The 57,671-nt window shown below is 47.5% G+C and carries 46 protein-coding genes and 5 pseudogenes (1 of these 51 running past the window's edge); 23 read left to right on the forward strand and 28 right to left on the reverse strand.

The genetic code is table 11. The features are described from left to right. Window positions 1–511 precede the first annotated feature (511 nt). Complete coding sequence (locus KV201_RS04760) at window positions 512–1,744, forward strand: serine hydrolase (protein WP_226058672.1); 1,233 nt, start codon at window positions 512–514, stop codon at window positions 1,742–1,744. A gap of 209 nt (window positions 1,745–1,953) precedes the next feature. Here the strand turns inward: KV201_RS04760 and KV201_RS04765 are convergent, their stop codons facing one another. The 8 genes from KV201_RS04765 to KV201_RS04800 all read right to left on the reverse strand — a co-directional run bounded on the left by KV201_RS04765 (window position 1,954) and on the right by KV201_RS04800 (window position 10,019). Beyond that, complete coding sequence (locus tag KV201_RS04765; RefSeq protein WP_226058673.1) at window positions 1,954–2,784, reverse strand: enhanced serine sensitivity protein SseB C-terminal domain-containing protein; 831 nt, start codon at window positions 2,782–2,784, stop codon at window positions 1,954–1,956. 217 nt (window positions 2,785–3,001) lie between these two features. After that, window positions 3,002–4,288: an acetyl-CoA hydrolase/transferase family protein gene (locus KV201_RS04770; protein ID WP_226058674.1), complete on the reverse strand. Its 1,287-nt coding sequence runs from the start codon at window positions 4,286–4,288 to the stop codon at window positions 3,002–3,004. Window positions 4,289–4,567: 279 nt separating this feature from the next. Next, entirely contained in the window at window positions 4,568–5,527 is a 960-nt protein-coding gene (gene lepB, locus KV201_RS04775; RefSeq protein WP_226058675.1) for a signal peptidase I, read from the reverse strand. Between the two features lie 121 nt (window positions 5,528–5,648). Beyond that, window positions 5,649–6,770 carry an ABC transporter permease gene (locus KV201_RS04780; RefSeq protein ID WP_006081051.1) on the reverse strand — a complete coding sequence of 374 codons (1,122 nt, stop codon included), beginning with the start codon at window positions 6,768–6,770 and terminating at the stop codon, window positions 5,649–5,651. After that, entirely contained in the window at window positions 6,760–7,716 is a 957-nt protein-coding gene (locus KV201_RS04785) for an ABC transporter ATP-binding protein (protein WP_012088758.1), read from the reverse strand. The genes KV201_RS04780 and KV201_RS04785 overlap by 11 nt, the downstream gene beginning before the upstream one ends. Next, window positions 7,713–8,849, reverse strand: a complete 1,137-nt coding sequence (locus KV201_RS04790) for an HlyD family secretion protein (RefSeq protein WP_226058676.1) — start codon at window positions 8,847–8,849, stop codon at window positions 7,713–7,715. Before KV201_RS04790 ends, KV201_RS04785 begins: the two co-directional genes overlap by 4 nt. Beyond that, window positions 8,846–9,547: a TetR/AcrR family transcriptional regulator gene (locus KV201_RS04795; RefSeq protein WP_226058677.1), complete on the reverse strand. Its 702-nt coding sequence runs from the start codon at window positions 9,545–9,547 to the stop codon at window positions 8,846–8,848. Before KV201_RS04795 ends, KV201_RS04790 begins: the two co-directional genes overlap by 4 nt. Window positions 9,548–9,671: 124 nt before the next feature. Further along, window positions 9,672–10,019: a hypothetical protein gene (locus KV201_RS04800; RefSeq protein WP_011846399.1), complete on the reverse strand. Its 348-nt coding sequence runs from the start codon at window positions 10,017–10,019 to the stop codon at window positions 9,672–9,674. Window positions 10,020–10,893: 874 nt separating this feature from the next. Here KV201_RS04800 and KV201_RS04805 point away from each other — a divergent pair. The 13 genes and pseudogenes from KV201_RS04805 (at window position 10,894) to KV201_RS04865 (ending at window position 26,117) form a co-directional block, all read left to right on the forward strand. Next, the gene (locus KV201_RS04805) at window positions 10,894–11,751 is read left to right on the forward strand and encodes a hypothetical protein (RefSeq protein ID WP_226058678.1); all 858 of its coding nucleotides are present in this window, start codon (window positions 10,894–10,896) and stop codon (window positions 11,749–11,751) included. 11 nt (window positions 11,752–11,762) lie between these two features. Next, a complete protein-coding gene (locus tag KV201_RS04810; protein ID WP_226058679.1) occupies window positions 11,763–13,091 on the forward strand; it encodes a DUF4785 domain-containing protein in 1,329 nt (442 codons plus the stop codon). Window positions 13,092–13,560: 469 nt separating this feature from the next. Further along, window positions 13,561–16,827, forward strand: coding sequence for a winged helix-turn-helix domain-containing protein (locus tag KV201_RS04815; protein ID WP_226058680.1), 3,267 nt, complete (start codon window positions 13,561–13,563; stop codon window positions 16,825–16,827). A 22-nt stretch (window positions 16,828–16,849) separates the two neighbouring features. Further along, window positions 16,850–17,224, forward strand: coding sequence for a DP-EP family protein (locus KV201_RS04820; RefSeq protein ID WP_063883207.1), 375 nt, complete (start codon window positions 16,850–16,852; stop codon window positions 17,222–17,224). A 227-nt stretch (window positions 17,225–17,451) separates the two neighbouring features. Then, window positions 17,452–17,553 (forward strand): annotated as a pseudogene (locus KV201_RS04825) (transposase); the annotation flags it as partial. A gap of 241 nt (window positions 17,554–17,794) precedes the next feature. Then, window positions 17,795–18,412 (forward strand): annotated as a pseudogene (locus KV201_RS04830) (transposase); the annotation flags it as partial. Window positions 18,413–18,625: 213 nt separating this feature from the next. Continuing rightward, window positions 18,626–18,973 (forward strand): annotated as a pseudogene (locus KV201_RS04835) (hypothetical protein); the annotation flags it as partial. 89 nt (window positions 18,974–19,062) lie between these two features. Next, window positions 19,063–20,100, forward strand: coding sequence for a transposase (locus KV201_RS04840; protein ID WP_226058681.1), 1,038 nt, complete (start codon window positions 19,063–19,065; stop codon window positions 20,098–20,100). Window positions 20,101–20,401: 301 nt separating this feature from the next. Beyond that, a complete protein-coding gene (locus KV201_RS04845) occupies window positions 20,402–21,430 on the forward strand; it encodes a diguanylate cyclase (protein ID WP_226058682.1) in 1,029 nt (342 codons plus the stop codon). A gap of 147 nt (window positions 21,431–21,577) precedes the next feature. Further along, window positions 21,578–24,172: an FAD-binding protein gene (locus KV201_RS04850; protein ID WP_226058683.1), complete on the forward strand. Its 2,595-nt coding sequence runs from the start codon at window positions 21,578–21,580 to the stop codon at window positions 24,170–24,172. Window positions 24,173–24,277: 105 nt separating this feature from the next. Next, a pseudogene (locus KV201_RS04855) lies at window positions 24,278–24,478 on the forward strand (EamA family transporter); the annotation flags it as partial. A 270-nt stretch (window positions 24,479–24,748) separates the two neighbouring features. Then, window positions 24,749–25,417 (forward strand): annotated as a pseudogene (locus KV201_RS04860) (DMT family transporter); the annotation flags it as partial. 175 nt (window positions 25,418–25,592) lie between these two features. Further along, entirely contained in the window at window positions 25,593–26,117 is a 525-nt protein-coding gene (locus tag KV201_RS04865; RefSeq protein WP_107946988.1) for a lipocalin family protein, read from the forward strand. Between the two features lie 129 nt (window positions 26,118–26,246). Here the strand turns inward: KV201_RS04865 and KV201_RS04870 are convergent, their stop codons facing one another. Then, window positions 26,247–27,839, reverse strand: a complete 1,593-nt coding sequence (locus tag KV201_RS04870) for an ABC-F family ATPase (protein ID WP_080514475.1) — start codon at window positions 27,837–27,839, stop codon at window positions 26,247–26,249. A gap of 367 nt (window positions 27,840–28,206) precedes the next feature. Next, window positions 28,207–30,441, reverse strand: a complete 2,235-nt coding sequence (locus KV201_RS04875; protein WP_226058686.1) for a heavy metal translocating P-type ATPase — start codon at window positions 30,439–30,441, stop codon at window positions 28,207–28,209. Window positions 30,442–30,590: 149 nt separating this feature from the next. Between KV201_RS04875 and KV201_RS04880 the strand changes: the two genes are divergently transcribed. Next, window positions 30,591–31,082, forward strand: coding sequence for a MerR family DNA-binding protein (locus KV201_RS04880; RefSeq protein WP_012088749.1), 492 nt, complete (start codon window positions 30,591–30,593; stop codon window positions 31,080–31,082). A gap of 14 nt (window positions 31,083–31,096) precedes the next feature. On the opposite strand, the gene KV201_RS04885 is transcribed toward KV201_RS04880, so the two are convergent. From KV201_RS04885 to KV201_RS04935, 11 genes are all read right to left on the reverse strand, one after another. Continuing rightward, the gene (locus KV201_RS04885; protein ID WP_226058687.1) at window positions 31,097–33,145 is read right to left on the reverse strand and encodes a S9 family peptidase; all 2,049 of its coding nucleotides are present in this window, start codon (window positions 33,143–33,145) and stop codon (window positions 31,097–31,099) included. A 63-nt stretch (window positions 33,146–33,208) separates the two neighbouring features. Beyond that, window positions 33,209–33,451 carry a hypothetical protein gene (locus KV201_RS04890; protein ID WP_226058688.1) on the reverse strand — a complete coding sequence of 81 codons (243 nt, stop codon included), beginning with the start codon at window positions 33,449–33,451 and terminating at the stop codon, window positions 33,209–33,211. Window positions 33,452–33,666: 215 nt separating this feature from the next. Then, a complete protein-coding gene (locus KV201_RS04895) occupies window positions 33,667–34,425 on the reverse strand; it encodes an SDR family oxidoreductase (RefSeq protein ID WP_226058689.1) in 759 nt (252 codons plus the stop codon). Between the two features lie 24 nt (window positions 34,426–34,449). Next, on the reverse strand, window positions 34,450–35,352 hold the full coding sequence (mmsB, locus tag KV201_RS04900; RefSeq protein ID WP_226058690.1) for a 3-hydroxyisobutyrate dehydrogenase: 903 nt from the start codon (window positions 35,350–35,352) through the stop codon (window positions 34,450–34,452). Window positions 35,353–35,526: 174 nt separating this feature from the next. Next, the gene (locus KV201_RS04905) at window positions 35,527–36,678 is read right to left on the reverse strand and encodes an enoyl-CoA hydratase/isomerase family protein (RefSeq protein WP_226058691.1); all 1,152 of its coding nucleotides are present in this window, start codon (window positions 36,676–36,678) and stop codon (window positions 35,527–35,529) included. Then, entirely contained in the window at window positions 36,678–37,451 is a 774-nt protein-coding gene (locus KV201_RS04910; protein ID WP_226058692.1) for an enoyl-CoA hydratase, read from the reverse strand. The genes KV201_RS04905 and KV201_RS04910 overlap by 1 nt, the downstream gene beginning before the upstream one ends. 59 nt (window positions 37,452–37,510) lie before the next feature. Next, window positions 37,511–38,668 (reverse strand): acyl-CoA dehydrogenase family protein, encoded by a 1,158-nt coding sequence (locus KV201_RS04915; RefSeq protein WP_006081028.1) that lies wholly within the window; start codon window positions 38,666–38,668, stop codon window positions 37,511–37,513. A gap of 100 nt (window positions 38,669–38,768) precedes the next feature. Further along, window positions 38,769–40,268, reverse strand: a complete 1,500-nt coding sequence (locus tag KV201_RS04920; RefSeq protein WP_012088747.1) for a CoA-acylating methylmalonate-semialdehyde dehydrogenase — start codon at window positions 40,266–40,268, stop codon at window positions 38,769–38,771. Between the two features lie 132 nt (window positions 40,269–40,400). Next, window positions 40,401–41,591 carry an acetyl-CoA C-acyltransferase gene (locus KV201_RS04925; RefSeq protein ID WP_226058693.1) on the reverse strand — a complete coding sequence of 397 codons (1,191 nt, stop codon included), beginning with the start codon at window positions 41,589–41,591 and terminating at the stop codon, window positions 40,401–40,403. A 290-nt stretch (window positions 41,592–41,881) separates the two neighbouring features. Continuing rightward, window positions 41,882–42,823, reverse strand: a complete 942-nt coding sequence (metA, locus tag KV201_RS04930) for a homoserine O-succinyltransferase (RefSeq protein ID WP_226058694.1) — start codon at window positions 42,821–42,823, stop codon at window positions 41,882–41,884. 70 nt (window positions 42,824–42,893) lie between these two features. Further along, window positions 42,894–43,313 carry a YbaY family lipoprotein gene (locus tag KV201_RS04935; RefSeq protein WP_006081022.1) on the reverse strand — a complete coding sequence of 140 codons (420 nt, stop codon included), beginning with the start codon at window positions 43,311–43,313 and terminating at the stop codon, window positions 42,894–42,896. 117 nt (window positions 43,314–43,430) lie between these two features. Between KV201_RS04935 and KV201_RS04940 the strand changes: the two genes are divergently transcribed. Beyond that, window positions 43,431–44,174 (forward strand): SDR family oxidoreductase, encoded by a 744-nt coding sequence (locus tag KV201_RS04940; protein ID WP_011846378.1) that lies wholly within the window; start codon window positions 43,431–43,433, stop codon window positions 44,172–44,174. Between the two features lie 93 nt (window positions 44,175–44,267). Here KV201_RS04940 and ompW read toward each other — a convergent pair whose 3' ends face one another. Both ompW and KV201_RS04950 read right to left on the reverse strand, forming a co-directional pair. Continuing rightward, window positions 44,268–44,915, reverse strand: a complete 648-nt coding sequence (gene ompW / locus KV201_RS04945) for an outer membrane protein OmpW (protein ID WP_226058695.1) — start codon at window positions 44,913–44,915, stop codon at window positions 44,268–44,270. 514 nt (window positions 44,916–45,429) lie between these two features. Continuing rightward, window positions 45,430–46,101 (reverse strand): nucleotidyltransferase family protein, encoded by a 672-nt coding sequence (locus KV201_RS04950; RefSeq protein WP_226058696.1) that lies wholly within the window; start codon window positions 46,099–46,101, stop codon window positions 45,430–45,432. Window positions 46,102–46,315: 214 nt separating this feature from the next. On the opposite strand from KV201_RS04950, the gene KV201_RS04955 reads away from it, so the two are divergent. Further along, window positions 46,316–46,459, forward strand: coding sequence for a hypothetical protein (locus tag KV201_RS04955; protein WP_172599597.1), 144 nt, complete (start codon window positions 46,316–46,318; stop codon window positions 46,457–46,459). A 92-nt stretch (window positions 46,460–46,551) separates the two neighbouring features. Here the strand turns inward: KV201_RS04955 and maiA are convergent, their stop codons facing one another. The 5 genes from maiA to phhA form a co-directional block, all read right to left on the reverse strand. Next, the gene (maiA, locus tag KV201_RS04960) at window positions 46,552–47,202 is read right to left on the reverse strand and encodes a maleylacetoacetate isomerase (protein WP_107946978.1); all 651 of its coding nucleotides are present in this window, start codon (window positions 47,200–47,202) and stop codon (window positions 46,552–46,554) included. Window positions 47,203–47,289: 87 nt separating this feature from the next. Then, window positions 47,290–48,276 (reverse strand): fumarylacetoacetate hydrolase family protein, encoded by a 987-nt coding sequence (locus tag KV201_RS04965; RefSeq protein ID WP_226058697.1) that lies wholly within the window; start codon window positions 48,274–48,276, stop codon window positions 47,290–47,292. Window positions 48,277–48,662: 386 nt separating this feature from the next. Then, window positions 48,663–50,201 (reverse strand): transcriptional regulator TyrR, encoded by a 1,539-nt coding sequence (gene tyrR / locus KV201_RS04970; RefSeq protein WP_006085271.1) that lies wholly within the window; start codon window positions 50,199–50,201, stop codon window positions 48,663–48,665. Between the two features lie 267 nt (window positions 50,202–50,468). After that, window positions 50,469–50,807, reverse strand: coding sequence for a 4a-hydroxytetrahydrobiopterin dehydratase (locus tag KV201_RS04975; protein ID WP_006081014.1), 339 nt, complete (start codon window positions 50,805–50,807; stop codon window positions 50,469–50,471). 111 nt (window positions 50,808–50,918) lie between these two features. After that, window positions 50,919–51,719 carry a phenylalanine 4-monooxygenase gene (gene phhA / locus KV201_RS04980; RefSeq protein ID WP_226058698.1) on the reverse strand — a complete coding sequence of 267 codons (801 nt, stop codon included), beginning with the start codon at window positions 51,717–51,719 and terminating at the stop codon, window positions 50,919–50,921. A gap of 323 nt (window positions 51,720–52,042) precedes the next feature. Between phhA and galU the strand changes: the two genes are divergently transcribed. From galU to KV201_RS05010, 6 genes are all read left to right on the forward strand, one after another. After that, complete coding sequence (gene galU / locus KV201_RS04985) at window positions 52,043–52,951, forward strand: UTP--glucose-1-phosphate uridylyltransferase GalU (RefSeq protein WP_012196842.1); 909 nt, start codon at window positions 52,043–52,045, stop codon at window positions 52,949–52,951. After that, window positions 52,951–53,964 carry a UDP-glucose 4-epimerase GalE gene (gene galE / locus KV201_RS04990; RefSeq protein WP_012196841.1) on the forward strand — a complete coding sequence of 338 codons (1,014 nt, stop codon included), beginning with the start codon at window positions 52,951–52,953 and terminating at the stop codon, window positions 53,962–53,964. Before galU ends, galE begins: the two co-directional genes overlap by 1 nt. 95 nt (window positions 53,965–54,059) lie before the next feature. Beyond that, a complete protein-coding gene (napF, locus tag KV201_RS04995) occupies window positions 54,060–54,542 on the forward strand; it encodes a ferredoxin-type protein NapF (RefSeq protein WP_226058699.1) in 483 nt (160 codons plus the stop codon). 110 nt (window positions 54,543–54,652) lie between these two features. Further along, window positions 54,653–55,102 carry a polymer-forming cytoskeletal protein gene (locus KV201_RS05000; RefSeq protein WP_226058700.1) on the forward strand — a complete coding sequence of 150 codons (450 nt, stop codon included), beginning with the start codon at window positions 54,653–54,655 and terminating at the stop codon, window positions 55,100–55,102. A gap of 313 nt (window positions 55,103–55,415) precedes the next feature. Beyond that, window positions 55,416–56,390, forward strand: a complete 975-nt coding sequence (locus KV201_RS05005; RefSeq protein ID WP_006081008.1) for a LysR family transcriptional regulator — start codon at window positions 55,416–55,418, stop codon at window positions 56,388–56,390. 505 nt (window positions 56,391–56,895) lie between these two features. Continuing rightward, on the forward strand, window positions 56,896–57,671 hold the beginning of the coding sequence (locus KV201_RS05010) for an OmcA/MtrC family decaheme c-type cytochrome (protein WP_226058701.1). Its footprint extends 1,528 nt past the window's final position; the window shows 776 of its 2,304 coding nt (coding positions 1–776); its start codon is at window positions 56,896–56,898; its stop codon lies beyond the right edge, outside the window.

The following is a 57,671-nucleotide window of genomic DNA, read 5'->3' on the forward strand; positions in this document are numbered from 1 at the left end:
TAGCATAAGTCTTGGCATGGCTTGAGGTTATGGTTACTTTTGGCGAAGCAAATTATAACGTCTTGCCATGCTGTCTAAAAATCACTCTCGAAAGATCAACAGCCCCTAGTCTTTTAAAACAAAAACTTGGGCAAGTCTTTATCCCAAAACATCAAAAGCACTACGACTCAGTTTGCCCCTAAAGTCTGAGTGACAATGAAGATCAGCGTATCTAACTGTTCGTCTATTGAATGAATCCACAAAGTCTCGCCGCGTTGAATTAAAGCAGCGGCATCATACGCGATGGCAAATAGCTGAATACCTATTGGTAACTAAAGCGTGTCATCATTGGTTACACCTGCGATATTGCAACTGTAACCACAGTCCAATATGTTCAGTTCATCAGACTGTTATGCGACAAATCCACACTCAGTGATGTGCCGCGCTAAATACTGCCGTCTGTTTTGACAAACGAACACCAGCCCCCTGTTTCGCCAAGGATTTTCAACATTTGATAAAGGACTAAAATCACATGCTCAATATGCTAAATCCGCTACGTAACACGTTGGCTTTATTGATGTTCGGCTGTTGTTATACGGGAGCAGTATCAGCCGCGACTGCCACTCAAGATGATGTGGCGCAAAATGACAGCATTAGCCGCGTCGAGCACGGGCTTTCCAGCTTAGTGGTTGCTAAAGGCGCCTCAGCGCAAAAGATGAACCTTGTGGATCGGATGCACTATTATCGGGTGCCAGCGGTCAGTATTGCGGTCGTCAATAATGGCCGCATTGAATGGGCTCGGGCTTATGGCGTCAATATTGCGGGAAAAGACGGTACTGAAGGTGCGCAAAGTACAACACCAACAACATTATTTCAGGCCGCATCCATCAGTAAATCCCTCACCGCAATGGCAGCATTGCATCTGGTTGAACAAGGAAAACTGCAACTGGACGGTGATATCAATAACCAATTGCTCAGCTGGAAGCTGCCTGACAATGAATTTACCAAAGAGCACAAAGTCAGCCTACGACAATTGCTTAACCACAGTGGCGGCATCAATGTTCATGGCTTTAAAGGTTATGCCGATGGCCAGCCTCTGCCCGACTTACTGGCCGTGCTAAACGGTGTTGCTCCGTCCAATACCGATGCGATTCGGGTCGAAGCCGTACCAGGCACCCAATGGAGCTATTCTGGTGGTGGTTACACTATCGCCCAATTGATGATGATTGAGGCCAGCAAACAGGATTTTCCGCAATTGCTGCAACAAACCCTCTTTTCTCCTTTAGATATGCAGCACAGTTTCTTCGCACAAACCTTACCAGCCGAAGCGCGCAGCAATGCCGCTGCAGGACATGATGAAAATGGCGCTGCAATTGCGGGTCTGTGGCATCAAAACCCCGAGCTGGCGGCAGCAGGTCTGTGGACGACGGCGACGGATTTAGCCAAAGTCATCATTGAAGTGCAACAGTCGGAGGCGGGAACGTCCAATAAAATACTCTCAACGGATATGACCAAAACCATGTTAACCCGAGTATTGGGTGAAACCGGCCTTGGCTTTTTTGTTGAACAACTGCCAGACCGGATAAGCTTTAGCCATAGTGGCGGCAATGAAGGCTTCCGCAGCCAATTATATGGTTATACCCAAACCGGACAGGGAGCAGTTGTGCTGACCAACGGCGATAATGGTGCCGCCTTAATAAAGGAAATTCTGGCCAGTATTTCAGCAGAATATGACTGGCTAGAATTTAAAGTGACAGAAAAGTAAGCGGCTTAAATGAGGTATTAAATAACAGCACATTGAGCAGTAATGCGAAGAGAAACAGTACATTGCCAGACGCCAGACTAAAACCCCTTTAGCTGGCGGCTCACTTTAAAATAGCGGCGGAAAAATCGCAGCGATGATCGCCACAGAAAGCGCGAATAAGCCTTAACTCATTCAATTAGCAGGTAAAAAGATAAGCCTGTTATTTATGATTAGGCAAACCAGCGCTTCATTTTTGCAAACAACGACTGACGGTAAAAAGGCTCGGCTTTTTCAACACAAAACTGTCCGAGGGGTTCTTGAACATCTGCGCGCATTTGATGCACTTTCACCTCCCAACTATTGGGGTCCATTTTGCGCTGCATTCTATCCACATCTGCCCTGATCCGGCTAAAATCATCGGCATTGTCAGCGACAAACTGCACCATCAAACAGAGCGCATGATCTGTGCAACTCCTACCAAAGTTCAACGAGTTGGACTCGATAAGATAGGCTTTCTGGACACGCTTATAGTTTGAGAGTATTTCCTTTAACTCCGCAAAAATGGGCAGTTCCTCACTGAAGACTTTGCCCAGAATAACCAGTGCGCCCCTTTGTTCCACCAAAGAAAAATCCGGCAATAGCATGTAGCGGATCTCATCTTCATCTAAGGTTTTCGACATATTACTGTTGGGATTCAGCGCCATATCATTGCCCGACTGCAATAGCAGCTGAAAAATCGTGGCCGCTTCGAGTTCCATCACGCCATGGTACTCAGTGCCTTCGCTTTTCATCAGCTCAATGGCTTTATCAACCGCGATTTGAGAGGTAAAAATAGGGGTGAAAGGATGATCGCTGCCATCTTCTAAGGGGATATACCATTGCTTGATGCTGATCGCGATAGCACCATCGCCCGCCTGCGGCGCATCCTCGCTACCCTCACTCAAGATAAAGAGTTTTGCTTGGCTCAATTGCTGATAAAACGCCTCAGCGTGCGCATTATTGCTTAATGCCTTTTCAAAACATTGTTCGAGTGGATTGGTCGCTTCTAAGTGGTACAGCATTGACAAACATCCTTTTATTTAGCAGTTCAGTCCTTTCTTATCAAAGCGTTAAAATACTTTAAGCAATTCAATTAACACTGAACAGATAATATCGAGCGGGCATATTAAAACATTGAGCGCGAGGGATCTAGTACGCCCAGCCTACCTCTCTTTATGTTTATGCTTGCCATCAATGAAGACTGAGCGACAGATCAGAACGAGGGATCACACCTAAAAACTACAGTCTTAAGCCCCAAACATCGAAGGCATCACGACTCAGTTGCTCCCTAAATTCTGGGTGAGCGATGGCGATCAACGCTTGTGCCCGTTCGCGCAGTGAACGACCGCGTAGATTGGCGGCGCCGTATTCGGTCACAATGTAATGCACATGGGCCCGAGTGGTGACAACCCCTGCGCCAGGTGATAACACGCTGGCAATGCGAGAAAGCGTTCCTCCCGCGGCAGTGCTGGGCAGCGCAATAACAGAACGACCACCTTCAGATAACCCTGCTCCGCGGATGAAATCCATCTGGCCCCCGACACCAGAATAGATTTTAGTGCCAATGGAATCAGCACACACTTGGCCTGAAAGGTCGACCTGCAGCGCCGAGTTAATCGCCATCACATTGGGATTTTTACGGATAATGGCCGTGTCGTTGACTTGCTCTATGTCCATAAAGATGACCGCAGGATTATCATCAACATAGTCGTATAACTTTTGACTACCCAAAGCAAATCCTGTGACGAGTTTCCCCGGATAAAAACGCTTCTTGCTGTTGTTAATCACGCCCTTTTCAACCAGTTGTAATATACCGTCAGAAAATAGCTCAGTGTGGACGCCTAAGTCTTTATGTTCGGTTAAGCAAGACAACACTGCATCGGGGATCGCACCTATACCCATTTGCAAACAATCGCCATTACGCACCAATTGGGCAACATTTTTACCGATCGCCAAACTCACCGCATCCCCCGTCGCGAAGGAATGAATGGGCAACGCCGCGCTCTGCTCATACACAGCGGCAAAACGGTCGATATGGATAAAGCTGTCACCATGGGTGCGTGGCATTTGTGGATTAATATGAGCAATGATCTTACCCGCGACTTGGCAAGCTGCGAGCGTTGCTTCAACCGAAATGCCTAAGGAACACATGCCATGCTTATCGGGTGGCGACACTTGGATAATTGCGGTATCAATTTTTTGCTCGCCGGAACGAAATAACTTAGGCACTTCAGACAGGAAAATCGGCACGTAATCCGCATCACCACTTTGCAATAATGCCCGCGTCGGCAGACCACCGAAAAAACATCGATGACGTAAATGCCCCTGTAAACTCGGATGGCTTAAGGATTCAGCGCCTTCGGTATGTAACTGTAATAAGGTGAGATTGTCTTTAGTGAGTGCGTGCTGCGCCAACGCATCGAGTAAAATCCGCGGCGTGGCGCCCATGGAATGCGTCCACAGCGTCTCGCCACTTTGAATTAATGCAACGGCTTCGAGCGCGCTATGACAAATGATTGCAGGCATAATGAATTCCCTTCCCTAAGCATGATGGCGGCAATGGCCCTAGCAGTAGTGTAAGGGATATCCTAATTAAGCAATATCGATTTCAATGGCTTAGCGCGACTGTTTATCTATAGTTTGCGCTATATCAAACTCTGGATTATTAATTGGATCTCAAAATACACATTCAACCTATTTTGGCACTAGAGGGTAATAAAGCCTCTGGCTAAAATGCTTTGCAACAGTTTGATTAGGGATAACACCAATAATCCCGTATTAGGTTATCCCCATCAGCACTCAGCCTTACCAAATATATATCACTTTACCAATAATCAAGTCTTGAGGAATAAACCCAAAATATCGACTATCTAAGCTATTGTCTCTGTTATCACCCAAGACGAAATACTGACCAGCGGGAACTAACCATTCACCCCTTAATGTGTTTTCTTGCACATAATAGCGATCAACCAGTTCTTTCTGATGGCGGAGTAATAATACCTGATAGTGAATATCATCCAGCGACTCTTGGTAAACGGCTTGAGTCTCAGTACTGAACTCGGGTAATAAGGTTTTATCGATAAGATCGTATTGAGAGCCCAATCCTGCACAAGCTTCCCTCGATACATCGCAGGCTTTCTGCACAAAAATGGTTTTGTCGCGATAGATAATCCTATCGCCGGGTAGACCAATTACACGTTTTACATAATCAATTGCCGGGTTTGCAGGGTATTGAAATACCAATATATCCCCTCTTGCGGGTGTTACCGATGGCGTCGACTTAGCCAGTTGAAAACCTAAATATCGATAGTTACCAAAACCATACTTGCTCACCAACACATGATTGCCGGGCGCTAACGTCGGCTTCATGGAAGAGGCCGGAATACTAAAAGGCTCAAAGAAAAAACCTCGTAACACAATCAGCGGTAACATCATCAAAGCGTAACTCGCTAACACTATCCACCAGCGAGCATACCAGCGGCGGGGTTGAGTAATATCGTAACGACGGGCGATCATAAACCCGTGAATGGGACAAATAACAATAAATAACCAAGAGAGGTAAATATGTTGAAGCCAAGCCATATTCCCCGACTTAAATGGGAAGTAATTGGAGTGTAAAAATACATCCACGGCCGCGATAATCAGCGCACCAATAAAATATCGAATAAAATATTTAAATTGATTAACGTATAAAAATACAAACGGCTGAAAAAATAGGCCTAATAATATTGCGAGCCAAGCTTTTGGCTTCCATTGAATATCCAATTGAACTCCGTTTCACCCTAGATTTGGAAAACGGCATCATAATTCACTGCCTAACCTAGCACAACCTCATTCCCTGTCGCTGATAGCCTGCCATGCGACTATCAGCATACTGATGATAATATTAATCTAGACGCTTAGAGAATCTCATACTGGCGATAAATAGCCCGATACAGGTAAAACCTATCATCCACAGGGCATCAAATTGCAGATCCATCACTTGGGCATCGCGTAGCACTATGGCCCGTGACATGCGCATAAAGTGGGTTGCGGGTAAGGCTTCGGCAATCCACTGCGCCGCGATGGGCATGGCTTCGTAGGGGAACATAAACCCCGACAATAGAATCGATGGCAGCAGGATAAATACCGTCATTTGCATCGATTGCAACTGGGTTTTCGCTATGGTCGAAATCACTAATCCTAAAGTTAAACTGGCGCAAATGAACAACATAGCGGCAAGGGCGATGGAGTCGATTCCGCCACGAATCGGCACATCAAACAACAAATGCCCTGCGCTCAGGATAATGGTCACTTGCACAAAACCGACGATCACATAGGGCACGATTTTACCCAGCATCAACTCCAGCGGCCGCACTGGCGTAGTGATCAAAAACTCCATATTGCCCTGCTCGCGCTCGCGCACTATGGCGGCGGAGGTGAACATCACCATGGTCATAGTCAAAATCACGCCCAGCAGGCCGGGCACGATATTGACTACAGAGCGTTGCTCGGGATTAAAATATTGCACCACTTCAAAACTCGGCATCACGGTTTTTTGCGCTCTCCCTGCGACTTCATCCAGCGGCATTTGCCTAAGGCTACGAATGGTTGAGGCGACAACCGTATCAGAACCGTCCACCAGCCATTGCCCGACGGGCTGAGCTAAATATTGCTGACCCGCAAAGCTTGGGTGACGCACTAAGCGCTCATCGAGATCGGCGGGCAAATACAGCACAGCTTTAACTTCGCCGCGAGTGATCGCCGCCTCTGCCTCGGCCGCACTTAAATAACGCTGTTTAAAATCCACCACCTGCGTCGCTTCCACCGCCTGCACCAATGAGCGGCTGTAGGCAGAATCGCTCAAATTTACCAGCCCCGCGGGCAGATGGCGCGCATCGGTATTGATGGCATAACCAAACAACATCAGTTGCACCAGCGGGATCATGACTATCATGCCAAAGGTCATACGATCCCGTGATAATTGCCGCAGCTCTTTGACGACAATTGCAAAAATTCTACGCCACATGGTCAGTTGCTCCCTTGGACACCCCAGCCAAACGCTCGCCGGTGCAAGTGACAAACACATCCTCTAGGCTAGCGCGCACTTCTTCCATCGTACGGCTGGCAACCCGAGGTTTAAGCCAAGCGAGCGGATCTTCAATATCGCTGCGCACTAACACCCGTAAACGACTGCCGATTTGCGCCGCCGATAATACCGCGGACTCGCTGATCAATGATTGCTTTAAATTGCGTAAATCATCCCCTGAAATTTCAACCACCCGAGCGCCCATCGCCGCCATCAGCTGCTGGGGTGAACCGTCGGCGCGTTTTATCCCCCGCTCTAAAATCGCCAGACCGTGGCAACGCTCGGCTTCATCCATATAGTGAGTCGACACAAGAATCGTGGTGCCTTGGGCGCAGAGATCGAATAAGCGCTCCCAAAACTCGCGCCGATTCTCGGGATCGACCGCCGAGGTCGGCTCATCGAGAAACAGCAATTCGGGGTGATGCAAGGTCGCCGCCGCTAAGGCCAAACGCTGTTTCTGGCCGCCACTCATGGAGCCTGCCATTTGTTTTTCTCGGCCGACTAAATCGTACAGCGTGACTAACTCGGCTATCCGCAGCTTTGAGGCTCGGCGGTTCAAACCATAAATTTGCGCGACAAATTCTAAGTTTTCCCGCACCGAAAGATTGTCGTACAGGGAGAATTTTTGCGTCATATAGCCGATGCGGCGACGCAGTTTTTCCTCGGCGCCGGGTAAGGTTTCACCCAAGACGCGGATTTCCCCCGACGTTGGGCTCAGCAGCCCAGTCAACATGCGGATTGATGTGGATTTTCCGCAGCCATTGGGGCCAAGAAACCCATAAATGGTTCCCTTGGGAATGGCGAGGTCGAGATTCTCCACCGCATTGACGCCGCCAAAGGCGCGGGTCATGCCTTGGGTCTCGATAGCAAAATCGGCGTGGCTCATGGCTGTTTCACTTTTTGTTGCACTTTTGGCTGCACATCGAGTTCCACAGCTAATGCCATGCCCGTCGGCAAATCCTGACCCTCGGCAGAAATAGTAATATCTGTCAGATACATCAGCCGCGCTCGATCACGCTCATTAAGCGCATAAAATGGCGTGTAAGCAGGTTGACTGCGGATATTGCGCACTGTGCCAGTAATCGGTATCTCGCGGCCATCCACAAGAATATTGACGCTATCACCGGCCTTCACTCTGTCTAACCAAGTCGCGGGCAGATAAACCCGCACATAGGGATCCTCACTCGCCAGCAAACCAATCAACTGAGTACCCGCCGCAATGCGATCGCCTACACGCCAAGGTAGCGTATCGACAACGGCGTCACGCGCCGCCACTAAGCTCAAGTCGGCTAAGGCTTTTTGTTCGATGGCGACACTGGCGCTGGCGGCGGCCACCGCGGCTTTAGCTTGTTCTAGCTGTTCACTACGGGTGCCATTTTCTAATAGGCGCAAGCTTTGCTCCGCCTCGGCTTGCTTGGCTAAACTGGTATCCCGCGCCGCACGGGCGGTATCTAAATCCGCTTGGCTCAGCACTTTGGTGGCATACAAACGGTTGGTACGCTCAAAGGCTCGCTGCGCTTCCTTCACGCTGGCATTTGCCCCGTCGAGCACGGCCTTGGCGCGTTCTATATCCTCTAAACGCGCACCAGTCACCGCCTCAGAAAGTTTAGCCTTGGCCTGTTCAAGCTCGGCTTGACGCAGGGCAAGGCGCGCATTGGCCGAAGTCGAATCGAGTGTGAGTAGCACTTCGCCCGCCTTAACCTGCTGACCTTCAACCACATTTACCTGAGTAATCAACTCACCCACGGGCGCGGTCAGTGTCAGCCTGTCACGCTCGACTGTGCCAAGGACGCTCGGCGACTCTTGGGTACAAGCCGCTAACAGCAGCAAACAGCCTAAAACGACACCTGTCGCGACTCTTTTAATTAACGCGGTTTGATTAGTTAACTTATTATTGCTTAACTTGCTGTTGCTTAACTTGCTGCTACTTAACCTGTTGTTACTTGAGTTGTTTTTACTGAAACGATTGCGACTAAAATCTTGGTCATTCAACATCGTTAAACCTTTCGTTGAGCTCATGACTGGCTCCTTGGTTCACATAACAGTCCCTGCGTAAAAACCTGCATATTGTGCAGAGCTAAGCGCTGCAAAAGCGCAGCATCGGCATCAAAAAAGCCGAACTGACGCATTAATACGGGCGGGGCAATAAGCGGAAATACCATAAGACTTACAAAACTTAGCCGTGCTAAATCGGGGTCGACGCCCTCTTTTAATAATCCTGAATTAACTAAGGTGGATTCGAGCCATTGCCGCGACAGAGTTAACACTTGCTCAAATACAGACAAGATAATCCGATAGGGTTCTGAGCCATCGCCCTCCTGCAACACCCGTATAATCAGCCGTGGCAAGCCAGGGTTGGGCGCCATAACGCGATAGTAGGTCTGCATGATTTCGCCGACATTATTAGGCGCTTCAACTGCAGATATTTCGCGTAAGCGGGTTAATACGGGCTCAAGGGTTTCCCGCACCATTTGTTCGAACAAACCCGCTTTCGAACCAAAATAGTAACGGATAAGTGCAGCATCGACCTCGGCTTCGCGGGCGATTTCACGGGTAGACACTGTAGGATAACTGCGATGACTAAAGAGACTTAAGGCAGCGGTTATTAAGCGTTGACGCGCGTCTGAGTTTCCCTTCGGACGACCGAGAATGGGCGACGACTCGGGTTGGGCAGTAAATGGAACAACGCCCCTAGGACGACCGGGAATAAGCGACATGGCAGGCTCCAGCAAAATTCATCTACTGATGAATATACTGAAACGCCGCGTAAAAAGGCAGCAGTTAAATTCCTCATTTTCATTGGTATTGAGGAATTTAACCCTAAAGCGTCAAGACTAAAATTTATGCACCTTTGACTATGGCACCTAAACGGCTGACAAATTGCTGCACGGCTTCGACTGTGTCAAAGCTAAAGGCAAGTCCATAGTGGGTTTCGGTGAGACTCTTATGCAAACGCTTTGGAAAACGAGTCATCTCCGCATTGTGGAAATAATCGTATTTGGCATGCACGCCTGCAATGGTGGCGAGTTCGCCAGAAAAAACCTCAAATGCGGGCCGAATAATCAAGTTCGGTGATTTACCGTCGAGGTGTAAATAGAACGCCTCTTTGGTGTCTGGGAGCATGTATTCGGTAATGTTTTTTATGGTGAAATTAGTGCGGCATTGCAATCCACTTAAGCAGCTCACCATCTCATTATGTTCTATCGCCAAACTTATTCTCCCTTATCTCTTTAATCCTGCCCAAGTCGCATTGCATCTCGTATTTCAGCCCATCGCTCAATCATTGTTTGAATCGCTGTTTCTATTAGTAATTCAACCAATGGTTCAAATCTGTGGTTCAATCAATGGTTAAATCAATGCTTCAATCAATGACCTAAAAGCTGACATATCATAAATGCGTGCAAGCTTGGCAGTATGGGTATTCATCACGTTGATGCTACTTTAACTCAGCTCAGCCTAATCGGTTTACGCTGTAAATGCACTAAGCTGATGTCGATCTCACAAAGCGAGTGGCTAAGTTTAGCGGATTTATCCAAAAAACCTTTATATACAGAACGATAAACCTATTAACTCAAACGCAAAGCCAATGTCACAGAAAATTCTTTTGCGTAATCGAGCCATGATTTCAAACACCATAAAACACAGTACCATTTATTAGTCATTGCTTATCATCACCTTATCGCCCTCGATATTGACATTAAAACGTATGCTTTAAAATACTGCCATGCTATTCAATTGTATGGTGATTTTTTTACTTGCCAGCTCAAAATGTTGCGTCTAGGTTAAGAAGCTTGAGTTAAGTCCTGTTGATAATGGCTAAGTTACGGCAATCACATCGGCTGCCAACCTAAACTAGCGCATTCACCCTATCCGTCGTATTCAGGCCTTAAATCATGTTCTACCCAAAGTGAGTAACCCGCGCCTATGGCGCATATAACCCGAGCCATGTCAGCCGATTTAACGCTAAATTACGGCAAATCCTTAGCATTAACCGATTTGCCCTAAACAGTCGCAACGGACTGCGCGGCCACTATCAACAAGACCAACAACACGAGATATACCCATGAAGATCAAAAAAGCCCTCATGCTCTTGGGTCTGTTAGCTGTCAGCCCAGCGACATTAGCTGCAACCGGAGTTGCCTTTATCCACGGTACGGGTCACCAGACCAATGCCTTAGCCGATTACTGGACGCCCGAATTTGTTAACTCAGTGCGCCAAGGCATCCCAGTGCCAAACAATTACACAGTGATCAACTGCGACTTTGACCAATATATGTGGGAAGAAAGCGCCGCAGGTTGTCTGGCGACCCAGCTCAATAGCTTTATCCAAGCCAAAAATATCGACGACTTAATTCTGCTGACCCACTCCAATGGTGGCAACGTAGTGCGGTGGATTTTATCTAACCCCACGTGGGACAGCCGTTATCCTGCGGTGATCAACGCCACCTCAAAGGTTATCGCCCTCGCCCCATCCAGTGCTGGTACGCCGCTCGCCGATGCGGTGAACCAAGGTAATGTGTTCGAAACCAGCTTAGGCTGGCTCTTAGGCTATGGCAGCAATGCGGTGAAACAACAGCAAGTGGGTTGGATGGCAAACTACAACAACACTATGCTCTACGGCACTGCAGGTCGCCCATCGCTGGGTAAACCCTTCGAAGTCGTGGTGGGCTCAGATGTTGATTCCGCCATTTGGGACAGCGACAGTTACTGCGCGGGTTACCAATACCAAGTCGCGCTCGAAACCACTCAAAACTGGCTCGATAGCTGCTCCGACGGCTTCTTAAATTGCAGCTCGCAAAAGGCAGCTGGCACAGTCTGGTTTATCGATAAACAAAAGACCCGTGGCCAAGAACCCCTAAGCCATCAGCAGAGCCGCCGTGCGTGTTTCAATTTAGACACGCTGATCCGCAACCATATTTAAGGAGCACTAAGATGCACACACTCAGCAAACTTGCCAGTGTCTTGGCGCTAAGCGGACTGCTCGCAGCCTGCCAAGATGAAGCCACACCTATAGATCCCAAAACCAATGCCAGCCCTATGTACGCCAAAGGGTTAACCCTAGCCGCACCGAGCGATACTGATCTCGTCGATAGCAATATTGCCAGTCCAACACTGGCGCCCATTAACACCAGTACGGACTACATTAGCTTTATCACCCCTTTGTATGGCGAGTATCAGGCAAGCGCGCCGCAGCTTGAACAAGCCAGCCAAAGTGACGAGTATTGGGTCAATGTAACGGGCGCGCAGCTTAATGCGGGCGTGGGCCTCACCATGAGCCAAGCGTCGAGCCTAGTGCGCATTGCGCCTCGGGGCGATACCAGTTCTGGCGCCTTAATGCATGCAGAGGCTATTGCCCCTGAGCGCGTACAAATTCAGCGCGTTAGCCCTAATCAGTCACCCCAAGGCAAAGCGGCCAACAGCAGCGGGATAAACACCAATGAGTCATTGGTCAAATCGATGGCCAACGCCGATGCCCTTGCTAGCGCAGGATTAACCGATGATTCCAGCGCACTGCAAATGTCGGCGAAAGCCACACCGGGCCAATATCGCCTGCAGGTCAGTCAGCCGTTAACGCCAAGCGCCAACTACTTAGTCAATGTGAAGGAAAAAGGCTCGCCCTATCAACTGAGTGTCAAAGCCTCCTCCGCTATCGCGGCTGATGCGCAAACCCTTGGGCTTGAACTCGCACTCAGCCAAAGTGATAACACCTTCGTGCCGCAGGCAACACTCAAGCAAGCCGATGGCGATATGCAACCACTGACGATGGTAAAACAAGGTGAGACATGGCAAGCGGTGATCCCCGCGGGCGTGGCACTTTCGAGCAGTAATGCGGGTTTCAGTGAAGTTGAAATTACAGTGCAAACCCAAGTCGATGGCCGCCCAGTGCAGCGCACGGTCAAATCTGTCTTTAAGTCCTATGTCAATTCGGCGAGCATCAAGCCCGAAGTGCTCACGGTTTGGGATAAAGGTTTGCCTAACCAAATCAACTTTGAGTTATCGGTCGCCGAGGCGGGACGTTTTGGCTTAAGTGGCACGTTAACCGGCACCAATGCCGAAGGTCAAAAGGTGGCGATTCTACGTACCCAAGCGGCTAATTGGCTGACCCCAGAGTCGCCAAAGTTAAAGCTGATGTTAGATCCTAAGCTCATCCAAGCCTCGGGTTTACAGCCGCCATTCGAACTCAATGAGTTAGAACTGCAAGATCAAGGGCAAATGGCCAGATTAAGCTATCAAGCCACGGCATTGATCTTAACCCGCTAACATTAAGCTGCTGATATTAAGGAGCAGATAGAAGACGCGGGCTTTAAATGCCAATGTTAAACCAGAGGCGAGGCTCATCTGCTCAAGTTAGCCCGCCCGAGTTTTCTCTCTAATTGAAAAGTGCCCATAGTGGGCACTTTTCCATTGTTGATATTTTGCTAATAAACAGCCAAAAGCCGCTGCGTTATTTAACATTCAGTATAAAGCACAAACTGTTGACAGAAAAATGACAAGCCGAAGATGATTACCCATAGCTGCCATGAATAAAATTTACATTGATTATCAAGGGTTATTCCTTTTAAATAACAAATGTAATAGGCATAATGTCAAGGCTTTGACATCAAACCTTAGGCTGACAACAGCCCAGCACTTACCATAAAAACATAACAAAAATATAACTATAAGAGTGGTAACTAACGGTACGTTTTCCCACAGTACGCTAGCCAATACTCAATAAATGGACATCGTTATGAGTGACAGCACATTTTTCTTTGGTGAATGGCAAATCAATCCCAGCGCCAATAGTCTGCTCCTTGGCAAACAAGTCAAACAACTTGAGCCCAAGGCGATGGATGTGCTGCTGTTTCTCTGTCAACGGGCGGGCGAAGTCGTCAGCAGTGATGAAATAGTCAGCCACTGCTGGCCGGGTGTTGATACTGGCGACAATCCACTACACAAAATTATCAATCAGTTACGTAGAGCATTAGGCGATAGCGCCACCGATCCCACCTATATAGAAACCATACGCAAACGCGGCTATCGCACCTTAGCCGAAGTGCGTTTTCCTATCGGCCACGAAGCCACCGCCAGCCCGCAAAGTTGGCAAGGCGGCTCGCCCTTTCCGGGTCTGCAAGCCTATAACGCTAACTATGCCGAGGTGTTTTTTGGTCGCAGTGAACAAATCAGCACTTTGCTTAACCGTATCAGCCAGCAAATCATCTATGGTCGTGCCTTCTGTCTGATTTTAGGCCCAAGTGGCAGCGGTAAATCCTCCCTGATAAATGCCGGTGTTGTGCCCAATTTAATGAAGGGCGGCGGCTATAACGGCATTGGTGTCGCGTCATTCAGCAGCTTAGATTTTGCCGATGTGAGTAAAGGGCAACTGTTAACCGATCTTGCCAGCGCTATGCTCGACTGGGAAATCAACGACACCCCAGTATTCGAAGGCATGAGTGCCGATACTCTGGCAGTTCAACTCGTCGATGATATCCAAGGCGTAATCAACCAGTGCACCCAAGCGCTCAAGGCTAAACCCTTTTCCAATCCGTTTTTTGCCTTGTTTATCGACCGATTAGAAGTGTTGCTCTCATCACCGCTATTTAGCGACACCGAGCGCACAGTATTTGTTGAACTGCTGGAGCAACTCGCCACCTCTAAGGCCGTGATTATTATCAGTGCCTGTCGCAACGATTTTTATCCTTTACTTGTGGGCTACCCAAGCTTAATGGCCGGCAAATCCCGCGGCGCACACTTTGACTTAGCGCCGCCGACACGCACTGAACTGTTGCAAATGATCCGCCTGCCCGCGGTGGCCGCCAACTTAAGCTGGGAAGTTGACAGCGAAACCGCAATGCCGCTCGATGAAATGCTCTGCAGCGACGCAGCCAGTAACCCAGATGCACTGCCCATGTTGCAATACACTCTGCAGGCCTTGTATTTGCAGCGCAGCGCCGACGATAAGTTATTAGTCTCGGTTTATCATGCGCTTGGCGGTATTGAAGGGGCGATTGGTAAAAATGCCGAGCAAGCGATTTCCCATTTAAGCGATGCCGAAAAAGCCAGTCTGCCACGGATTTTATCCCTGCTAGTCACCTTGCGCGAAGATGAAAAGTCCATCACCAGCCGCACCGCCCGCTGGTCGCAGCTGCAAAGCACCGCCGAAACCGCCCTAGTGCAAGCCATGGTCGATAGCCGCTTATTCGTGTCGCATCTGCAAAATGGTGAACCCTGTTTTAGCATCGCCCACGAAGCCCTGCTGCGTCGTTGGCCACGGGCGACGGCTTGGATTAGCGAACATAGCGACAGCTTGAGTATTAAGAGTCGCCTACAGCATCTTTCAACACGCTGGCTCAGCGAAGCCAAACACAGCGCCTATCTACTCGCTGAAGGTAAACCTTTAAAAGAAGCCCAAAGCCTCAGCCAAAATCCGTTATTCGATTTAGACGCTCCCGAAACCGCCTTTATCACAGCCTCCACCAAACGCGCCAATATGCTGCGCTGGACGAGGCGCTTAACCGTCACCCTATTATGCGTCCTCACCCTCACTTCCATTATCATGAGTGTGCGCAGCATAGAAGCTGAAAAACTCGCCCTGCAAAAACGCCTCGCCGCCGAAGATTTACTCGGTTTCATGGTGGGCGACTTCGCCGACAAGATGCGCGGCATCGGCCGCATGGACTTACTCGACGGGATCAGCAATAAAGCACTGGAATATTTCAGTGATTTTTCCAATAAAGAGGATGATGCACACTTAAGTTTTGACGCCCGCTTCCAACACGGCCAAACCTTAGAGGCCATGGGCGAAGTGGCATATTCGCGCAATAGAATCGATGAAGCTCGCAGCGCATTACTGGCGGCGCAAGAAAAAATGTTGCCGCTCTTGAGTGTGCAGCCTGAAAACTTAGCCCTACTAAAAACCCTAGGTGCCAATGCGTTCTGGTTAGGGCAACTGCAATATGATGTCAGTGATTGGGCGGCGTCACGCCCTTTTTACGAGCAATACTTAAAATACAGCCAAACCATGTACGCCCTTGCGCCCGAAGATAAAGATGCGCTAATGGAGCTGTCGTACGCCCATAATACTTTGGGCTCGGTTTCAATGAAGCAGCAGGAATTTGCCAAAGCACAGCAAGATTTTGAGGAATCATTAAGACTTAAATTGCTCGCCTTGGCAAAAGCACCTGAGGATAGTCAGCTGATTGCGGATGTGGCGGATACTAGATCTTGGTTAGCGAGTGCTGCCCTCTCTCAGGGTGACTTAAATTCTGCAATCACAATACATAAGCAGCTGCAGGTTGGGTTAGAAGCAATAAGGAAAATAAATAGTGTGGATGGATATCTATTAGACAGACTGGCAAGCAGTTTGAGAAATAGTTCTGATTTATTGGGATATCAAAACCTTACTCAGCAAGCTTTTGATAATGCATTGCAGGGAGAAAGCCTAATGCAGCAGGCTGTAGCTTTAGATCCCGAAAATTCCGCATGGAAAACAAAACTGTATTACCTCAAGTTCCAACTAATGTTGCTTAACGCTACTCTTAAAGATCCTCGTTGTACTTATACACCTGTAACTTTGCAAGCTGAACTTTCAAAAGAAAAGGCTGCTTTTTCTTCCAGTCGTAGATACGGCCCACTGAAAGCTATGCTGCTAAAAAATGCCGCTCAATATTACCAGCTTACTGGGCAGTACCAGAAAAGCTGGGATCTAATAGAAGAAGCAAAAGCTTTACTTACAACATTGATCAATGACGCTCCATATGAATTTAAATATCATGCCAGCATGGCAGAAGTGGAACTACTAAATGCTCAATTATTCAATCAACAACATGATATAAAAGCCATGCAACAGAACTGCATGCGAGCAAAGAATCGACTCATGCAAATTCAGAATAAAGATAGAGATCCCCAATATTTACAACCTTATAGTAGAGCGCTTGACTGTTTAGGGGAACTGGATCGAGATCAAGAACTCGTAAATAGACTAAAACATGCAGGAATACAAAGTATTAAATTTTAACAACACACAAAGGAAATAACAGATGTCAGACAATTATGGACAAGCTCATTATGTTAAAGTCACGGTGGCTCTTGAAAATGGTGAACCTGTGTTCACTTATACAAATGCAGAAGGAAGTGAATGCCCAGGTGATGTGACTATTACTGCTGCTAGCACTATCACTTACCTACTCGATGACCAAACTGGTAAGGGACTTAAATTCGTAGGCGCAGGCTTTTTAACCCCCTTTGATGGCATTATAGATGCTTTGACCCTAAGCAGTGATGGCGCGATATTGCAGATGATCGACCTTGACCACACTTCTGGTACAACTAAGTTTCAGTTTGTACTCACTAATACTAACAATACTTTACTGTTACTTAGCCCTGATCCACAAATCATTAATGATCGTGATTAAAGCGAAAAAAAGCGGGGACAGCCATATCTTTTCGAGATAAGTGCTTCCTGAAATGAGCTCTAAATGCTCTGCCGCTGCGGCAGAGCATTTCTCACAAGACATCCGCTTATCCTCCGTTTTCCCATCACAAAAGCAGGCAAAAGCAGGGACAGCCATGTCTTTTTGTGCTTTGTCCCCTCTTCTACTAGTCTTTAGATTATCTTCACCTTGTCTGTTTGGAGCGAGTCATGACCTCGGCCAGAAGAATGCTTATCGATGCCCATACAACGCCCTTCTATCATGTGATAAATCGCTGTGTCAGAAGGGCTTTTCTGTGCGGTGAAGATAGAAAAGCGGGGACAGCCATGTCTTTTTGTGCTTTGTTCCCTCTTAGTACTAGCCTTTACATTATCTTGATTGCGTCTGTTTGGAGCGGATGATGACCTCGGCCAGAAGAATGCTTATCTATGCTAATACAACGCCCTTCTACCATGTGAGAACGAAAAGCGGGGACAGCCATGTCTTTTTGTGCTTTGTCCCCTCTTCTACTAGTCTTTAGATTATCTTCACCTTGTCTGTTTGGAGCGAGTCATGACCTCGGCCAGAAGAATGCTTATCGATGCCAATACAACGCCCTTCTATCATGTGATAAATCGCTGTGTCAGAAGGGCTTTTCTGTGCGGTGAAGATAAACTCACAGGCCGCAGTTATGAACATAGACGTGGCTGGATTGTCGATAAAATCAAAGCATTATCTGCTATCTTTTGTATCGACATTTGCGCCTATGCAGTGATGAACAACCATTACCATTTAGTACTTAAAATTGATGTTGAGGAAGCAAAAACCTTAAGCCAAAAAGAGGTTATCAGCCGGTGGTGTCAAATCACCAAAGGCCATGCCACTGCCACTAAATATATGAATGGTGATGCCTTAATCGACGGTGAACGCATGTTACTCGATGCCTTAATTGCCGAGTGGCAAGAGCGATTAAGCAGTATTTCTTGGTTTATGCGATGCCTAAATGAAGAGATTGCCCGTAAAGCGAATCGTGAAGATGAGTGTAAAGGCGCGTTCTGGGAAGGCCGTTTCAAATCCCAAGCTTTGCTAGATGAGCAAGCCTTACTAGCCTGCATGATGTACGTGGATTTAAACCCTATTCGAGCAGGGATTGCCGGCTCTTTACAATCTTCTGATTTTACATCAATTAAAAATCGAGGACAGCCATATCTTTTCGAGATAAGTGCTTCCTGAAATGAGCTCTAAATGCTCTGCCGCTGCGGCAGAGCATTTCTCACAAGACATCCGCTTATAATCCGTTTTTTGTCGATAAGGATAAAGCTGAGACAGCCATGTCTTTTTGTGCTTTGTCCCCTCTTCTACTAGTCTTTAGATTATCTTCACCTTGTCTGTTTGGAGCGAGTCATGACCTCGGCCAGAAGAATGCTTATCGATGCCAATACAACGCCCTTCTATCATGTGATAAATCGCTGTGTCAGAAGGGCTTTTCTGTGCGGTGAAGATAAACTCACAGGCCGCAGTTATGAACATAGACGTGGCTGGATTGTCGATAAAATCAAAGCATTATCTGCTATCTTTTGTATCGACATTTGCGCCTATGCAGTGATGAACAACCATTACCATTTAGTACTTAAAATTGATGTTGAGGAAGCAAAAACCTTAAGCCCAAAAGAGGTTATCAGCCGGTGGTGTCAAATAACTAAAGGCCATACTGTCGCAACTAAGTATATGAATGGTGAAGCCTTAATTGACAAAAGCGGGGACAGCCATGTCTTTTTGTGCTTTGTCCCCTCTTCTACTAGTCTTTAGATTATCTTCACCTTGTCTGTTTGGAGCGAGTCATGACCTCGGCCAGAAGAATGCTTATCGATGCCAATACAACGCCCTTCTATCATGTGATAAATCGCTGTGTCAGAAGGGCTTTTCTGTGCGGTGAAGATAAACTCACAGGCCGCAGTTATGAACATAGACGTGGCTGGATTGTCGATAAAATCAAAGCATTATCTGCTATCTTTTGTATCGACATTTGCGCCTATGCAGTGATGAACAACCATTACCATTTAGTACTTAAAATTGATGTTGAGGAAGCAAAAACCTTAAGCCCAAAAGAGGTTATCAGCCGGTGGTGTCAAATCACCAAAGGCCATGCCATTGCCACTAAATATATGAATGGTGATGCCTTAATTGACGGTGAACGCATGCTGCTCGATGGGTTAATTACCGAATGGCATGAACGTTTATCCAGCATATCTTGGTTTATGCGCTGCCTGAACGAAGAGATTGCCCGTAAAGCAAATCGAGAAGATGAGTGTAAAGGTGCCTTCTGGGAAGGCCGTTTCAAATCCCAAGCTTTGCTAGATGAGCAAGCCTTACTAGCCTGCATGATGTACGTGGATTTAAACCCTATTCGAGCAGGGATTGCCGACTCTTTGCAATCCTCTGATTTTACATCAATTCAAGAACGTCTAAATGCACTTTCCCCTAACAGCATCACACCACAGATAACCAAAACCCCAGTAGATAACTCTCAGCCAACACCACATAAATCCCTCGCAAAATTTGATGGTGCAACGCACCTTCATCGACAAACGGGCATCCCCTTTCATTTTGCCGATTATCTGGAACTTATCGATTGGACTGGCCGCGCGATTCGCCATGATAAAAAAGGCTTTATCGATAACCAGCGACCTAAGTTGCTTAACGAATTAGGGATTGCATCAGATGCTTGGCTCAGCTCTGCTAAAGATTTTCGCCGCCAGTACAGTGGCATCAGTGGTCGTTGGGATGCGATGTGCGCTTTTAAACTTCAGCAAGGTGGTAAATGGTGTAGAGGAAAATCGAGTAGCGAAGCTCTGCATCCAAATCAACCTTTAGGGTAAACGAGCCGTTTCCTACTCTTTATCTGCGGTTAAATTTCGACACTAAAATGCTTTGCGCTTGCCGCTTAATAGCCAAAAATCCACTCATGGGTGCCACTCTTTCAACTTAGCCATACCCCAAAATCTCGCACATTTCCGCTAAACCTGAGAATTTACCGTGAGAAGAGTAAATTTAAAACCTTTACAAACAATAGATTAAATCGGAAGGTAAGCAGAAGGTATCTTTTCTTTGCTGAGAATAAAGTCATCATCAGAAAAGCGCTTAGCGCAGATGACATTAGGTTCACGGAGAATGATAACAATGACAAGCTCACCTAAACAGACTCGCTCACAACATCCATTATCACTTGTGGGTGAAGGCAATGGCTTACAGTGTACTGCGCAGCAAGGCTTGGTCGAGCCCGCATTGCCGTTAACCTTCTTCGAGCATGCCTCGATTGAAACGATTCAACAGTTTATTCAGCATCTGACCGAGCCGGTGATTATCGTCAATGCCCAAGGTTACATTTACTTTAGCAATAGCAAAGGTGCTGACTTACTGACGTGCCCGCAGGCCAGTTTGAAGGGACAAGACTGGCGCAACTTTTTGACCGAGCACCATCAAGCTCGCTACGACAATCTGCTGAGCAATGATATTAAATTAGGCAAAAACTGCGGCATTCCAGTGCAGCACTGCGCCGAAGAAATCACCCTCATTACCGCCTCAGGCAAAGCAAAAGATGTCGAACTCTCCATTTCCTACATCCCCAGCCATGAACCTCTGTTCGTGATGATGATGCACGATTTAACGCAGCACAAAGCGGAGAATCAAAAGCTGCGTAAATTGGCTGCCACGGATTCACTGACTGGGCTGGCGAACCGCCGATACTTCGACGAAATGCTGCATCACTATTGGGAAGAATGCACAGGTAAGCTGCGCCCTATCAGTGTGGTGATTATCGATGTGGATTATTTCAAAGTGTTCAACGACCAATTCGGCCATATCCAAGGCGACGAATGTCTACGTAAGATTGCCAAAGTGATTGCTGACATAGTGCCAATAGACATTGGCCTGGCAGCGCGTTACGGCGGTGAAGAATTCGCGCTAATACTACCAAGCCACAATGCCAAAATGGCACTGACGATTGCCCAAAAAGTGCAGCAAGGGATTAATGACCTGCGCTTTACTGAGCAAGGCCTGCGCGACTATGTCTCTGTGAGCGCGAGCCAAGGGATTGCGAGTGAAATCAATGGCCAATTCCGTACCTCACTCGCCATGCTGTGCGCCGCCGATACCGCATTGTATCGCGCTAAAGCCGATGGCCGTGACAGGATCAATACGTCGCTTTAATCCCCATTAATTGGCGACTTATTTAACCAAAACTGATTTACCCGCGACTTAGTTACCCGCGATGGATTAACCACGGGATGAATTACCCCAGTAGCGCTTTAGCGCACTGAGGTAAAACACGCAAAGCACACGAAAGGACGCACGAATATGAATAAGCTTGAGGCATCAAGAAATATACGGGCAGTGATTGAAAAAAGCTTACCCGTGAGCACGTCACCCCTTGCCATATTTACTTACCAGTGTTGGGTAAAAACCAGCGCAGGTGGGCGTGTGTTCCATTATAAAACCGATCGAGAAGATACTTATTTCGCGGTGGATATTAATTCACTGGGGCATATTGAATGCGTGATTAATACCACCTTGCTGCGGGTTGAGGCAATTTCAACCTTAGGTGGACTTAACGACAGCCAGTGGCACTTATTGCCTATCTGCCATGAATACCATGAAATCAATTGTTATGTGGATGGTGAAATTACCCATACACAACTCAATAACCTGTCACTGGTTGCTGACAATGAGTTTTTAATTGAAAACGTGTCATTACCCAATCACCGCGACACTCATTTCGATGGTGAAATATTTGGCATCACTTTACTTAATCGATTATTAACCCGAACCGAAATTGTCGACTATTATCGTAATCCGGCGCAACAAAAATCGATTACCGAAAATAACCTTTACATTTATCAGCATCAAGATGTATATAATTTTCGTGATGAAAACGTTATCCCACTTCAAAGACAAAAAGTGCTGCTGGTCATATTTAATGATACTGAATATCAATTCATAAAAACCACCGCGGATAGCAACGCCTATAATCAACAACTGCCTAAGATTATTCCGCCCCACGAACGCCGAGCCTATATTATTGAGTGTGACTATAACACTTGGCCTAATTTTAATTATGTCGTTAATTACGCGGCGAGCAACCAAGCGGATATCACTCTCAATATCGAAGTATTTAAATCGCTGACGGCCTATCGTTCGAATATTAAAGTGACCGTCGCGAATGAACTCGAACGGGATTGTTTGATTATGCAATCGACCGAAGAAGAATTAAGTGCAGAAGTGCGGATCAGTGAAAACTTAGTGATCACCCAAGCCAAAAACTTTGTTAATTTCATCAATGAAGTTCGCGCACACATTCCGGCCGACAATATTATTACCGCTGGCCATTATTATAGTGAGCAACAATTCTCGGTCAGCACGGGTAAGCAAATGATTGCCTACCAACAGGCTTGCCAGCTGTTCAACCGCAGGTTACAAAAAAAACCACTGGCGATCATCAAATGCACTTCCACTGAAGAAGTCAAAATCGCCTATAAAGCAGCCATCGATTATAACTTGCCGATCAGTGTGCGCTCGGGTGGGAATGATCACGAAGGTGAAAGCACTGAAACCAATACCATAGTGTTGGATCTGCTGAAGATGGATAGCCTCACTTTAGATCCCATCACAGGTATTGCGGCCATTGGCCCAGGCAATCGCTTTATCAATCTCACCACTGCCCTTGCGAAAAAAGGCGTGATGATCCCCCATGGCACTAGTGGCAACGTTGCCTTAGCGGGATTTATTATGGGCGGCGGCTCAGGACCTTGGACCCGCAAATACGGCATGTGCTGCGAATCCCTATTACAGGCAGAAATCGTCCTCGGCATTGGTGAAACCCAAGTCGTCTCGGTTGCCAATAAACCTGAGTTACTCTGGGCGCTCAAGGGGGGCGGTGGGTTAAGTTACGGCATAGTGACCCGCTTTTTTGTGCAAACCTTTCCACTACCGCCTTGCCTGCTCAAGTTTGAATTAGAGTGGAATTGCTATGACAAACAAACCCAAGAACTCATTGAGCACACCCCAACCAAAGACATTTTACAGCGCTGGGAAGCCATCATTAATGCCGACAGCACTGGCTGTTTGATTGGCACCAATCTCAAGATAAATGCCAGACATTTCCCCGCAGAACAACACAAAACGCCTGACATAGACACAGAGTCGATTAAGCATAACTGCTTGATGTATGGCTTTTGGGAAGGCAATTCCGCCAGTCTGAATCACTTTATCCAGACACAATTTAATGAGTTTGACCTAGTGCCCAATGAAATTCGCATCAAGGGGATGGGCGGACTCACCAAAGCCTACGGTGAAAACTTAATGGCCAATTGGGAAAGGGAATCTTTTCATCATCTGCAAGCTGACTTACAAGGCATAAACCGCTCACCGACGCCACCCGATTTAGATGAGCCCGCGCCCCATAAAGTCACCTCGCGCTTAGTCAATCAAACGGGGCTCAGGGACGGTTATAAGCCACTGCTCGAAAGCTTAACCTCTCGCTATGTGCTTGAAGGTAATCGCCAATTGGGGCTATTTACCTATGTCACCCTTGGCGCCATTGTGGGTGATTATTATCGCACTATGGGCGAAGAGCAAAAGAGCCGCAGCGCCTTCCCCTACAAGGACAGACAATACACGATTCAATATCAAACTTGGTGGAATAACGCGCTGCAAGAGAAACAACAATTGCAGGATAGCCAAGTGTTTACTCGCATCAATCGTGCACTCGATTGGATTGATGCCAGCCGAAATTATGACATCCCCAACACCTCGGGCGCCTTTATCAGCTTCAAAGATAAGGCTATCCCCACTGATGTGTACTTCGACCATAATTACGCCGCGTTAAAACGGATTAAGGCGGCCTACAGCCAAGATAGCTTTAACCATTTCCGCTCACGTAAAAGCATTATTTAGTTAATATATCGGCATAGCCTAGGGTGAGTTTTTAAGGCAAAATCGACGCCGTCCACAGGACGGTGTCGCCCCTTAACTCTCTGTTCACTCTGTTGTAGGTTATCTATGCCAAGCTCAGCTTTAGCTATCATTTTTGCCCTATTGGCGGCCATTCTTATGGGCACTATCGGTGTATTAGCGCGCTTTGCCGCCCTACCCGCCGAACACATTACCTTCTACCGCTTACTACTCGGTGCCCTATTTCTATTGGCTTATATGCTGCTCACAGGTAAAGGCCAGCAAATTAGCCATAGACCGAGTAAACGCAACTTATACCCAAACAACCTCAAGATGCAGGATTCAGCGGAAATTTAACGCACTTTAGGCAAGGCGGTTATTTGCGGACCTAGTGGACTAAGTTAAAAATAACCAACACAGCATAAAGTGCGTTAAAACCCGCCGGGACGGAGCGCCTAGGGCACTCCACTTCCGTGTTGCATCAATTCAAAAGGTAGCCGACATTCTGTCATTGATGCGCCTTGAATTGAAGCACCCTAGGCGCTCTGAAACTCGTATCTTGAGGTAGCTTGGGTATATAATGGCGCTATGCTCGCGGGTTTTATGGCGTTTTACATTGAAGCCATTCAGTACACCCAAATGGCCAATGTGATCATGATTATTTACTTAGCCCCTGTGGTGTCGGCTATTTTCGCCCATTATTTCTTTGCCGAAAAACTCACCTGCTTAAGAATGGCAAGCGTAGTGGTCGCGCTGATGGGCTTTATGTTAATGATCCCAACAGGGCCGCAGCAAGCGAGCAATCACACTGAATTATTAGGCTATTTTTATGCCCTACTCGCCCTATTAACCTACAGCGGGTTTATGTTAATTAACCGAAAACCGAGTCTGAGTTCCCCCTACCAGAGCACTTTAGTGCAGCTTAGTGTCGGCGCTTTATGCCTGTTGCCCTTAGTGATAAATTCACCGCTGACGCCAAGTTTGCCGCAAATTGCTTGGTTGGTCGCGATTGGATTCTTCCCCGGATTTTTAGCAATATTACTGGCAGTAAAAGCCCTGCGGCAATTGCCAGCAGTCACCTTTGGCACTCTCGCCTATGTGGAACCGGTTATCGTAGTGACGCTGGCATGGTGGATATTTGGTGAAACCTTGAGCCCAATGCAATTAAGCGGTGTCGGCTTGATTATTCTAGCCGGTATTAGCCAAGGCTTTATCAGTCAACGCAAAGTGCGGGTTGCGAGCGAGTAACCCACAGGACAGTCGCCGAGACGACTTTAGACAACAGAACTTTAACCAACAGGACTTTTACCAACAGAAGCCAAGTTGCTGAAATAATGTGAAGAAAATAGTGTAAGCTCGACAGAGGATTGATTGAACATTTAACTTAAGATGTGCAACTAAGACTTAAGATCAGGAGGTCAAATTGAGAAAGCTACTGTTAGTCATCAGTATATTTTTGCTCAGCGGCTGTTTAGGCATGCCTAAACTCGTTCAACCCGTTAATGATTTTGAGCTGAATAAATACTTAGGTAAATGGTACGAGATTGCGCGCTTAGATCATTCATTCGAAAGAGGGTTAAGCCAAGTTAGCGCAGAGTACAGCCTGAAAGACGATGGCGGTGTGATGGTCATTAACCGTGGATTCTCAGCGGCTAAAAACGAATGGAAAGAAGCCGAAGGTAAGGCCTATTTTGTCAATGGGGACTCAGAAGGCTATTTGAAAGTCTCCTTCTTTGGGCCATTTTATGGATCGTATGTGGTCTTCGAATTAGATCATGAAAACTATCAATACGCTTTTATATCAGGACCCGACACGGGTTATTTGTGGCTACTGGCTAAAACCCCGACTGTGCCACCCGAGGTATTGCAAAAGTTTGTTGAAATATCTAAAGCCCGCGGCTTTGATACCGACAGTTTGATTTATGTGCAGCAAGAGTCTGCGCAATAACGAGCGTCGCTAATGCGCTAGAATCAAGTACACGAAAAGCTAATCGCTAGATAATAGACAGATAACAGATACAAAAACGCCGCAATGCATTGCGGCGTTTTGATTTATGCAGCTAAATCACGAATAACCTTAGACTTCGATACCTTTGCTAGCAAGGAACTCATCGTAAGTGCCTCTGAAGTCATTCACACCTGTGTGAGTCACTTCAAGGATACGGTTTGCCAGCGATGATACAAATGCACGGTCATGACTCACGAAAATCAAGGTGCCTTCGTACATTTCCAGCGCGTTGTTTAATGATTCGATCGATTCCATATCCATGTGGTTGGTCGGTTCGTCGAGCACTAAAATGTTGGCTTTTTGCATGATGAGCTTGCCGAATAACATACGACCTTTCTCACCACCAGACAGCACTTTGACTGACTTTTTAATGTCGTCAGAACCAAACAACATACGGCCTAAGATGCCACGTACTGATTGGTCGTCATCTTCTGGTTTGCGCCATTGGCTCATCCACTCGAACAAGGTCATTTCGTTAGCGAAATCAGACTCATGGTCCTGCGCATAGTAACCAATGTTGGCGTTTTCAGACCATTGGATAGTACCGGCATCCTGCGGGATATCGTGGATCAGGGTACGTAACAGGGTCGTTTTACCGACGCCGTTTTCACCCAGTACCGCAATGCGCTCGCCCACTTCAACAATCAAGTTTAAGTCTTCAAATAGCGGCGTGTCGTAGCCTTTAGTTAGGTTTTCAATCACTAAGGCATTACGGAACAGTTTCTTCTCTTGCTCGAAACGAATGAAGGGGTTCACACGACTAGAGGCTTTTACTTCGTCTAACTTAATCTTGTCGATTTGACGGGCACGTGATGTGGCTTGTTTCGCCTTAGAAGCGTTAGCCGAGAAGCGTGCTACGAAGGTTTGCAGCTCAGAGATCTGGGCTTTTTTCTTCGCATTATCAGACAATAAACGCTCGCGAGCTTGGGTAGCCGCTTGCATATATTCGTCGTAGTTACCTGGGTAAACGCGCAATTCGCCGTAGTCTAAGTCAGCCATGTGAGTACAGACTGAGTTTAAGAAATATCTATCATGCGAAATGATAACCATAGTACTGCTACGTTGGTTCAACATGTCTTGTAACCAACGGATAGTGTCGATGTCCAAGTTGTTGGTGGGTTCGTCGAGCAGCAGCACGTCTGGATCAGAGAACAGGGCTTGCGCTAATAGTACACGCAGTTTTAAACCCGGTGCGATTTCAGACATCAAACCAAAATGGCTGTCGATACCGATACCTACACCTAACAGCAATTCACCGGCGCGAGATTCGGCGGTATAACCGTCCATCTCAGCAAAATCCATCTCTAGGTTGGCTACAGTAATGCCGTCTTCTTCACTCATTTCAGGTAAAGAATAAATACGGTCACGCTCTTGCTTTACCTTCCACAGTTCGCGGTGGCCCATGATCACGGTATCGATCAGGTTGAATTCTTCATAACCGAACTGGTTCTGGCTTAGTTTACCCAGACGCTCATTCACATCTAACGAGACGTTACCGCTGCTAGGGTCTAGATCACCACACAGGATCTTCATGAAGGTCGATTTACCACAGCCATTTGCGCCGATAAGACCGTAACGGTTACCACCGCCAAATTTAACTGAGATGTTTTCAAACAGTGGCTTAGCGCCGAACTGCATGGTGATATTTGCTGTTGTGATCAAAATGAACTTCCAAATCGAGTAATGTTGGCCGAGCCAGCTGGCGCCGCTTTAAATAAGCATAAACCAAATAACGCTATGCCGAAGGGGTAAAAATAAACGTGGCACTATAGCAGTTTGGGCTAAATTATCAACTACCAAGGCTGATCAAAAGCCAGAGGGAATGCCGAAATCGCCGCACAATGCCTGCGTGAGAAGCGTAATTAATTTTACCCTATTGGCTTAACTTTCAATGTATTCGAGCAGAATGACAATCTGATGACCCGTAGCGTCGAAAACCTTGCCAACGCCAAAGGCTAATGTGGACATAGCCCTAAGCTAACTCAAGATACCCGTTTCAACATTTTGAGTTAGCTTAGGTATCGACAGCTTATAACTTCTGCCGTCTTAAGCGGTTGGCGTTCGTGACGACAGTGAGTGAAGACAAGGCCATGGCGGCGCCCGCGATCACAGGGCTTAATAACATTCCCGTGAGTGGATAAAGCACGCCCGCCGCAACCGGAATGCCTAAACTGTTATACACAAAGGCGCCGAACAGATTCTGCTTAATATTGGTAATTGTCGCCCGCGACAATGCCAATAAGTTAGCAATCACTATCAACTGCTGCGACAGCAGGGTGATATCCGCACTTTCAATCGCCACCTCAGTGCCCGATCCCATAGCAATCCCAACATCGGCGCTCATCAGAGCAGGCGCATCGTTAATGCCATCCCCTACCATAGCCACCACATGTCCTTGCTTTTGCAAATCCAGCACATGCTGTTGTTTTTGCTCGGGGAGTACCCCGGCAATCACTTCGGTGATGCCCACTTGGTCGGCCACCGCCTGCGCCGTTTGTGGGTTATCCCCCGTTAACAGCACAACGCGAATACCCCTTTGCAGCATGGCCGCGATGGCGTCTTTAGCATCGGGTTTAATCGGATCGGCCAGCGCGATAGTGGCCACTAACTTGCCCGCTTTGGCGACATAAATCGGAGTTTTACCTTGCTTTGCAAAGCTTAATGTCGCTTTTGGATCTAAGGCACTGCCATCGGAATTAACAATATCCAATGCCCTCATCAAGGCGAGATTACCAATCGCCAGCGATACGCCATCGACCTTGCCCTCAATCCCCTTACCTTGATGGTTCGTAAATGCCTGCGTGTCGGGTAATTGCGACTGTGATTCCTTGGCATAACTGACAATCGCCCCCGCTAACGGATGCTCAGAGTGCTGCTCAAGGCTCGCAATCTCGCCCAGCAAAGCTTCTTTATCGGCATCACTCAGCGTTTGCACTAAAGTAAAATCAGTAACTTGTGGCTTGCCTAAGGTAACTGTACCGGTTTTATCCAGCACCACACAGTCGACTTTACTGGCGGTTTGCAATGCCTCGCCATTTTTGACTAGCACGCCCATTTGGGCGGCGCGGCCAACGGCCACCATGATAGACATAGGTGTCGCCAGTCCCAGCGCACAGGGGCACGCTATGATGAGCACGCTCGTCAACACCACTAACGCATGGCTTAAGGCGGGTGCTGGCCCCACAAAATACCAAATTGCCGCTGCCAACAGCGCTATAGCCACCACAGTCGGGACAAATACCGCTGAGATTCTGTCAGCCAATCGACCTATGGGTAATTTCGAGGTTTGCGCTTGCTGCACCAGTGCGATGATTTTGGCGAGTTTGGTATCTTCTTGCCCCGCCGTTACTCGGTAAACTAAGCTGCCGTTGCCATTGACTGTACCCGCACTCACACTGTCGCCGCGATTTTTAAGCACGGGAATGGGCTCACCTGTGAGCATGGCTTCATCGAGTAGGGATTGCCCCGTTTCAACCTCACCATCGAGGGCAACTCGGTCACCGGGGCGCAAACGCAGCTTATCGCCCAGTTTCAGCTGACTTATCTCAACCTTTTCATCGCCCTTATCTGTGATCCGAATCGCAGTGGTGGATTGCAATCCAAGTAATCGCTGCACCGCTTCACTGGTTTTGCCCCGCGCTTTAAGTTCGAGTCCGTGACCTAAGTTAATCAAACCTAGAATCATCACACTCGCCTCAAAGTACACATGGCGGGTATCCATAGGGAATGCGCTCGGCATAATGACCACCAGCATGGAATAAGCCCATGCCGTACTGGTGCCCAGCACAATCAGCGTATCCATGTTAGTGGTTTTGGCTTTCAGCGCCCGCCACATGCCTTGGTAGAAGTGTCCACCCGTGGTGACAAGCAAGGCCAAGGTGACCAGTCCCATAATGCCCCAGCCAAGCTGCATAGCTGGACTATTGATCATCATCTCGCCGCCCAATAATCCCCACAACATCATAGGCACGCCCACGACGAGCGCCGCTATGGCTTGGCGCATCCGCAGCCGATACTCAGTGGCATCTTCAAGGCGTTTTTCTTCGGCGGCGACTTTTGCATCCACCACTACCTGCGCTGGATAACCTGCATTTCCCAACACAGTTAAGGCGGTATCGGCGCTCATCTTGCCTTCTACCGTCACTTGTTTATCGGCGAGATTAACACGCGCCTCGACGCCCGCTTGGGCGGCAAACGCCTTTTCAATTTTCGCGACGCAGCCAGCGCAATTCATATTGGCGACATAGAGTCTGGTCATAGACATGGGAGATCCCTCACTTGATGTTTTACACTATAGGTCTAAGATAAAGTCTCCCATTGCGGGAGAGTCAAGGATGAATTTGCTCAATGTGATCACATCGACAATTAATTGCTGGGCGAAAAACCATTCAGTTGCTCAATGAAGAGGTCAAGATGAAGATAGGCGAAGTGGCAAAACAAACGGGCTTGAGCGTTAAGAGTATCCGTTATTACCATGATATTGGCTTAGTGTGCGGCGAGCGCAATGAGGCGGGTTATCGGGTTTATCGCCATCAAGATATTGAAGCGCTTAAGTTTGTGCATCAATGTCGCGACTTAGGTTTTAGCCTAGAGGATTGCAAATCCTTGCTTGGCCTTAAGGGCAATGAAAGCCGGAATGCCGAAGATGTTAAACAACTTACCCGCACTCACCTTGCCTATGTCGAAGGGCAAATCAATAAGTTGCAACAGCTTAGGGCGCAATTACAACATATGGTGACCCAATGCCAAGGCGGCGATCAGCCCCACTGCGCCATTATCGACAGCCTAAGCCATGAGGACCACGAAACTGACATAGACAAATCCCAAAAAGACCAAAGCCTGCACGATGCAGGCTCTGAGTGTTGTCGTAAAGCCAGTCGCAATAGCGACGGCCAAGAGTCATAACGGTAAATACTGCGTTATTGATTGCGGACTAAGGCCGGCTTTAACGCCGCAGCATTATCCAGCACCAATGTTGCTAGCTTACCCGCAGGGGTGAAGTTAAACACTTGCCCATAAAATGCGAGTTCGGTCTCTAATCCTGCGGCCCTGTGTTCTGGCTTCCAACCGCCGTGTGGCTCATCTTGATAGGCAATATAAGCCGTTGGCACACCTCTGACTTTTAATGCTTCATAAATTTGTCGCGACTGCTGTGGCGGCACAATTTGATCCCGCAAGCCTTGAAAAATTAACAAGGGCTCATTCAAGCCTTCAAGATGATACAGCGGCGACAGCTCCCTATAACGGGCTTGATTGTTCGCATAGGGACCAATGAGCTGATCTAAATACCCAGTCTCAAACTTATGGGTACTCTTGGCCAGCTGTTCAAAATCACTGATCCCCGCGTAACTGACACCCGCTTGAAACACATCATAAAAAGCCAAGGACGACATCACAGTCAACCCACCTGCGCTTACGCCTCGAATCGCCAGTTTTTGTCCATCAACCCAACCTTTATCGACTAAATAACGGGCCGCATTGACTGCATCTTCCACATCGGCTTGGCCCCATTTTCCGTAAATACTCTGACGATAGGCACGGCCAAAACCACTGCTACCGCGAAAATTAACATCGAGCACCGCAAAGCCACGGCTGGTCCAAAATTGAATGTCACTGCGATAAGCCAGACTCGCCCGCGCCGTTGGGCCGCCGTGCAACATCACTATGAGCGGCGGGCGGGTATCATGGGGCGCAGTATAGTTGGGGTTAACTGGCCCATAAAAATAACCGTAGGCTTGCTGGTTAACGCCGGTTTTAAAGGTGATATTTTTTGCCCGAGAAATATAATTGGGATCAAGCTTTGGCAAGTTAGGCGTATACACCAACTCAGTGCCACGGCCGATGACTTTATAAATGCCCTTCTCTGGCGTTGCCTTAGCGCCAACAAAATAAACAGCATCTTCGCCCCTGATCACTTGGGTGATTTCGCCGAAATCGACGGCTAAGGACTCGGTCAAACCCGAATCCAAATGCAACCGAATTAGCGCCGCCTGACTGCCAAGCATATAACTGGCAATGATGGTTTTTTCGGATTCGAAGGCGTAGTTGTGATTGCCTAAATACCAATCGGCCACGGCAAACTCGGCTTTTTTGTTCAGTACTGGGGCTAAGGTATTTTGTGCTGTGACTCGATAGATATTCCACCAGTTACTGATATCCGACACGACATACAATTGTCCATCAGGGCTGAATAATGGCTGTGTCACGGAAGAATCCGTAGGCGTGTTAACCTTACGAATATTGTGCAGTTGCCCTTTGCGGTCGAGATCGCCAAGCCAGAGAATACTGTTATCCCATGGCATATAGGGATGTTCCCACGTGATCCACGCCAGTTGGCTGTTATCGGGCGAGATGGCAGGCGAAGAAATAAAGTCATGCCCCGAGACAAAAGTATCGCCTTCGCCGGCAAAGTTAAGATTGATTGTCACAAGGCTCGCCTTGGGCTCACCGGGCTGGCGATGATCCTCGCGCACACAGATAATCCGCGACCCTTTAGGATAAGCGATACAGTCAGCATGACGGGTGCCATTAGGCGTTAACGGCAGTGGAGGTTGATTAGGGGCGAAACGATAAAACAGTTGATCCTGTGCCTTAGTGGCAAACAAACTCTGGCCTATCCCTAAAAAGGCGGCGCCGCCGTATTCATGGACGGCGGATTTAACATTAAAGCTTGGCGGCACGACGTCGGCGATATTGCCCTTTTTATCGAGACGCTTAATCCCTACTTGGCCTTGCTTATCACCATCAGATTCAGAGAAATAAATCGCCCCATCTACGCTTTGTAACTCGGCGACATTATCGGCCTGTTCAAATACATCATTCGCCGATAAGGGAGACAGCCAACTGCCATAGGGCGCAACAATACGCCCACCATTATCACTAAGATGCGGTGTTTCTTTGTTCGAGCGCTCGCAAGCCCCCAAACAAAACAAACTCCCTAGCACCCATAAATATCCATGTAACTTCATTGTTTCTCCCCAATGTTTGCCAACTGCACAAACCGAAACAAAATAGGAACTTGCAGAAATTGGTTATTTTTTTAATTTTTTTAAGAACCAATTTACCACTTGCACTTGCTGTACTTGCGTTAAGCCAAAATAAATACACACCCAAGGTGAGATAATGAAAAACCACGGGATCACGGCCACAGAGCGACCACTGAAGAGCAGAAAAAAGAACCCGCAATAGATCACAATCAACCCTAGGACACCCACGATTAACATCATGCGTTTAGTGATTTTCTCAAGCCAGAGGGCTTTATCCTGCCAAGACATCCGGATGTAAAGCTCCATTACATGCGACAAACATGTATGTAAAGTTATGTAAAAAAACTGGAGGGCGATTGTTGAAGGTTAACAACTAAATGTCAACTCCAACAGTGAAATCTAAATAAATCCAAAGACTGAGTGCAAAATGCCATTATGTTTCTTTACTCAATAAAAAACCGAGCCTCAGCTCGGTTTTTATGAATATCAATAAGATATCGTCATTACAGACGAATACCACCATCGATTTCGAACACGCGACCATTTACATAGTCGTTCTCAATAATAAAGCGTACGGTAGAGGCTATCTCGTCGGCATGACCAAGGCGTCCTAATGGCACTAGCTTCTCTAAACGCTCCAGCGCCTCAGGTTTCATTGCCGCCGTCATCTCAGTAGCGATAACGCCCGGTGCAACCGCTGCGCTACGGATATTGTAACGTGCTAATTCCTTCGCCCAGCCAACAGACATGGCCGCAACGCCCGCTTTGGAGGCGGCATAGTTCGACTGACCCATGTTACCCGCTTTCGCTAGGCTAGAGATGTTGACAATCACGCCCGCTTGACCGGATTCAATCATGGCCGCTGCCGCCTCACGACCGCAGAGGAAGCTGCCCGTCAAGTTCACATTGATCACAGATTGGAATTGCTCATAAGACATACGGTCGGTGACTTTGCCGTCTTTGGCTTTGACTAACAGGCCATCACGCAGAATGCCGGCGTTGTTCACTAACACGTTCACTTGGCCAAAATCTTCGAGAATATAGGCAAAACCTGCCACGACGTCTTCTTCGTCGGTAATGTCTAAGGCATAACCTTGAACTTCAGTGTCCGATCCAAGCTCAGCACAGGCTCGCTCGAGTTTTTCTTGGTCCACGTCGATAAGCGCTATCTTAGCACCCGCCTGCGCAAAATTTTGCGCCATTGCTAGACCTAAGCCACCCGCGCCGCCAGTAATGACGACAACCTTATCTTTTAAATCCATCTGGTTATCCCTTGTTAACTATGTCTATTTTTTAAGTTGTGCAAATTGTTCAAAAATACTGGAAAAATCTCGGCGGCCATTGCCTTGTCTTGCATGATTCACATACAAGCTGCGGGCTAAAGCGCCCATTGGCGTGCTGGAGTTGCTCAATAATGCGGCTTCTTGGGACAGACCGAGATCTTTAACCATCAAATCTACCATAAAGCCGCCCTGATAGCCCTTAGAAGAAGGTACAGTCTCCATCACACCTGGGCATGGATTGTACTTCTCTAATGTCCAGTTACCACCACTGCTGACCTTCATAATGTCGGACAAGACTTTGGGATCGAGACCATGGTCAATGCCCATTTGCAGCGCCTCTGAAGTGCCGACCATCAACACAGATAACAGCATGTTATTGCAGATTTTAGCGACTTGTCCCGCACCTGGGCCACCGGCGTGGAATATGTTCACCCCCATAGCTTTCAGCACTGGCTGACCCCGCTCAAAAGCGCTATCGGAACCACCACAAATAAAGGTTAAAGTACCCGCCGCCGCGCCTGCTGTGCCGCCAGAAACCGGTGCATCCATAAACTCAATGCCGCTTTTAGCCGCTTCGGCCGCTACCAATTGCGCGCTTTGCGCATCGATGGTCGAGCAATCGATCAGTAAAGTATCACCCGCAACCACTTCGAGCAGTCCTTTGTCTGTGCCATTGCCTAAATATAAACTTTTCACATGCTTGCCCGCAGGCAGCATAGTGATCACCACATTGGCACCTGCAGCCGCGCCGCAAGCCGTACTAGAAACAAAGGCCCCTTGCTCGGCAAGGCTTTGCATGGCTTCTGGGACTAAATCAAATACACGAACCGTCATGCCCGCTTTTAATAAATTGGCCGCCATTGGGCCGCCCATATTGCCTAAACCGATAAATGCTACTGTACTCATGCTGTCACTCCTGTGTGCTGTTCTTTTTTAGTGTAGTGATACTGCTAGTCCATTGATTATGCTGTCGTTATCACAGAATAAAGCGAGCTTGGCTGAGCCTATACACTCAGCACTATTCAAGTCTGCGTTAATAAACTCAACGCTAGCCAAGTCTATGCATAATCAACTCAACGCTTAGCTCAGTTGGCTAAAGGGATGCGCCTCGCCCCAAGGGGAAGTCAATATTTGCTCAAGTACAGCGGTAGGCACTGAGTTAACATCCTTAAAGCGCCACTGGGGTTGTCTGTCTTTATCAATCAAGAGTGCGCGAACCCCTTCACAGAAATCACCATGGGCACACACGTTAACGCTGGCGGTTAATTCCCATTTAAAACATTCAGCTAAGCTTAACTTAGTACCAAGTTGTGATTGGATATTAACCAGATGCCAGCTGATAGGACTGCCCGCAAGGAAGGTGTCACGCGCCTTCATTAACCAAGCATCCTCCGAGGCTAACGTCGACATACGGGTGACAATATCCTCTAAGCTCCCCGCCATCAGTCGGTCGATATTATCTTGGCTGTCCGCCAATACACTTTCGCCCTTAGGGATATCTACTTGATTAGATAACTCGTTGATCATGCTATCTAAGCGTTGATGATTAAGCGCTGGTGTATCGCTCCAATCTAAGGTGGCCATGGCATCGAACATCAGTTCTTTGTCGTCACGGTTCAGGTAATGATCCGCAAGGCCCACATAACAGGCATCGGCGGCATTGAGTTGATAGGCCGTGAGCCCTAAAAACAGTCCCATTTTGCCCTGCATACGATTAAGGAAATAACTGCCGCCCACATCGGGGTACAGGCCAATCGTCACTTCAGGCATAGCAATGCGCGAGGTTTCAGTGACGACTCTGTGGCTCGCGCCCGCCATCAAACCGAGCCCGCCGCCCATCACAATCCCGTCGCCCCACACCAACACAGGTTTGCCATAGGTATGCAGTAGATAATCGAGGCGATATTCCTCTTCGAAGAAAACCTTTGCCTCCTCAGTCACTTGTCCTTTAGCGGCAATGGATGCATGGTATAAAGCGCGCACATCACCACCCGCACAAAAAGCCTTCTCACCGCTGCCATCTAACACGATACAAGCGACAAGCGAGTCTTTCTTCCATAGATTGAGCTGCGCCGTCATAGCGCGCACCATGTCTAAATCTAAGGCGTTGAGGGCTTTTTCCACATTGAGTGTCACCACCCCAATCAACTTACCGGACGCGGTGGCTAAGGTTTGAAAAACCACATTTTGCGTGGTCGTGGCCTGATTTACGTTATCTACTACATTAGTCATTAGCGGTTCTTCCAATCAGCTTTACGTTTGCCCAAAAACGCATTCACGCCTTCGGCCTGATCTTCGGTATCAAATAACCCGACAAATAATTCACGCTCAATCGGCAGCGCTTGGCTACGCGCCATAGTGCGGCCCGCTTGAATGAGTGTTTTGCACGCTTTGACGCTGCTTGGGCTTTGGTTAGCGACTTTAACTGCCAACGCGATTGCCGCATTGAGCGCTTCGCCCGTTTCGACCACTTCTTCAACTAAACGCAGATTCAAAGCTTGAGTCGCATCGACGCGCTCACCGCATAAAATCATCCGTTTAGCCCAACCTTCACCGACTAATGCGGTCAGATTTTGGGTGCCACCCGCGCAAGGTAATAAACCTACGGTCGCTTCAGGCAATGCCATCACAGCTTGGATTTCGGCGATGCGAATATCACAGGCCAGTGCGACTTCTAAACCGCCGCCCATGGCATAGCCGTTAATCGCGGCAATCGATACACCGCGAAATTGACTTAGGGTTTCAAAAGCTTCGCCAAAGTACTTTGCCATCGTCGCCGCATTGCCTTTGTCGCCGTCACTAAACAGCTTCAAATCTGCACCGGCAGAGAAGAACTTTTGCCCTTGGCCCGTTAACACTAAGGCATAAATTTCTTTATTCGCGTTCAGCTCAAGCACTTTGGCTTTGAGCGCCTGCAAACTCTCGGCGGTCCAAGTGTTTGCCGGTGGATTATTCATCGTCAGAATGGCCGTATGGCCTTCGATACGTTCTACTAAATATTCCATCTGTATAGACTCCTTTTATGTTATCGCCAACCGATAAGTCACACTTCTTGCGAGTGGACTTAGAGGATTTGTCCTGCATTTTCATCGAGTAAACGACGGGCGATAATTAAGCGCATAATTTCGTTGGTGCCTTCTAAAATCTGGTGTACGCGCACATCACGGAAGTGACGTTCCAGCGGGTACTCCCTTATATAACCATATCCGCCATGAATTTGCAGCGCCGCATCACAGACTTGAAAGCCCACATCGGTGGCAAAACGTTTTGCCATGGCGCAATAGGCTGTGGCTTCAGGATCGCTGCTGTCGAGTTTAAAGGCCGCAAGGCGCACCATTTGGCGGGCTGCGACTAACTCTGTCGCCATATCGGCGAGCTTAAATTGTAGTGCTTGGAAAGCTGCTAAAGGTTTACCAAATTGCTGACGCTCATTCATATACTGAGTTGCACGTTCCAGCGCCGCTTGCGCAGTGCCTACTGAACAGGTCGCGATATTGATACGACCGCCGTCTAAACCTTTCATCGCGAAGGCAAAACCTTGACCTTCTTCACCGAGTAAGTTGGCTACTGGCACGCGCACATTTTCGAAGGTGATTTGGCGGGTCGGCTGGGCATTCCAGCCCATTTTATCTTCGGCCTTACCGTAGATAACGCCAGCGGCATCCGCCGGAATGGCAATGGCCGAAATCCCCTTAGGCCCAGCTTGACCCGTGCGGCACATCACCACTAATAGCTCAGTTGCACCCGCACCTGAGATAAACATTTTCGAACCTGAAATCACATACTCATCACCGTCACGCACCGCTTTGGTTTGCAAAGATGCGGCGTCTGAACCCGCACCCGGCTCAGTTAAACAATAGGACGCTAACATTTGCCCTGTGGTTAACGGCTCAGACCAAGTCTGACGCAGCGTTTCAGTGCCCCAAGTCGTCACCATCCAAGTGGCCATATTGTGAATGGTCAGCATGGCCGTGGTCGCAGTGCAGCCCTTGGCGAGCTCTTCAAAAATAATCGACGCATCGAGGCGCGATAAGCCCATGCCACCTTCAGATTCTGGCGAATAAAGCGAGCAAAAACCCAACTCACCGGCTTTTTGGATCACGTCTTTGGGGAAATGATGTTCTTCATCCCATTTGGCGGCAAACGGGGTTAACTCTTCCGCGGCAAACTGGCGCGCAAGATCGGCAAACTGGCGTTGGTCATCGTTGAAATTAAAATCCATTTGGCTCTCCTATGACTCTGTGGTCACTTTTTATTTAATAAATTGGGCGCCGTAAAGAAGCCGTAGTTTATCGATTAATCACCGAGCTTGACGTACGAGCTTAGCGCAAGTTAATGCTCATGTTTGGCGTAGACGCCACGGCAATATCGGACTCAAACCAGCGTGAAGTGATGGTCTTAGTCTCGGTATAGAAACGTACCGCTTGCTTACCGTAAGCATGTTGATCGCCGTAGAAACTGCCCTTCCAACCAGTAAATGAGAAGAAAGGTAATGGCACAGGAATAGGTACGTTAATTCCCACTTGGCCGACTTCGATTTCGTGTTGATATTTACGGGCCGCCGCGCCGCTGGCGGTGAAGATAGAAGTGCCGTTGCCGTAAGGGCTAGCATTGACTAATTCGATGGCCGCTTCTAAGGAGTCCGACTCCATGCAACACAGTACAGGGCCGAAGATTTCTTCCTTATAGATGCTCATCTCTGTGGAGACTTTATTGAACATGGTTGGGCCAATCCAGTTGCCTGACTCATAACCTTCCACAGTAAAGTCGCTGCCATCGAGCAAACACTCGGCGCCTTCATCAATCCCCTGCTTGATAAGCTTGAGCACGCGTGCCTTAGCCGCAGGGCTTATGACAGGGCCGTAACCGGCTTCTTTATCGTCCCATAAACCTGGGCGAACCTTGGCTAAGGCTTCTTTGAGTTCTGGGATCCACTCTTTAGCTGCGCCAACAAACACGGCAACCGAAATCGCCATACAGCGCTGACCCGCCGCGCCCACAGAAGCGCCAACTAAGTTATTGATCACTTGCTGTTTGTTCGCATCAGGCATAATGACGCAGTGATTTTTTGCGCCCGCAAAGGCTTGTACGCGTTTTAAATTATCGGTACCGGTTTTATAAATATACTGGCCCACAGCCACAGAACCGACGAAGGAAATGGCTTTAATCGCAGGGTCTGCCAGCAGAATATCCACGGCAGTTTTGTCGCCATGCACTAATTGCAATACGCCCTTTGGTGCGCCCGCTTCAACAAACAGTTCAACAAGGCGCTGCGGCGTCATAGGATCTTGTTCTGAAGGTTTTAAAATGAAGGTGTTACCGCAGGCAATCGCCAGTGGGAACATCCATAACGGGATCATCGCAGGGAAGTTAAATGGCGTAATACCCGCACACACACCCAGTGGTTGGGTGTAGCTGTAGGTGTCGATTGAACGCGCGACGTTCTCAACGGTTTCGCCCATCAATAATGATGCCACGTTACAAGCGTGTTCAGCGACTTCTATGCCGCGCCATACATCGCCCTTGGCATCTTCGAAGGTTTTACCCGTTTCATGGGCAAGAATGGTCGCAAGTTCGTCGTGATGTTCTTTTAGCAGATGTTGATAACGCAACATGACGCGCGCACGTTCAGAAACTGGCACTTCTTTCCACGTTTTGAAGGCGGCTTTGGCGCTAGCAATGGCAGCGTGAACTTCTTCGCTAGTGGCAGCATTAATCACGGCAATCGGCGAGTTATTCGCGGGATTGGTGACAATAATCTGCGATGTGCCCGTACCTTGGGTAAACTCACCGTCAATGTAATGCTTTACTTGTGTGGTCATGTTGCAATCCTTTCCTTGTAGAGTGATGGGCTGGCGGTGCGATATTATGATTATCCTCAAGGGAAGTGATTGCCCTTGCCAGCCCCGTCTTGTTGATTTAACTAAAACCTGATTTGACAAAAACCTTTGCGATTAAACCTCAATGGCCATCGCCGTCGCTTCACCACCGCCGATGCACAGCGAGGCGACACCGCGCTTAAGACCGCGGGCTTTCAATGCATGAATTAAGGTCACCAGTAAACGTGAACCCGAGCAACCAATCGGATGACCTAAGGCGCAGGCGCCGCCATTAACGTTTACCTTAGCGATATCTAAACCTAGCTCAGACACAGCAAGCATAGTCACCATCGCGAAGGCTTCGTTGATTTCGAATAAATCCACCTCGTCCGTTGACCAACCGACATTGGCCAGCAATTTCGCCATAGCGCCAACCGGTGCAGTGGTGAACAATGAAGGCTCTTGGGCGTGTGTAGTGTGGCCTTTAATGGTGGCTAACACGGCTAAGCCTAAACGGTCAGCTTCGCCGCGCGAGGTCAACATCAATGCCGCTGCGCCATCGGAAATCGAGCTAGAGTTTGCCGCTGTGATAGTGCCATCTTTGGTAAAGGCTGGGCGCAGCGTAGGAATTTTTTCAGGGCGGGCATTACCGGGTTGCTCGTCGGTATCGATAGTCACATCACCGCGACGATCACTGACAGTAACTGGCGTGATTTCGGCTTTAAAAGCACCTGAATTAATCGCGGCATTGGCTTTTTCGAGCGAGCTTAGGGCAAAAGCGTCCATCTGCTCGCGAGTGATACCAAATTCATCGGCAGTTTTCTGGGCGAACGTCCCCATAGCACCGCCCGTGTAGGCATCTTCAAGACCATCTAAAAACATGTGGTCTAACACTTTGCCATGGCCCATGCGCATGCCGCCGCGGGCTTTATCTAATAGATACGGCGCTTGGCTCATGCTTTCCATGCCGCCTGCGATCACCACTTTTGCACTGCCCGCTTTAATCAAATCGTGGGCTAACATTACCGTCTTCATGCCTGAGCCACAGACCTTGTTCACTGTGGTCGCACCAACGGATAAGGGTAATCCCGCACCCAAAGTTGCCTGACGCGCAGGCGCTTGACCTAAGCCTGCGGGTAATACGCAGCCCATCAAGACTTCATCAACATGCTCACCCGCCAATTGTGTTTCCGCTAACAAGCCTTTAATGGCCGTCGCAGCTAACATGGGTGATGCTACGGATGACAAATTGCCTTGAAACCCGCCCATTGGGGTGCGTTTAGCAGCAACGATAACGATATCTTGATTTAACTGTTCAGTACTCATGAAGGCTCCAACCTAAATTGACCACGAAGCCTAGTACCAGCCTCGGGACGTTTAATAAAATCGACAATAAAACCACTCTGACGTTTACGCGAACGTAAAGCAAGTATTCCTTGGTCTAATGTGCAGATTTTATCAGTGGGAAATGTCAGTAAGGATTTACAGTAAGACAGGGATTAAGCGCCGTTAAACGTGGAAAGTTGGCTCTAAGGGAGAGATAAATTAAGTGCTTTTGGGTATCAGCTAAAGTCACATCCATGTGACCACATCACCATAAAAGGCTAAACAAAACCTTAACGCGACTCCCACGGTGTCATCGCCGTCATATCGCTTAAGTCGTAAGGGGTTAACTGATAGACGTAATAATTAAGCCAATTACTCACCAACAAACTACCGTGGCTGTGCCAGCGGGCAATGGCGTCGGCTTTAGGATCATCATTGCGATAATAATTCTGCGGCACATTCGGATCTAAGCCTTGGCTTAAGTCTCGCTGATATTCCTCGTTTAGGGTCGACTTTTGATATTCAGGGTGACCCATCACAAACAAGTTACGATTATTCCGACTTAACACCAAATAAGCCCCAGCCTCATCGGACTCGGCCAATAGCTGCAGCTGTGGATGTTGTCTAATTTCTTCGACATCCATTTCGGCAAAACGGGAATGGGGTGCAAAAAATTCATCATCAAAACCGCGCAGTAACGGGAAATGCTGAGAGGTACGGCGATGCACGAATACGCCTGAACGCTTTTGCGGCAATATTTTTCGATTTAAACCATAGAGATGATACAAGCCCGCATGGGCCGCCCAGCATAAAAACAGCACTGAGGTGACATGCTCTTGCGACCAGTCGATGATTTCACGGATATGATCCCAATAAACCACATCTTCGAAATCAATTTGCCCAAGCGGCGCACCTGTGATGATAAGACCATCGTAATTTTTATGGCGCACGGCTTCAAAGTCACGGTAGAAAGTATTCATGTGATCGATGGAAGTATGCTTGGATTCTTTGTCGTGAATGCGCAATAAATCCACATCGACTTGTAAAGGCGTGTTGCCCAGTAAACGCAGTAACTGGGTTTCTGTCTCGATTTTGTTCGGCATCAAGTTCAAAATCAGCACCTTCATCGGCCTGATATCTTGATTCGCCGCCCGCGTCTCGGACATAACGAAAATATTTTCTGACTCTAACACTTCTGCTGCGGGCAGATGATCTGGAATTCTAACCGGCATACCGCGCCTCTTCTGTTCGTAAATACCAACGGATTCGGCGCGTATGTCAGCTCACTTCTGAGCAGGCTAACTAGCCACCGACTTTCTCTAGCAGTATCGTCATTGGCTCAGTCGAATTGAGGTCAATGTGATAGGCTTGAGTATTAATAAACAATAACTTATCACCGAGCATTATCCGTGCACCTATGGCATAAGTGTGCCCGGGTTGGAACTGATCGCTGCCAATCGCAAAACTGAATGGCGTTGGTGTTGCTGCACCTTGTTGTACGCGCTCCGCCATCACTATGGCTGGCACATCCATTTTTGAGACATCGAGCAGTTGCACTACGACCTTAGCCTCTGCGGGCAGAGCAATCCGTTCGCGATACAAGGTCTCGCCTTTTATCTCCACGATAGCATTGGGTGTCGCACAACCCGATAACACACCCATTAGTGCCATTAATGCTAAAGCAGTTAATCTCAACGCGCTTAAACGCAACCATTTGTTCATTTTGTTTCTCCTAATCATACATAAAGACTTCTAGATGTCCATACGCCCAAGCTATAAATCTTGTCTTGGTGAACATATCTTCCTATCATAAGCCACCATTTCGTTGCCGAAAAACCTATGACCCAAGCAACTGCAATAATTGTGGGAGCTAGCTCACAATTAAGTCGTGAAATTGCAAAGCAATTGGCAGATCAACAGGTTGAATTAGTCTTATTCGCCCAAGATCCAGAATCACTCCGCGATTTTGCCTTATCCTTGCCAACAAAAGTACAAGTATTTTCACTTCAAATTGAACAGCCTCAAGCCATTATCACTCAACTTGAATCCGTCTGGCAGAGTCTGGGCGGTGCGCACTTAGTCTTAGTCAATACAGGCCTCAATAGTTATGATCCTGAGCTGCCTTGGCTGCCAGAGCAAGACATTATCGATGTCAATGTGCGAGGTTTCGCCGCAATCTGCAATACGGCATTTAGACTATTTCGCGAGCAAGGTTATGGACAACTGGCGGCAATAAACTCTATCGCAGGTTTGCGCGGTGGCCCAAGTGTGGCCTATCACGCCTCAAAGGCCTTTGGGCAGAATTACCTTGAGGGCTTATGTATGCACGCCCAGCGCCTCAAGTTACCCATTACGATTACCGATATCCAACTCGGTTTACTCGACAAAGCCGCCATGCAACAAAGTGCAATGTGGCTTGCCCCATTACCGCACGTTGCTGCACAGATCATCAAAGCAATGAAGCAAGGCAAACGCCGCGTCTATGTGACCAAACGCTGGCGCCTCGTCGCTTGGCTCACCGTATTATTACCCGAATTTATCTATAACACTCGCCACTGGAAGGCTAAAAAGCCAAAGCGCTAAGTCGGCTTAACCTGAGTGGAACATGCGCGATAAAAAGTGCAGAAACGAAAAAGGAGCCTAAGGCTCCTTTTTTACGCTTATCTGATCCGTAGATTAGAAAGTGTAACCTACGCTGACCATATAAACCCATGGGTCAATATCGGTACCAATAACCACAGTGTCACCCGATAATTTAAACTTCACATCGCTGCTAATTTGCGCGTACCACACAGAAGCGTTCACTAACCAGTTTTTGTTAACCTGATAGTCAACACCCGCTTGTGCCGCTAAGCCCCAAGACGTGGTCATGCTTAAGTCAGTTAACGCACCACCTAAATCATTGGTGAATTCATTATCATAAAAGTTAGTGTAATTCACACCGACGCCAATGTAAGGGCGAACCACTGATTGAGAATTACCGAAATAGTACTGCGCCACTAAAGTTGGCGGCAGTTGCTTAGTTTCAGCAATTTTACCTACGCCAGCCAAAGAAACATCGTGGCTAAAAGGCGTTGCTGCTAATAACTCTACGCCAAAGTTATCAGTCAACATATAACCGAAGTTCAAACCAAGTTGAGTATTGTTACTCACTTTGAACTCACCAAAAGTTGCAACTGGGTCGCTTGATTCGTTTGGCGCAACAACGATAGCACCCGCACGAACGATAATGTCACCTGCTTGGTGAGCCGATACAGAAGCAGAAAAACCAGCAGCTAAAAGGGTGGCAGCGATCAGTGTAGAAACAGTATTTTTGTTCATCATCATACTCCATATGTACAACATAGGTTTTTGTTTTAAATTACATCCTTAACAATTGACGCCTACACTGCCAGAGAAGCGCGGCTGATTTATTGATCCAAATCAAAGTGAATGGCCAATACTCATTTCTAGGTACAACCCATGGGATCTAAATCACGAAATTCAAACATTTATCGACAGTACACCTTTGTTTTCTGTGAGCTCAGTTCTTTATTAGCCATCACTAATGACTACAGCAAGAGGTAGACAGCATTAGCGAAACCAACATTTTAATAACAATAAAAAGCACTTAGCTGAGGGGGATTTGGCCATTAAGTTCAAATTGGTGGGACTAGATGAGGAAGAATAGAAGCAGAAAATGGCCGAACCAAAACGGCTTAAGGATGATACCCATGCTGTTAGCGGTCTAAATTAGTGAGTAACTAAATTGAGTTGCTAAATTGAGTAGATAAATTGCATGGGACGAATTGAGAGAACTGCTGGGGTCGAATTAGGAATGAGTGAGTGAATGAGCAGATCAGTTTGCTCGGCAACACTCAAGCAAGGGATACTGAGTGAGCCAACCCTTAGTCGCGACTCTGTGATGAAACACGGATAATCCCCGCTTTGGATTGGCGCTCAGTTTGAGTGCAAACAAAGAGTTCAGCCCAAAAGGAGCCACCAGCTCAATATCGTAAGACGCGGGATGATTTTTCATCCCAACACAAGTCTGAGTATCAGATTCTGTATCAACAACTTGATAGCTTACCCCGATTGCGGTTTCAAGCTCTGGCCAATAGGACATAGCATCAACACAAGATGTGTAAGCCGTGTCTTGATTTCGAACATGCATGCGCGCCTGATTCTTCACCGACCAAGGTAACTCAGGGGCAAGCTGATTAAGATAGGTTTCAATTGCCAGATCCCGCTCGGGACTGATATCTAACGGGCAAAAATAGATCAGATCGATATCGTTCAGTGGACTCAACTCAAATCCGTGCAAGCGATCCCAGACTAGATTACGGACAAATCCCGCCGCAAGGCACCACTGCGGCATTGAGTGTACTTTGGCGCATTGGAGCGCAAGTTCAAGCGCCCTCACCCGCTCGCAATCTTGGGTTATCCATTTGAGTAATCGATGCTTTAGCTCTGCTTCACACATAGCCTCATCCATAACATTATTCATAGCACCATTCAGAACATGACTCATACATTACTCATAACAGTATCGTTGGCTTCAATGTCAGATAACACCACGGGAATGACATTCCGCTTACTCCACTTCGCCATCGGTTTCTGAGCACTTTACGACCTCATGACAGAGTAGATAAACGAGACTATAAATAGGTACCATTACCGCCAAATAAATCCAAAACCCATAGACATCTTTGTCTAGCAGATTAACGCTAACAGTAAAGATGGGCATGAACAGTAGCATCCAATTTATTATATTGAGTTTATACCGTATCGGCTGTTCACAGTGGCAGCAGCGTCCTTCCTTAATCGGCACATCCTTAGCGCCGAGTTTACCTTTGCAATACGGACATTTTTTACTGAAAAGCATTTAAACTCCATCGCAGAGATTAGACTCGCAACACAAGCCTCATCATCCATTCTTTCAATTGGTAAACACTATATCCGCACTATTCGTTACAAACCATCACACAGCATCCGCTTGGCGCTCCGGGGCCGCATCGGCAAAGGCTTCTAGCTGATTACACTCAGCCCACACGCGCATGACATTGGGATAAGGCATTAAATCCACATTAAAACGCTGGGCGTTATACACCTGCGGCACTAAACACAAGTCGGCTAATGTCACTGTATCCCCAAAGCAGTAACGACCACTGTGCCTTTTCAACAAGATTTCTAAGGCTGCAAAGCCACTCGCGACCCAGTGGTGATACCAAGTATTTTTTGCCGCTTCATCGACCCCTAAGGTTTGGGTTAAATACTGCAATACCCGCAAATTGTTTAGTGGGTGAATTTCACAGGCTACCGTGAGTGCCATGGCGCGCACATGGGCACGCTCAAGAGCCGATGCAGGCAATAATGGTGACTGTGGGTGTATCTCATCAAGATATTCAATAATGGCTAAGGATTGCGACAATGCATCCGCATCCAGCTCATCATCCATCACTAAGGTTGGCACTAACTCCAGCGGGTTAAGCGCACTGTAGGCCGCTTTATGTTGCTCGCCGCCATCACGTACAAGATGCACTGACAACTGCTCGGCAGAAATTCCCTTAAGATTGAGGGCGATGCGAACTCGATACGCTGCGCTTGAGCGCCAATAACCATAAAGTTTCATATTTTCACATCCTTATAAAAGTCAGTATAAAAACGGGGCAATTAAGCCCCGTTAGTTTGAGTCGATGTCGCCCTTTAAGGGAAAGCCTTAGGCTTTGTATTCAACCACTTTTTGATCGATAGAACCGAAAATCGTTACATCGTTGTCATCGAGCATTTCGATGCGCACAGTATCGCCAAAACGCATAAATGGCGTAGTGGCTTTGCCTTCAGCAATCACTTCTAACATACGTTTTTCCGCTAAACAGCTAGAGCCTGCGCTACGGTCATAGTTAGAAATAGTACCTGAGCCAATAATCGCACCAGCGCCCAATGGACGGGTTTTTGCAACATGTGAAACTAACTGGCTGAAATTAAAGGTCATATCGACGCCCGCATTCGGACGACCGAATAATTCACCGTTTAAATGGGTGATCAGCGGTAAATGCACTTTAGAATCTTCCCAACGTGCGCCCAGTTCATCCGGCGTCACTGCCACAGGTGAAAAACTGCTCGATGGCTTAGATTGGAAGAAACCAAACCCTTTCGCCAACTCACCTGGGATTAAGTTACGCAGTGACACATCGTTCACTAACATCAACAATTTAATATGCTTAGCCGCATTGTCGCTGCTCACGCCCATAGGCACATCATCGGTAATGATCGCGATTTCAGATTCGAAATCGATACCCCAGTCTTCACTCGCCAGTGGAATATCGGCTTTAGGGGCAATAAAACTGTCTGAACCACCTTGATAGAACAGCGGAACTGTCCAGAAGGTTTCAGGCATTTCTGCGCCGCGAGCCTTACGGACTAGCTCAACGTGATTCACATAAGCGCTGCCATCGGCCCATTGGTAGGCACGCGGTAGTGGCGACAAGCACTTAGCTTCGTCAAACGCTTGGGCGTTATCTAACATGCCTTCATTTAACGCGTCGTACAATTCTTGCAATTGCGGTTTCAGTAAATCCCAACCGTCGAGTAATTGCTGCATAGTGTGGGCAATGGCAGGAACGGCAACCGTTTTAGTGAGATCGCGGCTAACTAACATCAACTGACCATCGCGGCGACCATTGTTATAACTTGCAAGTTTCATATTGGCTCCAGTGCTTCTAAGGCTAGGCGTACAATTTTATTGTGCTGGAAAACGCGCGGCGTCATTCAGCTTATATTCGGCGATTTTAATCGGACTTTTTGACTCATTAAGGGCGCACACGTTACGCAGTCCGCGCCAACAGAGGCATACCCTTTTGCTTGCTTTAACGTATTTGTTGCGCGTAGAAATACCCGAAGCTGGCGCAGATTCCTATAGCGTGACCCAAATCACATTTGGGTCAATTATTTCACATTTCGTAAACTAATCATTACGTTTATAACCTAGTTGCCGCTTATCAATATCTCGGTAAGCAATATGCCTGAAAAGTCGGCAACTAAGTGGAACGAAACTGTTACATCTATCGCGTCAAGCCAGCAAGACTCGGCTTAACGACGTTTGGCTATCTTGTACTCACGCAGCTTATTGGCAATAGCGGTGTGCGACACCCCGAGCTTTTTCGCTAACTGCCGAGTGCTCGGATAGGCAGGATATAACCGACGCAACAGACTCGCTTCAAACTGCTTCATTGCATCGTCGAGATTGCCTTCAAACTCATTGTCAAAGTAACCAAAACCTTCGGCGTAGGACGGCAGTTTTAATTGTTCTACCGTCAACTCGGCCGAACCATCCCACATAGACACAGCTCTAAATACTGCGTTCTTTAATTGGCGTACGTTACCTGGCCAAGCGTAGGTGAGCAAATGATCGCGGCACTGGGCCGAAATCCGCCGCACTGGGCTAGACAACTGTTGGCTGTAATGTTCGAGGAACATTTCCGTCAGAGGAATGATATCGACTTTACGCTCGCGCAGTGACGGTATGTGATAACTCAGCACATGGATGCGATAGTACAAATCTTCCCTAAACTCACCGGTTTGACACAGTTCGGCTAAATTCTTCTGGGTTGAGCAGATGATCCGCACATCGGCGCGGACTTCTTCATCGCCGCCTATGCGTCTAAAGGTACCATCTTGCAATAGCCGAAGCAGCTTAACTTGGGCGGCCTTAGACATTTCAGCCACTTCATCGAGAAATACTGTGCCGCCTTTAGCTTCTTCAAAGAAACCCCGTTTAACGACTTTGCCCTGACTGACGTAACCGAATAGTTCTTCTTCGGCGGCGCTGTCAGGCAGAGCAGCGCAGTTGATGGCGATAAAGGGTTTCTCGCGGCGCATACTGGCATCGTGGCTGGCTCTGGCCATTAATTCTTTACCAGTACCCGTTTCACCTGTGATCAATAAAGGCGCATCGAGCTGGGCCATCCGCCGCGCTTGCTTAAGCACTTCCTTCATTTTGTCACTGCTGGCTAATACATTTTCAAAGCCAGTAGTTTGATTCTGCAGGGCGTTAAATTGTTTTCCAACCCGCGCAGGGGATTTTAGCGACACCACAGCGCCAACCAAGATGGTTTTTTCATCTTCATCGGGCAGGTAAATCGGCAGCATTTCGGCTAGATATTCGTTTGGACCGATTTGTACCCTCGCCGCTTGCGGTAAGACTTGGCTTTCGCTCAACCAGCGGCTGAAGTTAAAACCTTGCACCCAATGATTGAGCGACTCTTCGAGCACTTCGTGCTCACCCATACCGATATTGAGCAAGGCGGACTCGTTAACGATACGGATACGCGCTTTAGCATCGATGGAGAAAACGGAATCGGGTAAGGTTTTGAGCAGGGTTTTAAGGGCGTAATGTTCTTGCTCTGAGGGCATAAACGACACCGTACGCACATCATGGACACTTTCCACTTTGCGGATCTGCGGCATCAAGGCACTTAAGGTTTCAAAACTGATTTCGGCAAATTGTAAGTACAGGAATCCTTGGTTACTGGCATCAATGGCAATTAAATTAATACCATAACGCTCTAACACGACTAAGATATCTTTGGCTAAACCAACACGATCCTGACAGCTGACTTCCAAGCGCATAATGACTGATATTCCCTTTTTTGATTCGAATTTTGGGGATAAACCGTGCAGAGCTATTTTTCGCCTTAAGCTTTACAACAAAAATGACGCTTGCTAGGCAAGTTGTTACCTTAACGAAAACGTCAGCGATGAGGGTAAATAGCAGAGCCCGTATACGTTAGAAGGTTAAACAGAAAGTGGCAAGCCTAGTTTACAGTTGAATTGTAACAGGAAGAAAAAATCAGCATCGAAAAATAGATTAAGATGCTGATTAAATTGGCGAATTAATTAGACTAATAACTGGTCTGTCTTGGCTGCCATGATGAAGTCATTCTTATGTAGACCCTTAATAGAGTGTGACCACCAAGTGACAGTCACTTTGCCCCATTCAGTGAAAATACCTGGATGATGGAATTCTTCTTCCGCTAAATCCGCCAGCTTATTCGTGAATGCCATCGCCAGTTTAAAGTTTTTAAACTTGTAAACGCGCTCAAGCTGCATTACGCCGTCACGCACTTGCACGCCCCAGTCGGGGATCATACGAATAAGTTCGGCCAATTCTTCATCGGTCACTTTAGGTGCGTCGGCTTGGCACGCTTCACATTTCATATTCGATAACGCTGTCATACATACTCCTCTTGGCAACATTGATAGGGATATTCAGTTGCACTTTACTCATTTTCTATTAATAACTTAAATCAGATGCCAGCCAAATAACGAGTCAACTCATCAACGAGGCTAACTCGCCTTGGCTTTTGGCGGAAATTTAGGGGCAAATAAACCTAACTGACGGGCCTTAGTGACGTAACCCATGATGTCCATCTTGGCAATTTCATCCAGCATATCAATGTGCTCAATCACATAATAAATCGGCTGCATAATGTCGATCCGATATGGGGTTCGCAGCACATTTAATAAATCAAAGGGTCGACGCTCTGGCACATCACTTTCCATCGCATACAAGGTTTCCCCGGGAGAGCTTAAAATGCCGCCGCCATAGATACATAAGGCGCCGTCTTTAGGTTGCAGTATGCCAAACTCAACCGTAAACCAGTACAAACGCGCTAAAAATACCCTTTCCTCTTTGCTAGCATGTAAACCTAACTGGCCATACATATGAGAGAAATTGGCAAATGAAGGATTGGTGAGCAAAGGGCAGTGACCAAAAATCTCGTGGAAAATATCTGGCTCTTGCAGGTAATCAAACTCTTCCTTGCGGCGAATAAAGGTGGCCACAGGAAACTCTTTGTTGGCCAGTAATTCAAAGAAACGGCCGAAGGAAATCAACGCAGGGACCGCCGCCGTTTTCCATCCAGTGGTCGCTTGTAATACCGCATCAATTTCGGCAAGTTGCGGAATGCGATCCTTTGGCATACCCAAGGCATCGAGCCCTTGCAGATATTCCTTGCAGGCACGACCGGGGAGATTAACGGCTTGACGGGCGTAAAGCTGACGCCAAATATCGTGCTCTTCTTGCGGGTAATGGATAAACCCAGTGTCATCGGCTCTGTGAGCGATGTACTCTGTTCCTTTCGTCATAATCTTCACTTGGTGGCTAACACTCATGACTCCATAGTGGTCTAAGGCTTTAAATTTGTTAACTCCCTCACACTTTATTCTTGTGCCGCTACTGTGACGTAAACGTAAAGCAAATATTACAAGGTCATTAAAATCCCCCTGCTGGTACATGCCATGAATGCTGGATTAGATCCACTGTGCTACCTTTGCTAAAACTTATGCCTGAATTTGCCGTTAAAATACTTAGATTTCCTCAATTTTTTAGTGTTTGTAAATAGCTTTTCTGTGCAGGTCATTTACAATATTGGCCATTAATCGCATCTCCTTGACCTAAAAGGTTCGCAATGAAACAACATCAAATTCGTAAAGCCGTTATTCCCGTCGCAGGCTTAGGCACTCGTATGCTTCCTGCGACCAAAGCGATTCCAAAGGAAATGTTACCGGTTGTCGATAAGCCATTGATCCAATACGTGGTCAGTGAAGCTATCGCTGCTGGGATCAAAGAAATTGTCCTAGTGACCCACGCCAGTAAAAACTCTATAGAAAACCACTTCGATACCAGTTTCGAATTAGAAGCCCAACTCGAGCGCCGCGTTAAACGTCAGTTACTCGAAGCCGTACAATCTATTTGCCCTAAAGACGTCACTATCATCAGCGTGCGTCAATCTCAGGCGAAAGGATTAGGCCACGCCATTTTGTGCGCAAAATCAGTCGTCGGCGATGCACCATTTGCAGTATTGCTGCCTGATGTGATCATCGATGAAGCCAGCTGTGATCTGCGTCGCGATAACTTAGCCGCTATGGTTGCGCTATTTGATGAAACCCAAGTGGGTCAAATCATGGTTGAAGGCGTGCCGCACAACGTCGTCAATCAGTACGGTATTGCTGATGTGAATGGCCATGATTTACAACCTGGTGAATCTGAGCCATTAGTTGAATTGGTTGAGAAACCAGCCGTGGATGAAGCGCCATCTAACTTAGCCGTTGTAGGCCGTTATGTGTTACCTGCCAGCATTTGGCCACTACTGGCTAAAACACCTGCGGGCGCGGGCGATGAAATTCAATTAACGGATGCAATTGCTATGTTAATGAAACAAGAAACCGTGAACGCTTATTATATGGAAGGCAAGAGTCACGACTGTGGTAACAAGCAAGGTTACATGCGCGCGAACGTTGAATACGCCCTGCGCCACAGCGAAATCGGTGAAGATTTTGCGCAATATTTAAAAACCGTTGTAAAAGGGATGAAGTAATGACGATTTTAGTGACCGGTGGTGCTGGCTATATTGGCACTCACACTGTGGTAGAACTGCTCAATGCTGGCAATGACGTGATTGTGTTAGACAATTTGTCTAATTCGAGCATAGAGGCCTTAAATCGAGTCGAGCGGATCACAGGTAAATCGGTCATTTTCTATCAAGGCGATATTCTCAATAAAGCCTTATTACAGAAAGTGTTTAACGATCATGCTATCGATTCGGTTATTCACTTTGCGGGATTAAAGGCTGTGGGTGAATCCGTCGCTAAACCCCTTAAGTATTATGAGAATAACGTCACAGGAACCCTGATCCTCTGCCAAGTTATGGCGGAGTTTAAGGTGAAAAATCTCGTTTTCAGCTCATCGGCCACTGTATATGGCGATCCAGCCAGTTTGCCTATCACCGAAGACTTCCCCACTGGGGCGACCAATCCCTATGGTCAGTCTAAGTTGATGGTTGAACATATACTGGCAGATGTACACAATGCCGATCCAAGCTGGAATATCGCTCGTCTGCGTTATTTTAATCCGGTCGGCGCCCATGCAAGTGGCTTAATCGGCGAAGATCCTAACGATATCCCTAACAACTTAATGCCCTTTATTGCGCAGGTTGCCGTGGGTAAACGTGCCGCCTTAAGCGTGTTTGGTGATGATTATCCGACTCATGATGGGACTGGCGTGCGTGACTATATCCATGTGGTGGATTTAGCCAATGGCCATTTAAAAGCACTGGCTAAATTGGCCACTAAACCAGGTCTGGTCACCTATAACTTAGGCACAGGCCAAGGATATAGTGTTTTAGACATGGTTCATGCCTTTGAAAAAGCCTGTGGTAAGCCTATTGCTTACCAAATTGCGCCACGTCGTCCGGGCGATATTGCCGCCTGCTACGCCGATCCAACCCATGCACGGGAAGATCTCGGCTGGCAAGCAACGCATACGCTAGCAGATATGGCCAACAGTAGCTGGCATTGGCAATCGACCAATCCCAATGGTTATAACGGCTAACAAATTGAATGGCTTGTGGAAATATCCCAAGCCATTTTTCTTTATCACTTTGAATACGCCCATCACTTTAAATAATTAACCGTTCGAGGAGCAACATGACTCAAAGTATTAATCACAGTCGTCGCAACCTCTTTCGCCGCCGTAAAGATAATGCCTTGAGGCCGCCTTGGGTGCGTGATGATATCGAGTTCACCGATGTATGCACGCGCTGCTCAGCCTGTGTTGAGGTATGTGAAACCCAGATCATCATCAAAGGCGATGGCGGATTTCCTGAAGTCTCCTTTAAAGACAATGAGTGTACATTTTGTACGCTGTGCGCTAAGGCATGCCCTGAAAATATCTTCGATTTAGCCCAAACACCTTGGTCGTATCAAGCCCGTGTTCAACAGAACTGTTTAACCTTTCAAGGGATCTGGTGCCAAAGTTGTAAGGATGCCTGTGAGCCTAGAGCCATCAGTTTTGTGTTCAATATTGGCCAAGCTCCACGTCCGAAAATAGACCTTGAACTTTGTACCGGATGCGGCGCCTGTGTGGCTCCCTGCCCTAGCAAGGCCATTGAAATAACCCGACCGACTTAATGCAGCAAAGCCATCGCATTACCCATACAAAGCTGTGCTTATTATCCGTTTTACGCTAGTATCGCGCCTCTATTGAACTCAGTTAATCCCTTCTCGAATTAAGTTGATTTATGATGATTTTTGTAAAAAAACTGTTCTTCCCCCCTAAAAAAAGTCCCTCTTTAAGCTTTATTTCTCGAGGCACTAAACTCACGGGGAACATCGAATTAACGGGCGATGTGCTTGTTGGCGGTGATATCCAAGGTCAACTGCTTTCTGAGGCTAATATCACGATAGAACAAGGCGGTACGATTCAAGGCGAAGTAAAGTGCCATGAATTTATCGTTGACGGACACTTCAAAGGCAGACTCATTTGTGAGCGTTTAGTGATCCAGCGTAATGGCGTTGTCGATGGCGAAGTGGCGAGTACTTCAATGCAAATCCTTGAGGGCGGCCAGTTTATCGGCATGCGGATTAAAGAAGATGCGCCAACCATTTATTCCCATGCAATAGGCCACACTCCTGCAACAGACAATCGTAACTTATCGCACGTACAAAACGATGTTATAGAATCTCGCTAAAACGGCGGATAAATGACACTCGCAAGCTCACCCACTTAGGCGAGCTTGTATTTTTAGCTCGATCTTTTTTAATACCCCGACTCAAAGCCCTTCACTGACCAGCCAAATAAATGCCTGCGAAATAACACTCTTTACAATGGTTAAATAATTGTTATTTTACCGAGAGTGATCACAGTTAATCCGCACGACTGCTGTTAATCTTAGCGGCTAATCGCGGCGGTTCGGGTAATAGCAAGGAGCAGAGTCAGAGCCACAGAATGCCCTTAATAACCCCGCAAAAAATAGTTAAGACTCATACAGGGCAAAATACAAAATGAGCAACTTATTACTCAAACAAATCTGTGAACTCGATGTTTTTACCTTGCTGGTATTTAAAAGTATTTTCGACACAGGGCACGCGAACAGTGCCGCCAAAGCGCTGGATGTTTCTGCACCGAAAATTAGCCGCTGCCTCAACGCATTACGCCTGACCTTTAACGATGAACTGTTTTATCGCCGTCAACAGGGGCTAAAGCCCACTCCCCTAGCAGAAAGCCTGTATGTGGCTATTTGCCAGTTTACTGAATCAGTTTATCACCTCGAACAATCTGCAACTCAGATACAAAATGCAGCCATTAATGCCGATTTACCGCTGCATATTGCCGCCTGTAATGGGCTATTGAGCTTTTTAGCGCCACAATTAAGCACGCCGGACGTCGCCCAAGCGCTAGGGCAAATACGTTTACATAAATGGCAAGAGAATAGCGCTGAGTTAATCCACGCAGGTGCGCTGGATTTTGGTATTACCTTAGAAAGTGCTGAAAATAAAGAATTAAGCTATACCAAACTGGGCTCAGTCAATGGCGTTTACATCGTTGCCGCCAAACAACATCCTCTGTGGCAGATTGAGACCGATATTACCTTAGAGCAAATCTGTCGCCATCCATTCCTGTACCAAGAAGTGAAGGGCTTTAATAGCAAAATTGACCCCTTAGAATTATTTTGCCAGCGCCAAGGCCTCTTGCTACCAGCGGTGGATAAAGTCATCGACAGGGAGGAGTGGTACGCCCATTTACTCACCATGAAGAGTGTGGCTTTTTGTTCCAGCATTGATATGCACACAGTAAAACACATGCCCGGATTACACTTAGAACGCCTAAGCGATACAGAGCTCAATCGACTCCACGATACTATGATGGCGCCACAATATTATCTTATTGAAAAACCAGCAATTCATCGGCGATACAGCCAGAGTCAAAGCGCGCTTGTCGTGCGTTCCTTACTTGCCGCGCTCGATCCCGCACGCTAACGCGAGACAATAAGCTCAGCCAAGCTCGTGGATATATCATTCACTAAACCTTGTTTACACCATTGCGATGTGTCGATGTTAAACGGGGTTTAGGTAGTAAAAGACCGAAGTTTAAAACAGCAAAATTTCATCGATATTTTCTCTCTTAACAAGACTGATCCTCAGACAGATTACCGCTTATTTCCCCTGTCGCTTTGATGCTTAAAACGTCAATTCCATCACTGAGATTTAGGCTATCTTAGCCTCGTGTATTTTGCTTAACCGAAAATGAATTCTTCACTGAAGCCCAAGTTGAAAAATATAAATTGTGATGTCCATCATGGCTTTCCAGCTGAATTTCATTATTTAAAATATCAAAATGCAAATTTTAGAATTCCCATTCGCGTTTGTTAAATCATCGTTCACATATCAGATACAAACTTGCAAATACCACTTTATAAGTAGGTGAATCCTCCTATATTAGAGGCACTGCACACGCAGTCTTATAGAAAGAAAAAGGGACGCGATGATGAAAAACTACAATAAATCTCTACTGGCACTGGCTCTCGTCAGTACCTTAAGCCTTACCGCCTGCGGGGACGGAAGCGATGGTCAAGATGGGGCACCTGGCACACCAGGTACACCCGGAACACCAGGCACTCCCGGAACACCAGGAACCCCTGCTGGATTGACTGTGAATACTGTCGCCTCCGCTGGCGACGTTACCTTTGTAATCATCCCAGAAGACATTAGTATTGCTGGCGCTGGGGAATTCAAAATTAAATTTAATGTTCAAGGTAAAAACGCTCAAGCCAAAACAGTGCCCTTTACTGGACTCGATATGGTTTCACTTTACTCTGTGACCGCCATGGAAAACAATTCTGGTTCGGGAGCCCCGCTGCAATGGGTTAATAACGGCGCGGCAGCAGGAAATAGTACATCTATGTACTGTACGCTGACAGGGGAATACACTTCACGTGGCCAAACGGGGAAAGCCTGTACTTTAGTTGAAGATCCTGCCTCACCCGGCACTTATACGGGTACATGGACCTATGACGGCGCAGCGCCAATCATGAACGCCAATGACGACCTAACGGCTCCGCATCGGTTCTTTATGCGCGCCTATAACATTACCAACGATAACGGAGTGGCAATTGCAGACAAGGTTTTATCTGAGCCTCTAAATTACATTCCTTCAACGAATGAAGTTGTTAGTACTGCAGGTAAAGATACTGTTACCGATGCAGCTTGTATCAACTGTCATGGCGCAGTTGATGGCAGAATAGCCAAAATTGAAGCTCA

The organism is Shewanella sp. SR1 (assembly GCF_020447145.1).
GTDB lineage: Bacteria > Pseudomonadota > Gammaproteobacteria > Enterobacterales > Shewanellaceae > Shewanella > Shewanella baltica.

Excerpts from the sequence above, each read along its gene's own strand:
- KV201_RS04760 (WP_226058672.1), top strand. The coding sequence starts at position 512 with ATGCTCAATATGCTAAATCCGCTACGTAACACGTTGGCTTTATTGATG.
- KV201_RS04765 (WP_226058673.1), bottom strand. The coding sequence starts at position 2,784 with ATGCTGTACCACTTAGAAGCGACCAATCCACTCGAACAATGTTTTGAA.
- KV201_RS04770 (WP_226058674.1), bottom strand. The coding sequence starts at position 4,288 with ATGCCTGCAATCATTTGTCATAGCGCGCTCGAAGCCGTTGCATTAATT.
- KV201_RS04780 (WP_006081051.1), bottom strand. The coding sequence starts at position 6,770 with ATGTGGCGTAGAATTTTTGCAATTGTCGTCAAAGAGCTGCGGCAATTA.
- KV201_RS04785 (WP_012088758.1), bottom strand. The coding sequence starts at position 7,716 with ATGAGCCACGCCGATTTTGCTATCGAGACCCAAGGCATGACCCGCGCC.
- KV201_RS04790 (WP_226058676.1), bottom strand. The coding sequence starts at position 8,849 with ATGAGCTCAACGAAAGGTTTAACGATGTTGAATGACCAAGATTTTAGT.
- KV201_RS04795 (WP_226058677.1), bottom strand. The coding sequence starts at position 9,547 with ATGTCGCTTATTCCCGGTCGTCCTAGGGGCGTTGTTCCATTTACTGCC.
- KV201_RS04800 (WP_011846399.1), bottom strand. The coding sequence starts at position 10,019 with ATGGTGAGCTGCTTAAGTGGATTGCAATGCCGCACTAATTTCACCATA.
- KV201_RS04805 (WP_226058678.1), top strand. The coding sequence starts at position 10,894 with ATGAAGATCAAAAAAGCCCTCATGCTCTTGGGTCTGTTAGCTGTCAGC.
- KV201_RS04810 (WP_226058679.1), top strand. The coding sequence starts at position 11,763 with ATGCACACACTCAGCAAACTTGCCAGTGTCTTGGCGCTAAGCGGACTG.
- KV201_RS04815 (WP_226058680.1), top strand. The coding sequence starts at position 13,561 with ATGAGTGACAGCACATTTTTCTTTGGTGAATGGCAAATCAATCCCAGC.
- KV201_RS04820 (WP_063883207.1), top strand. The coding sequence starts at position 16,850 with ATGTCAGACAATTATGGACAAGCTCATTATGTTAAAGTCACGGTGGCT.
- KV201_RS04840 (WP_226058681.1), top strand. The coding sequence starts at position 19,063 with ATGACCTCGGCCAGAAGAATGCTTATCGATGCCAATACAACGCCCTTC.
- KV201_RS04845 (WP_226058682.1), top strand. The coding sequence starts at position 20,402 with ATGACAAGCTCACCTAAACAGACTCGCTCACAACATCCATTATCACTT.
- KV201_RS04850 (WP_226058683.1), top strand. The coding sequence starts at position 21,578 with ATGAATAAGCTTGAGGCATCAAGAAATATACGGGCAGTGATTGAAAAA.
- KV201_RS04875 (WP_226058686.1), bottom strand. The coding sequence starts at position 30,441 with ATGTCTATGACCAGACTCTATGTCGCCAATATGAATTGCGCTGGCTGC.
- KV201_RS04880 (WP_012088749.1), top strand. The coding sequence starts at position 30,591 with ATGAAGATAGGCGAAGTGGCAAAACAAACGGGCTTGAGCGTTAAGAGT.
- KV201_RS04885 (WP_226058687.1), bottom strand. The coding sequence starts at position 33,145 with ATGAAGTTACATGGATATTTATGGGTGCTAGGGAGTTTGTTTTGTTTG.
- KV201_RS04890 (WP_226058688.1), bottom strand. The coding sequence starts at position 33,451 with ATGTCTTGGCAGGATAAAGCCCTCTGGCTTGAGAAAATCACTAAACGC.
- KV201_RS04895 (WP_226058689.1), bottom strand. The coding sequence starts at position 34,425 with ATGGATTTAAAAGATAAGGTTGTCGTCATTACTGGCGGCGCGGGTGGC.
- mmsB (WP_226058690.1), bottom strand. The coding sequence starts at position 35,352 with ATGAGTACAGTAGCATTTATCGGTTTAGGCAATATGGGCGGCCCAATG.
- KV201_RS04905 (WP_226058691.1), bottom strand. The coding sequence starts at position 36,678 with ATGACTAATGTAGTAGATAACGTAAATCAGGCCACGACCACGCAAAAT.
- KV201_RS04910 (WP_226058692.1), bottom strand. The coding sequence starts at position 37,451 with ATGGAATATTTAGTAGAACGTATCGAAGGCCATACGGCCATTCTGACG.
- KV201_RS04915 (WP_006081028.1), bottom strand. The coding sequence starts at position 38,668 with ATGGATTTTAATTTCAACGATGACCAACGCCAGTTTGCCGATCTTGCG.
- KV201_RS04920 (WP_012088747.1), bottom strand. The coding sequence starts at position 40,268 with ATGACCACACAAGTAAAGCATTACATTGACGGTGAGTTTACCCAAGGT.
- KV201_RS04925 (WP_226058693.1), bottom strand. The coding sequence starts at position 41,591 with ATGAGTACTGAACAGTTAAATCAAGATATCGTTATCGTTGCTGCTAAA.
- metA (WP_226058694.1), bottom strand. The coding sequence starts at position 42,823 with ATGCCGGTTAGAATTCCAGATCATCTGCCCGCAGCAGAAGTGTTAGAG.
- KV201_RS04935 (WP_006081022.1), bottom strand. The coding sequence starts at position 43,313 with ATGAACAAATGGTTGCGTTTAAGCGCGTTGAGATTAACTGCTTTAGCA.
- KV201_RS04940 (WP_011846378.1), top strand. The coding sequence starts at position 43,431 with ATGACCCAAGCAACTGCAATAATTGTGGGAGCTAGCTCACAATTAAGT.
- ompW (WP_226058695.1), bottom strand. The coding sequence starts at position 44,915 with ATGATGAACAAAAATACTGTTTCTACACTGATCGCTGCCACCCTTTTA.
- KV201_RS04950 (WP_226058696.1), bottom strand. The coding sequence starts at position 46,101 with ATGAGTCATGTTCTGAATGGTGCTATGAATAATGTTATGGATGAGGCT.
- KV201_RS04955 (WP_172599597.1), top strand. The coding sequence starts at position 46,316 with ATGAACAGTAGCATCCAATTTATTATATTGAGTTTATACCGTATCGGC.
- maiA (WP_107946978.1), bottom strand. The coding sequence starts at position 47,202 with ATGAAACTTTATGGTTATTGGCGCTCAAGCGCAGCGTATCGAGTTCGC.
- KV201_RS04965 (WP_226058697.1), bottom strand. The coding sequence starts at position 48,276 with ATGAAACTTGCAAGTTATAACAATGGTCGCCGCGATGGTCAGTTGATG.
- tyrR (WP_006085271.1), bottom strand. The coding sequence starts at position 50,201 with ATGCGCTTGGAAGTCAGCTGTCAGGATCGTGTTGGTTTAGCCAAAGAT.
- KV201_RS04975 (WP_006081014.1), bottom strand. The coding sequence starts at position 50,807 with ATGACAGCGTTATCGAATATGAAATGTGAAGCGTGCCAAGCCGACGCA.
- phhA (WP_226058698.1), bottom strand. The coding sequence starts at position 51,719 with ATGACGAAAGGAACAGAGTACATCGCTCACAGAGCCGATGACACTGGG.
- galU (WP_012196842.1), top strand. The coding sequence starts at position 52,043 with ATGAAACAACATCAAATTCGTAAAGCCGTTATTCCCGTCGCAGGCTTA.
- galE (WP_012196841.1), top strand. The coding sequence starts at position 52,951 with ATGACGATTTTAGTGACCGGTGGTGCTGGCTATATTGGCACTCACACT.
- napF (WP_226058699.1), top strand. The coding sequence starts at position 54,060 with ATGACTCAAAGTATTAATCACAGTCGTCGCAACCTCTTTCGCCGCCGT.
- KV201_RS05000 (WP_226058700.1), top strand. The coding sequence starts at position 54,653 with ATGATGATTTTTGTAAAAAAACTGTTCTTCCCCCCTAAAAAAAGTCCC.
- KV201_RS05005 (WP_006081008.1), top strand. The coding sequence starts at position 55,416 with ATGAGCAACTTATTACTCAAACAAATCTGTGAACTCGATGTTTTTACC.